The organism is Kitasatospora sp. NPDC087314 (genome assembly GCF_044744365.1).
In the GTDB taxonomy this organism is placed as follows: domain Bacteria; phylum Actinomycetota; class Actinomycetes; order Streptomycetales; family Streptomycetaceae; genus Kitasatospora.
On the sequence record NZ_JBIUYE010000002.1, the window covers coordinates 348,483 to 404,560 of the forward strand.

Sequence of the window (56,078 nt, forward strand, 5' to 3'; positions counted from 1 at the left end):
GCCGGGATACGACTCGGCGGCACACTCGTGGGTTATCCACGGAGAGTTGCACGCCGCCCCGTAGCCCGGGCGACCACGGCCGGTGCGAGTCAGTGGCCAAGGCGGGACATTGCCTGCTCCGGACGGCGGCCACCGGCCACCGCACCGTCAGGCACCGCGTTCCACAGCATCTCGCGTTGCCAAGCTCCCGGCAGGTATCCAGCCTTGTCTCCTTCCACCACATCCCTGGTGAAGAGCCAGCTCGGCCATCGCGCCGACCGTCTCCTCGATGGGAGTCGCGGGATCGCGGCGGTGCACACAAGTAGAGGTCAATGTGGTCGACGCCCAGGCGGCGCAGCGACGCGTGGCAGGCCGTCAGTACGTACCCCGCCGACGTGTCCAAGACATCCACGCGGCCCGACTCCGGCTTGTGGCGCAGCCCAAACTTCGCGGCCAGTACGACACGGCTCCGCTCGGAGACCCGGCGCCGCAGCCAGGCGCCTGAGCCCGCCTGCCGGGCGCGCGCCTCGCCAGCGTGATTGTCTCAAAAAAGGTGGTTCAACTTGGCGGCGAACGAATGCTCACCGACGCTCTCTACGTCAGCCACATCGAACCTCCACCTCCGCTTCAATGTGGCGGTACACCCGCGTGCACGTCGATGCGCCATGTCAGTCACACGAGTTGACGGACGTGAACGACCGACTTAGCATCCTGCGGGTCAATCAATTGCTTGAAAACGGGAGTTGACTAACCATCAGTCTATGGAGCAAAGAGTGTGCGACGCCCGGCGCGAACCCCGGCCGAGCATGTGCCTGACTTTCTCTAGTTTGGGGGGGAATTTCATGAGCATCACGCAAAGCGGAGCAGGCCAACAGAGCCACGCGGTATATGGGGCGAAACTTTCATTGCTGACTGCGGGCCGACTGCCGGGCAGCACCGGACTAGACACTATCGGCGTACTGATTCTCGCCCAGGGGACCCTCACACGTAGCGGCATCGCTGCCATGGTCTCCTCCCGGGCGGGCATCCGGGTGCTTGGGGACGCGGAGGACGTCACCTCTGTGCCGGGTGACAGACTACTGAACCCCGATGTGGTGGTCCTCTGTCTCGCCGATGGCAGCAGAGCCGCGTTCGAGAGGCTCCGCAGAGCGCGCGAGGCCTTCCGAGCGAGCGCAATCCTTCTGGTCATAGGAGCGCTCTCAACGGGCGGCACACAGCGCGCACTGAAGGCCGACGTGTCAGGAGTGATCTCCGACGACGTCACTGCCGACGAACTCATCGAGGCGATCAGGCACCTGAGCTGCGGGCGGCGCATCGTCGGCACCGACATCGCCGTTATGGGCAGCGCACAGACGCCGAACCCACTGACCCCGCGGGAGTCCGAGATCCTCGGTCTGGCAGCCGAGGGCGAGAGTCCCGCGGACACAGCGGACCACCTCCACCTGTCCGTCGGGACCGTACGCAACCATCTACTGTCCGCCGTGCAGAAGACGGGCGCCAGGAACCGCATGGATGCGGTCCGGATCGCCCGCGCCAGATCCTGGCTCTGACTCGTCTGGTCCTGCTCTCTTCGGGACGGGCGAACACCCCGCTGTCCTACGTCTCCGTAGAACGGAGGGACCCCACAGCGCGAAGTTCCACCCTGCACTTGGACACTTTCTGTCTACGCCGCGAGGGCGTGACCTTGCTGGTGCTGCTGGCGGATTTCGAGTGGCGTGAAGCAGCCCCACTCAGGGTGCCTGCGTAGACGCCTGCGGTTGTGGAAGGTCTCGATGAACGCCGGCCTGCCCTCGCCACGGCCCGTATGGTCCTGCTTGGCCCAGCCCCGCAGCCCTTCCGGACTCACACCCAGCTCCCGCACGATCCCGGTGACGTGCCGATGCGGCGAGGATCGGCCACTACCAGATCCTCGCCGCCGGCCGCCGGGCCGTCGCCGACGGCGAGGGTCCGCCACGGCGTCCTCAACGCCCGCCCCTCCCACGAGGACGGCGCACAGCTCACCCTCGCCGGACCGAAGGCCGCACTGACCCGCGCGCTGCTCCAGCCGGCACGGGCATCCGCCACCGCCGCCGACGGGCCTGCGGATCGACGGCGATCCCTCCGTCCTGGACGCCCGCGCCGACCTCCTCGACACCTTCAACACCCGCTTCGCCATCGCCACACCCTGACGATGCGACGGACGACCGAACCAGGAGAGGCCCTTCCAGCCGGAGTCCGCGCCCGCCGGTAGGCAAGTGGCAGACAGCCGGGCTGATTCCGTCAGGAGGTCGGGTCGGTTCAGCGACTGTAATCTGTCGGGCGGAAGTGGAACAGCTGGTTGGCGTCACCGTTCCACGTGCCGTAGACCTGGGCACTGACATGCCTACCGAGGAGAGCCTGTCGCGCACCCGGACCACCCACGCCACCCACACCGTCACCTTCCACAACACCGGCGACGGCAAGATCTGGCTGGAGACCCCCGGCGGCACTCGAATCCGCCTGTGGACCCAGGCCGACCTGCGCGCTGCGACGCCCACCGTCACCAGCTCCACCAACGCCATCGACCGGCCCGTCGGCGCCGAGGGCATCGCCAGGGTGTGCGCCGACGTCGACGAGTACGACCGCTGGAAGGCCAGCGACTACCTTGCCCGCGGTAGCAAGGACTTCACCGGCAACAGTTTCTACACCCTCACCTCAGCGGACGGCAGCGTCACCATCGGCCTGACCATCGGCCGACCACGCCGCGCTCTCCGCTCGGCACACCGGACGCCCGTCGCCGCAGGTCCGGGGCAGGCACCAGCGATCGGCCGTGTGCCCCTGAGCGGGTGCTGCCGCGCCGAATGGCGGCGGGCTGCGGCGTCGGGGTCAGAGTGGGCGCGGTCACGGGCGCCGTAGACGCGGGGTGGGGCAGTAGTGCTCGCCGCCTTCAAGTGCAACAGTTGGCCCGGGGGCGATCTCGGTGAAGCCCGCGTCCCGGACCAGCGGCAGTCCACTGGCCACCAAACGCTCCCACGCCTCCGGTGCGGCCGTCCGCACCGCGAGCGCGAATCCGGACTCGGCCCACTCCTTGCGCTGCGTCTCCTCCAGCCGCCACCACGCGAGCTGGGCGGCGTGGCCGGTCTGGGCCATCGTCTTGCCCGCACTCATCTCCAGCTCCGGGTTGAGCCACAGCACCGGCAGACCCGGCTCAGGAGCGCTGATCTCGGCGGTCTCCTCCAGGTCCGTCCCCGAGACCTGGAGCTTGGCGAGCTCCTTCGGCCAACCGTCCAGCGGCACCGGCGGAAACACCCGCACCTCGGCCTCCCGCCCGCGCACAGTGATCCCCGGCAGCTCGCCCGCCCGGCGCCACTCCCCGCCCCGGGCCCGCCGGACCACCTTGCGGATCCGGGCGTCCTCCCAGGCCACGACCCGCTCCGCCCACTCGCCGTCCGCCTCGGTCACCCTCGGGTCGGCCAGCAGGGTCAGCACCGCCCGGGCCGAGGTCTCCAGCGCGTCGGTCCGCCCGGGCGGCGTGGCCCGCTCCACCCGGACGACGAGCGGCAGCACGTACTGCGGCCGCGCGTCACGGTCCTCCGGGGCCGGAGCGGCGTCGGGAGCGGAAGCGGGAGTCGGGATGTCGAACGGAGAAGTCACCCGTCCAGCATGCCAGCCCCGCCACCCCGGTGATCACGCGGTGCCCGGAACCCCCGAGCGACCCTCCCGGTCCGCCCCGGTCCGCCCCGGCTCAGCCCGCCCCGCTCAGCGCAGCCGCTGCCGCAGCTCGTCGACGGCTGTCCGGATGCTCGCACCGTAGGCGTCCTCGGGCAGCGCGTCCAGGCTGCGCACGGCGCGCTCGAGCTGCTCGCGCGCGAGGTCGGGCTCGCCGAGTTTGAGGTGGTCGGAGGCCAGGTTGAGGTGCAGCGAGGGGTAGAACGCACGCACCTGGAGGGCGGACTCGTACGTCTGGGCCCGCTCGGCGGTGAGCGAGTCGGCGGCGGCCAGCGCCCGCCGGTCCCACTCCAGTTCGGCCTGCGGATCGTCCTGCAGGTCGGCCAGGTAGTGGGCGAGGACGCAGCGGTGGAAGACATCGCCCCGCTCGCCCAGTGCCGCCCAGAGCGCCTCGAAACTGGCCCGCGCCTCAGCCGTCCGCCCGCGCTGCGCGGCCTGCACACCGTCCAGTCCGAACCCGATCCGGGTGAGTACCGGGTCGTCCCCGCCTGCCGCAGAACCGGCCGCGGAACCGGCCGCCCCGGGCGCCTCGTCCGCACCGTCCGACCACCCGGACGAGGCGCGCACATCAGACGTATCGGACATGCCCGCAGCCTAACCGCCCACCCGCCGCAGCGCCCGGCCGCCGGAACACCCCGCCCGCCGACCGCCCGGAAGGCGACGTGAAGGCCGACGTGAAGGCCGACGCGAAGGCCGACCGGTGCAGGACGAGCGACCGGTCAGCGCCGGTAGCCGCGCTGCAGGTCCCGCGCCTCCGCGTCCTCGTACGTCAGGAACCAGCCCTCCGGGTGCGTGGCCGCCAGCAGCACCTCGGTGCGCTGCTCGGCGCCCAGCTCCGGGTCGCCGTCGTCCGGCCCGTAGACACCGAACAGCTCGTCGTGGCAGCCGTCCCAGTCGTAGTCGTACAGGTCGGCCGGCAGGTCGCCCATCATGTCGGCCACCGACTCGGGCTGCGCACCGAGCAGGGCCCGGGCGTCCACCAGGGCCATCCGCAGCGCGATCTCCTCAGCCAGGCAGCGCGGCAGCGGCCACTCGCCGAGGGCGAGGTCGTCAGCAAGGTCGTCGAAGGCCCGGGCCATGGCGCGGCGCCAGCTGCGGTGCAGCCGCCAGGTGCGCTGGGGCAGCCGGGCATAGACCGTCCAGTCGGCGTCATCGGCCTCGGAGACCGGGTCGTCGCCGTGCTCGTCGAGGTCGTCGTAGGCGGCGTCGGCCAGGCCGAGGAGTTGGGCGTGCAGGAGACAGGCGGTGCGCGGGGTGAGGGTCCAGTCCGCACCCGCGCCGCCCTCCTCGTCCTCGTCGCCCTCCAGCGGGAACAGCTCGGCGAAGTCCGGCGCGAAGTCCTCGGTCACGCTGATCTCCAACGTGCCGCCGATCGCCTCGACCCCGGGGATCGCGGCCACCAGCCGGTCCGGGTGCAGCAGCGCGCCGAGCGCCGCGTTGGCGTCCTCGGCGACCTCGCGCAGCAGCTCACGGCGCTGGCCGGCCGGATCGATGCCCTCGAACACCAGCTCCTCGACAGCCCTGATCGCGGCGGCGCGCAGCGCCGGCCAGTCGGTGATCCGCAGGCCCAGCACCACCGTCGCCTCGATCTCCTGCGCACCGGAGTCCTCCGCCGCGCCCGGCCCCTGTGGATGATCGCTTCGCTCGCCCATGGGGCTACGGTACGGCCTTTCGGCCGCCCGATCACCGGTCTGAACCAGCTTCTGGACCCCTTCTCGGCCATCCCCCGGCCCCGCCTCTGTCACTCGGACGCACGACACCGGCAGGATGAGCCCATGGCTGACATCAACGAGTACGGCGGCGGGCAGGGCCCGAACGCCGACGTCCTGGTCGTGACCACCAACGACATCCCCGGCTTCCGGGTCGATCACGTGATCGGCGAGGTCTTCGGACTGACCGTGCGCAGCCGCCACATCGGCAGCCAGATCGGCGCCGGGCTGAAGTCCCTGATCGGCGGCGAGCTGCGGGGCCTGACGAAGACCCTGGTCGAGAGCCGCAACGAGGCGATGGAGCGCCTGATCGAGCAAACCAAGGCGCGCGGCGGCAACGCGGTGCTGATGATGCGCTTCGACGTCACGGAGGCGGCGGACGTCGGCACCGAGGTCTGCGCCTACGGCACGGCCGCGGTGATCTCCCCGGCCGCCTGACGCTCCCGCGGACCGGCTTCACCGGCAGGCCCCGCGGACCGGTCTCCCGGGCCGGCCCCCGCAGGCAGGCGTCCCGGGAACACCCGCCGCACCCCCGATGTTTCACCGGCGTGACTGTTTACGGTGCAACCAACGACGGGCAGCGACGCGTGGACGTCCTGGTGGTGGGCGCCGGGCAGGCGGGACTGTCCGCCGCCTACCACCTGCGCCGCCGCGGCTTCGCCCCCTACCGGGCGGACGCCGACGGCGGCTTCGTCGTGCTCGACGCCAACCCCGCGCCGGGCGGCGCCTGGGCCCACCGCTCGCCCTCCCTGCGGATGGCCACCGTGCACGGCTTCCACGACCTGCCGGACGCCGAGCTCCCCGCGCCCGATCCCGAGGCCCCGGCGCGCGAGGTGGTGCCGGGGTACTTCTCCGCGTACGAGGCCCGGCATGCGCTCCTGGTCGTACGCCCCGTCGCCGTTCACGCGGTGCGCGCCGAGTCCGACCGCCCGGACTCCCGGCTGCTGGTCGAGGCCGACCACGGCACCTGGTCCACCCGCGCGCTGATCAACGCCACCGGCACCTGGACCCGCCCCTTCCTCCCGCACTACCCGGGCCGCTTCGCCGGGCGCCAGCTGCACTACGCCGACTACCGGGGCCCCGAGGAGTTCGCCGGCCGGCGCGTCCTGGTGGTGGGCGGGGGCGCCTCCGCGATCCAGGTGCTGTCGGAGGTGGCGGCGGTCGGCGAGACGGTCTGGGTCACCCGGACCCCGCCGGTCTACCACGACGGGCCGTTCACCCCCGAGTACGGGCGCGCGGTGGTCGCCAAGGTCGAGGAGCGGGTCCGGCAGGGTCTGCCGGTGCGCAGCGTGGTGAGCGTGACCGGGCTCGGCCCGTCGGTCGCCTACCGGCGCGCGGAGGAGCTGGGCGCGCTGCACCGCCGTCCGATGTTCGACCGGCTGACCGAGCACGGCGTCGCCTGGGGGGACGAGGAACTGGCGGTGGACGCGATCGTGTGGGCCACCGGCTTCCGCCCCGAGGTCGGCCACCTGGCCCCGCTCGGGCTGCGCTCCCCCGGCGGCGGCATCGCGCTCACCGGCACCCGAGCCACCGCCGATCCGCGCGTCCACCTGGTCGGCTACGGGCCCTCCGCCAGTACCGTCGGGGCCAACCGGGCCGGGCGCGCCGCCGTCAACGACCTCGTCCGCCTGCTCGGCGAACCGGTGGAGCTCCCCGTCCCGGCCACGGTCTGAAACGCTCGACGGCCGGGCAGGTCGGGGTGGGACTCGGCCGAGCCGCCGGGTCCCCGAGCCTGCGCGAACCCCCGAGCCCACGAGCCCGCGCGCGCCCGAGAGCCGCGACGCCGGCCGCTCAGCGGTCGTAGTCGACCGTCACCCGGTCGGTGAGCGGGCGGGCCTGGCAGGTGAGGACGTAGCCGGCGGCCAGCTCCTTCTCCTCCAGCGCGAAGTTGCGGCGCATCTCGACCTCGCCCTCGGTGACCAGGGCCCGGCAGGTGCCGCAGACCCCGCCCTTGCAGGCGAACGGCAGGTCGGGGCGGGAGCGCTGGGCGCCGTCCAGGATCGACCGGTCGCACGGAAGCGAGAGCGTGCTGCCGCGCCCGTCGAGGACGACGGTGACCTCGCTGTGCGCGCCCTCGGCCGTCCCGTCCGTGCCGTCCCGGTCCGCCGGGCGCTCGGCGACCGGCTCGTCCTCGGCGTGGAACAGCTCCTGGTGCACGCGCCCGCCCGGCACGCCCAGCCCGGCGAGCAGCTCCTTCGCACCGGCGACCATGCCGAACGGGCCGCAGAGCCACCAGTGCCCGACGCTCCCGACGTCCACCAGCGCCGCCAGCAGGGCCCGCACCCGCTCGGGGTCCAGCCGACCGCTGAGCAGTTCGGCGTCGCGGGTCTCCCGGGACAGGACGTGGACCAGCTGGAAGCGGCCGAGGTAGCGGTCCTTCAGGTCGGCCAGCTCGTCCGCGAACATCACGGTGTCGCTGCGCCGGTTGCCGTACAGCAGGGTGACGGTGGAGCGGCGGTCGGCGGCCAGGACGGACGCGGCGATCGACAGCATCGGGGTGATGCCGGAACCGGCCGCGAGCAGCACGTGGTCGGCGGGGACGCCGAGGTCCGGGGTGAACAGGCCCGACGGCGTCAGCACCTCCACCTCCTCGCCCGGCCCCGCGTCCCGCACCAGCCAGCGGGAGAACAGCCCGCCGGGCACCTCCCGGACGGCGATCCGCAGCGGACCGCCGGCGGGGGCACAGATCGAGTACGAGCGGCGCTCGTCGGTGCCGTCCACCACCTTGCGCAGCGTCAGGGTCTGCCCCGGCCGGAAGGCGAACTGCGCCGCGAGGCCGTCCGGCACCGCGAAGGTGACCGCCACGGCGTCCTCGCAGAGCCGCTCGACCCGCTCGATCCGCAGCCGGTGGAAGGCCGGACGGCGGGCGGGGCGCACAGCGGTGGCCGGGGCCGGGGCCTCGCCGGTGGCGCCGACGGGCGAGGCGGTGGTGGCGTCGGCGGTGGTGGCGTCGGCAGGCGCGTCGGCGGTGGTGTCCGCCGGCGAGGCGGCGTGCGAGGCGGCGGGCATTCAGATCTCCTTGACGCGTTCGAACGGCTCCCGGCAGGCGCGGCAACGCCAGAGCGCCTTGCAGGCGGTGGAACCGAAGCGGGACAGCTCCTCCGTGTCCGCGCCGCCGCAGCGCGGGCAGGGCACGGGAGCGGCGGTGCGGGTCGGGCCGAGCGCGAGCGGGACCGGACCGGCCGCGGCGACGGCGGAGGTCGGGCGCGGCGGGGCGATACCCGCCTCGGCGAGCTTGCGGCGGCCCTCGGCGGTGATCAGATCGGTGGACCACGGCGGATCCAGCCGCAGCCGGACCCGGACGTCCCGGTAGCCGGCCGCGCGCAACCGGCGGTCCACGTCGGCGGCCATCTCGGCGACGGCGGGGCAGCCCGAGTACGTCGGGGTCAGCCAGGCGGTCACCGCGCCGCCGTCCACCTCGACCTCGGCCAGCACGCCCAGGTCGGCCAGGGTCAGCATGGGCAGTTCCGGGTCCGGGACGGCCGCCGCGACCTCCCAGGCCGCCCCGCGCTCCGCCACCGTCGCGCTCACCACGTCGCCCCCGGGTGTGCGCGGGCCAGTACCTGAAGCTCGGCGAGCAGCGGGCCGAGCGCCTCGGTGTGCACGCCGTCCCGGCCGGCCCGGCCGAGCACGGAGGCCAGCGGCGGCACGTCCGGCACGGTCAACCCGGCTTCGGCGAGGACGGCGGAGAGCGAGCGCAGCACCGGTTCGCGCAGCGCCGCCGGGTCGGCGCCCGCCCGCAGCTCCGCCGGGTGGGCCATGAACAGTTCGTCCAGCAGCGGCCAGACCGCGTCCAGCCCGGCCTGCATCCGCGCCGACGAGTACGGCGTGCCGTCACCGAGCCGCAGCGTCCAGGCGGTGGCGTACTCGCGGTGGTACGCCAGTTCCTTGACGCCCCGGGCGGCGACCGCCGCCAGCACCGGGTCCGGGTGCGCGCTCAGCGCCTCGTACAGCGCGCAGCGCGCGGTGGCGAACAGCAGCAGCCGGGCGATCGAGTGGGCGAAGTCGCCGTTCGGCACCTCGACCAGGCGGACGTTGCGGAACTCGTGCTCCTCCCGCCAGTACGCCAGGTCGTCCTCGGTGCGGCCGGAGCCGTCCGCCTGTCCGGCCCGGGTGAGCAGCAGGCGGGCCTGGCCGAGCAGGTCGAGGCCCAGGTTGGCGAGCGCGACCTCCTCCTCCAGTTCGGGCGCCCGGGTGCACCACTCGATCAGCCGCTGAGCGAGGACCAGGGCGTCGTCGCCGAGCATCAGGCAACAGGCGGCGAGGTCCGCGCCGTCCACGCCGGGGGGCAGGGCGGTGTCCACGCCGAGCAGCGGGTCGGCGAAGCCCGTCCCGTACGCCCAGCGGCCCTCGCCCTCGGGGCCGGGGGCGGCCTCGGCGAGGCCGAGGTACACGTGGTCGTCGACGTCGGCTTGGGTGCTGTGGTCCTGCATGGCGGTTCCCCCGTCAGATGTGCGGGACATCCTCGGGGATGTCGTAGAAGGTCGGGTGGCGGTAGACCTTGTCGCCGCTGGGCTCGAAGAACGGGTCGCGCTCGTCCGGGGTGGAGGCGGTGATCGCGTCCGAGCGGACCACCCAGAGGCTGACGCCCTCGTTGCGACGGGTGTAGAGGTCGCGGGCGGCGAGCAGGGCCATCCGGTCGTCGGACGCGTGCAGCGAACCGACGTGGACGTGGTTCAGCCCGCGCCGCGGGCGCACGAACACCTCGTACAGCGGCCAGCCGGCCTTGGACTCCGTCACTTTCCGTTCTCCTGTTCCGTGTGCTCGCCGTGTTCCGTGTGCTCGCCGGTGGGCTCGTGCTGTCCGGCCGTCGCAGGCCGCTCGGTCCCTTCGGCGTGTCCGGATTCGGCGGACTGTTCGGCGCGGCGCTTGGCCGCGTACGCGACGGCCGCCTCGCGGACCCAGGCGCCGTCCTCGTGCGCGGCCCGCCGGCGATCGACCCGCTGGGCGTTGCACGGGCCCTGGCCGTGGATGACCCTGGTCAGCTCGGACCAGTCCGGCTCACCGAAGTCCCAGCCACCGCGTTCCTCGTTCCAGCGCAGCTCGGGGTCCGGGAGCGTGACGCCCAGGTGCTCGGCCTGTGGGACGGTCATGTCGACGAAGCGCCGGCGCAGCTCGTCGTTGGTGTGCCGCTTGATCCGCCAGGCCATCGAGCGGGCGGTGTTCGGCGAGTCGGCGTCCGGGGGGCCGAACATCATCAGCGACGGCCACCACCAGCGGTCCACCGCGTCCTGGACCATCCGGCGCTGGGCGTCGGTGCCGCGCATCAAGGTCATCAGCAGCTCGTAGCCCTGGCGCTGGTGGAAGGACTCCTCCTTGCAGATCCGCACCATCGCGCGGGCGTACGGGCCGTAGCTGCAGCGGCAGAGCGGGACCTGGTTGCAGATCGCGGCGCCGTCGACCAACCAGCCGATCACGCCGACGTCGGCGAAGGTGAGGGTCGGGTAGTTGAAGATCGAGGAGTACTTCTGGCGGCCGGAGATCAGCTTCTCGGTGAGTTCGGCGCGGTCGACGCCCAGGGTCTCGGCGGCGGCGTAGAGGTAGAGGCCGTGGCCGGCCTCGTCCTGGGCCTTGGCGAGCAGGATCGCCTTGCGGCGCAGCGAGGGGGCGCGGGTGAGCCAGTTGCCCTCGGGCTGCATGCCGATGATCTCGGAGTGGGCGTGCTGGGCGATCTGGCGGATCAGCGTGGCCCGGTAGGCGTCGGGCATCCAGTCCCTGGGCTCGATCCGCTGCTCGGCGGCGACCACCGCCTCGAACCGGTCCTCCTGAGCCTGCGCGGGGACCACCTCGGCCACCTCTGCTGTCACCACGATCACCTCTCGTGTCCCGCGCCGGCGCCCGGAGCGCCAACCGACTGACCGTTCGGTCGGTACCATTCTGCGCGGCGAGGCGGAGGGATGGCAAGGGACGCGAGCGGGGGAGGGGTGGCGATGGGCAGCGGCGAACAGATAACAGCTAACAGATTTCAAAATCTGTTAGCTGTTATCTGTCATCTGTTACTTGTCGGCCGTCTGCTGTTCTCTGTTCGCCGCCGAGCGCCAGCCGGTAGCCGGTAGCCGCCAGGCATTAGCCGCCGACCGCCGATCAACCCTCCGTACGGTCGCGCAGCCTCGGCAGCGGAACGGCGAGGAGCGTGGCCAGCAGGGCGATCCGGGGTGCCAACTGGTCGAGGCGGATGTGCTCGTGTCGGGCATGGGCGCCCGCACCGACCGCACCGAAGCCGTCCAGCGTGGGCAGCCCGCGCGAGCCCGGCAGGTTGGTGTCCCCCGCGCCGCCCGCCGGACCGCCGTCCAGCTGCTGCCCGAGCACCGCGGCGAGCGAACGGACGTGCCGCAGCAGCGGGTTGCCGGTGCGCTCGGGCCACGCCGGGCGGCTGGACAGCACTTCGGTCCGGACCCTGGCCCCCGGCCGCAGCGCCGTGAGCCGGGCGAGGTTGTCGAGCGTACGGCGCTGCGCCTCCGCGGTGGAGAACCGCAGACCGAGCTCGGCCTCGGCCCGTCCCGCTACCACGTTGGCCCGCGAACCCCCGCTGATCCGACCGGCGTTGAGCTCGGTACCCGGCTGGCCTGCGAGGCCGCGAACGACGACGAGCTGGTCGACGAGTTCGTCCACCGCCGACACCCCGTCGTGGGCGTCGTTGCCCGCGTGGGCCTCACGCCCGGTGACGGTGAGCCGCACCCGGGTACTGCCGCGCCGGGCGGTCTTCAACCGGCCGTCGGGGTGGGGCGGTTCGAGCCCGAGCACCGCCGCCGCACCGCGCAGTTGGCGCTCGACCAGGCGCCGCCCGTCCGGGCTGCCGACCTCCTCGTCGGAGACGACGACCAGCCGGACGGTGCGGTGGGGGCGCTGACCGAGGTCGGCGAGCAGGGCGAACGCGCCCTCCAGGATGGCGAGTCCACCCTTCATGTCGACGACGCCGGGGCCGCTGAGTCGACCGTCCTGCTCGGTGACCGGCCAGTCGGCGAGGGTACCGACCGGCCAGACGGTGTCGTGGTGGCCGACGACCAGCAGGTGCGGCAGGGTCTCGTCCTGCCCTTCCCACTCCAGGACGAGGTGGTCGCCGGCCGGCCCGGGTTCGCGGAGGGCGGTGGCGCCGGTGGCGCTGAAACCAGCGGTCAACTCCTCGGCGAGGGCATCGAGTCGGGGAGCATCGCCGCTGGGCGACTCGATCCGGGCCAGGTCCACGCAGCGGCGTCGAACGGCGCCGGCCAGCGTACGGGCGCGCGTGCTGAGGGCCAGCGGCAGGCCGGGTAGCGCCGCGGTGACGGCAGCGGTGGCAGCTGCGGAGACGGTGACAGCAGCGGTGGCGGCAGCGGAAACGGCGACGGCGGCGGTGAGTGCCTCACCGTCGGCGGCGGCCGGGACGGCGGCGGGGGCGCGCTCGGAAACAGCCGCGGGCGCAGGGGCGGACACGGGTACGGGGGCTGGCGCGGGGGCACCGTCGAGGTCGGCGGCAGCACTCGGCGCGGCGGGCGACCCGACGATCTGGGGACTCAACGTTCGCCTCCGCGGCCGCTGCCGGTATTCAGCGGCCGTACCGGCCGACCGCCCCAACCCGGCTGCCAGGCCCGGCCGGACCACACCGCTCGACCGGTATGGTGTGCGGCCCTTCGGAACGGCTCGTCTGGCCCAAGTGCGGTGGAACGGTTGGGCGGCGTGCTTGGCATTGCGTCCTCCTCGCTCGATCCGGTGACCCCGGTCCGGCCGGGGCCCCGTGGACGGCGGCTTCCTGACGGCGGGCGCAGTGGCCGCACCGCCGCAGGGAAGCCGAGATGTGAGCCTAGAAGAACCGTTCGGTTTCCTGCGAGGTGGCCCTGCTCCCAGCGTGCCGGGACCGGGCCCTCGGCCTCGGGCACCCGTCGGAGAGCAGCGGCGGGCGCGCGGCGCGCGGGCCTGGATCGGCGCGCGGGCGCGGTCGCCGGATCGCGCCCATCTCCACCATGGACCCGCCGCCCGGGTTCGGCAGCGCAAAGCGCCAAGGCGCGGGATTTCCACGCCGGATGGGTGACATCGGCTCAGCGCGCGGTACGAACCGGGAGCACGCGACCGGCTCAGGGGGAGCCCGGCCTGACATCCCGGGAACACCCACGTGAACACCGGCCGACCTGACGCCCCACCCGTCACCCGGCGCACCACCGGGCGACCACAGGAGCAGCGGGCCGCTGCCCCACCACCGGCCCCACCGTCCCGATCCGGCACCGCCCCGGGCGCCGTCCCAGCCACCGTCTCCGGCACCGCCCCAGGCGCGGGCGCGGGCGCGGACCCCGCCTCAGGCGCCGTCCTCGACCAGCCCGGCGTCGCGCGCGAGCAGCGCGGCCTGGACCCGGTTGCCGACGCCGAGCGCGGTCAGGATCCGGCTGACGTGCGCCTTGACGGTGCTCTCGCGCATCCCGAGGACGCCCGCGATCTCCGCGTTGGAGAGCCCGTCGGCGAGTTCGCGCAGCACGTCGGTCTCGCGCGGGGTCAGCCCGGCGACCCGGTTGCGGGCGGCGACCGACCGGGGCGCGCCGGTGCGGTGGTAGCGGTCGATGAGACGCCGCGCGGCGGCCGGGTGCAGCATCCCCTGGCCCCCGGCGACGACGTGGACGGCCCGGGCGATCTCGGCCGGCGGGGTGTCCTTGAGCAGGAAGCCGTCGGCGCCGGCGGCGAGCGCCTGGTAGACGTACTCGTCGAGGTCGAAGGTGGTGAGCGCGATCACCCGCGGGGCGTCGGGCAGTTCGCGCAGGCGCCTGGTGGCGGCGATGCCGTCGAGCCGCGGCATCCGGATGTCCATGAGTGCCACGTCGATCCGCTGGCAGCGGGCGAGTTCGACGGCCTGCAGTCCGTCGGCGGCCTCGGCGACGACGGTGAGAGCCGGGTCCTGGGTGAGGAGGTCGACGAGGCCGAGCCGAACGAGCGCGTCGTCGTCGACCACCATCGTGCGGATCATGCGACGTCCTTCGGCTGCGAGATCGGGGTGGGAGCGGAGGGCGGGATGGCGGACGGGCCGAGGACAGCGGGCGGGGCGGGACCGGGAGAAGGTGCCTCCCGCGAGACCGGGGGCGGGGGCGGGCCCGGGGCAGGCCCCCCGGGCACGGCCTGCGGTGGGCGCTCCGGCGCGGGCAGGCGGGCCGCGAGCCGGAAGCCGCCACCGCCGTCGGGCCCCGCGTCGAGGTGGCCGCCGAGCGCGCCAACCCGTTCGGTGAGCCCGACCAGACCGTACCCGCCACCGGTGGCCGACCCGTTCGGCGACGCCTCCCCCGGCCCGTTGCGGACCTCGACGGTGGTGGCTGGGGCGCCGTAGCGGACCCGGACGGTGACGGGCGCGGCGTGCGCGTACTTGCGAGCGTTGGTCAGCGCCTCCTGGACCAGGCGGTGCACGGCCAGCCGGTGTGTGGTGGGCACGGCCTCCGAGTCGCCGGAGAGGGCCAGTTCGACCTGCTGGCCGGCCGCGGTGGCCTCGCCGACGAGTTCGGTGAGGTCGCGCAGCGCGGGCGCCGGGACGCGTGCCGTCCCGGCCGGTGCGGTCGACTCGTCCTCGGCGACCGGTCGCGCCGGCGGGTCGGCACGCAGGGCGCCGAGGACGTCGCGCAGGTCGTCGAGCGAGCGTGCCGCGGTGGTGCGCAGCAGTTCGAGGCGGTGGGTGAGCCGCTCCGGGTCCGCGGTGACGGTGCCGGCCAGGGCCTGGTCGCGCAACACCCCGGCGTGCAGCACCAGCAGGCTGAGGCGATGGGCGAGCACGTCGTGCATCTCCCGCGCGATCCGGGCGCGTTCGGCGGCCCGGGCCTGTTCGGCGCGCAGCTCACGCTCGCGGCGCAGCGCGTCCACCTGCTCGTGCAGGGTACGGATCAGCATCCGGCGGCCGTGCAGCCACAGGCCGACGGACAGAATTGCGGCCTGGACGAGGAGTTGGGATCCGGTGGTGCCCGCCCAGCCGACCAGTGAGTCGGCCCGAGTGGCGCTCACCACCGCGATGACGGCGCCGCCGGCCGCCGCCGGGCCGGTCCGGCCGAGGGAGGCGAGGTAGTAGACGCTGAACAGTCCGGGAAAGGCGCGGTTGAACAGGCCGCCGGTGAGCACCGGCAGGACGGCGGAGGCCATCGGGTAGCGGCGGGCGAACAACAGTGAGAGCGAGGTGAGGACGGCCACGACCGTCCGGACCAGGCGCAGCGACTCGTCGGCGTGGACCCACTGGAAGAAGGCTTCCTCGACGGTGAGGGCGAGGATGCCGAGCAGCAGCAGCGTGTCCGTCCACGGCCGGCGGTCCGGGCCGTACCAGCCCAGTGGGGCTGCGCGCATCGGACCGCTCCCGTCCTCCCGCATCGGGCTCCCTCCGGGCTCCCTCCGTCCGTCCGGCTCGATGCTACGGGCGATCGGCCGGCGGGTGCCCCCTTCTCCCGGGTAGCCGGACCCTCGACTTTCGTCGGGGGGCGGCGCCGCTCGTCGGCCGATTCGGCGGGCGGCGGGCCTGCCTAGCGTCGACGGCATGACGACCGAACAGCTCCGCCCCCGCTCCGACTCCTCTTCCCCGCCACCCAGTTCACCGTCCGGCGGGGACCGTCTGCTGTTCCTCACCGAGGCGCTGCGCACCTTCCACGACACCGGCGCGCTGGCACCGAGCAGCGCGGAACTGGTGAACGCCCTGGTGGTGCCGGTCACCAGCCGGCCGAACCGGCCGATCTCCGTGTTGGAGGTCGGCGCCGGGACGGGCGTGGTGACCCGTCGGCTGACCCAAGTGTTGCGCCCGGGTGACCGGTTGCACGTCGTCGAGGCCAACCAGCGCTTCGCCGACCGACTCCGGGAGGATCCGGTGCTGGCCGCGCGCCACCCGGGCATCGCACTGCGGCTGTCGGCCTGCCGGGTGGAGGAGCTGCCGCAGTGCCGCCCGGCCACGCCGACCGCGCCGGACGGGATCGGCCGGGCCGCCGGGACGGGACCAGGGGGCGGGGCGGACGCGACGAACGCGACGGACGAGCGGTACGACGTGATCGTGTCGGGCCTGCCGTTCACCAACTTCGAGCCGGCCCAGGTACGCCACCTCCTCGACCTCTACCTGCGGCTGCTGCTGCCCGGCGGCGAGCTCACGTACTTCGGCTACCTCGGCACGACGACGGCGCGCACCCTGACCTCGGGGCCCCGCCAGGGCGCCCGCCACCGGGCGGTGGTGCGGCTGCTGCGGCGGTTCGAGGCGACGTACGGGCTGGGCGAGCGTACGGCGTGGCACAACCTGCCACCGGCCCGCGCCTACCTGCTGCGGGCACCGGGCGGACGGGAGGACTGGAGGCCGGGCTCCGACTGCCCGGCGGCGAAACCGGCGGGTAACAGATGACAGGTTTCAGATGACAGATAACAGACGACAGCGAACAGATTTTGAAATCTGTTAGCTGTCGTGCCATAGTGGTCTCCGGGTCACCCCGCCCATCGCCACCCACGGCGCCGCACCCACCCCTGGAGTCCCCGTGTCCACGACGCCCCGTCCCACACAGCGCACCCTCGGCGCCTCCGGCCCCGTCACCTCCGCTCTCGGCCTCGGCTGCATGGGCATGTCCGACCTGTACGGCCCGGCCGACGAGGCCGAGAGCATCGCCACCATCCACGCCGCGGTCGACGCCGGGGTCACCCTGCTCGACACCGGCGACTTCTACGGCATGGGCCACAACGAGCTGCTGATCCACGAGGCCCTGCGCGGCCGCGCCCGCGAGAGCGTGCAGATCAGCGTGAAGTTCGGCGCCCAGCGCGGCCCGGACGGCCAGTGGCTCGGCTACGACGCGAGCCCCGCCGCCACCAAGACCGCGCTCGCCTACACCCTGCGCCGCCTGCGCACCGACCACATCGACGTCTACCGCCCCGCCCGCCTCGACCCGAACGTCCCGATCGAGGAGACCGTCGGCGCCATCGCCGACCTGGTCAAGGCCGGCTACGTCCGCCACATCGGCCTGTCCGAGGTCGGCGCCGACACCCTGCGCCGCGCCGCCGCCGTCCACCCGATCAGCGACCTGCAGATCGAGTACTCGCTGATCTCCCGCTCGATCGAGGACGCCATCCTCCCCACCGCCCGCGAGCTCGGCATCGGCATCACCGCCTACGGCGTGCTCTCGCGCGGCCTGCTCAGCGGCCACTGGAGCCCCGACCGCCCCCTGGCCGGCACCGACTTCCGCGGCCACAGCCCGCGCTTCCAGGGCGACAACCTGACCCACAACCTCGCCCTCGTCGAGGCGCTGCGCGAAGTGGCCGCCGCGAAGGGGGCGAGCGTCGCCCAGGTCGCCATCGCCTGGGTCGCCTCGCGCGGTGACGACGTCGTCCCGCTGGTCGGCGCCCGCCGTCGCGACCGCCTCACCGAAGCCCTGGGCGCGCTGGACGTCACGCTCACCGACGCCGACCTCGCCTCCATCGAGGCGGCCGTCCCCGTCGGCGCCGCTGCGGGCGACCGCTACGCTGCCGCCCAGATGGCGCACCTGGACAGCGAGCACTGACCAGCCGGAACCGGCCCGACGGCCACAACCGGCAGCACCACCCTTGACCGCACGACCCTAAGGACGGACCTCCCCGTGACCACGGACACCACACTCACCGCCGAGCAGATCCTGATCGCGGCGGAGGACGTCCTCCGGCGGTTCGGCCCGGCCAAGGCCACCGTCGTGGACGTCGCCCGCATCCTCGGCGTCAGCCACAGCAGCGTCTACCGCCACTTCCCGAGCAAGGCCGCGCTGCGCGAGGCGGTCACCCAGCGCTGGCTCGACCAGGCGCACCACCAGCTCGCCTTCATCTCGACCGAGGCCGGCCCGGCCGTCGAGCGGCTGCACAACTGGCTGGTGACGCTGTTCGCGGCCAAGCGGAAGAAGGCGCTGGACGACCCGGAGCTGTTCGCCACCTACATGGTGCTGGTCGAGGAGAACAGCGGCACCGTCGACGCGCACATCGAGACCCTGGTCGGCCAGATCGCCCAGATCGTCCAGGACGGCATGGAGACCAAGGAGTTCAAGCTCGCCCACATCCTCACCACGGCCCGCGCCGTGTTCGACGCCACCAGCCCCTTCCACGACCCGGCATACGCGTCCTCGTGGTCCGAGCCGACCGTGGACGACCGCTTCGAGGCCCTGTGGAAGCTCATCCTCGGCGGCCTGCTCGCCAGGTGACTCACCCCTGACGGCCCGGGCCGGCCGGCGCCCGGAGCAAAACCCGCTCGCCGGCCGCTCGCGAGGCCGTGCCGGACCGGGTCGCGGAGCTGTCGGCGACGGTGCGTCGAGCCGAGCCCGCCGGCCCGCTGGGGCCTCGCGGGCTCGGCTCGTCGGCGTCTCCTCGGCGCCTCGACCGCGCGCGACCGGCTGCCGGCGCCCGTTCTAGCGTCGGGAGCTGCCGAACAGCAGCCGGTAGACGATCAGCAGCACCAGGGCGCCGCCGATCGCCGACACCCAGGTCGCCATGTCGAAGAAGTGCGCCGTCACCGACCTGTGCAGGAAGTGTGAGGCGATCCAGCCGCCGACGAAGGATCCGGCGATACCGATCAGGGTTGTCACGATCAGGCCGCCCGGGTCCTTCCCCGGCAGCAGCAGCTTGGCCAGGGCCCCCGCGATCAGGCCAAGCACGATCCACGCGACGATGCTCATCTGTCCCTCCCGTCCGCGGTGCGACGGCCCCGTCCCACCGCTCTGCCTCGAAGGACGCCGCCCGCCGCCGCCCGGTTCCGGCGGCGCGGGACCACCGGACCGAATCGGCCACCCCGGACCCGGCCGCTCCGGGGTGGCACCCTCCCGCCGGGGCGCCCGCGCCGGGATACTGCGGCCATGCGCATCCTGATCGCCACCGCAGGATCCCGGGGCGACGTGGCCCCGTTCACCGGACTCGGGGTCCGCCTCCAAGCGGCCGGGCATCAGGTGGCCGTTGCCACCCACGCCACCTTCGCCGCGTCGGTGCGGGCCGCCGGGCTCGAGTTCCGCGCGCTTCCGGTCGACCCGCGCGCCGAACTCGCCTCCGACGAGGGGCGACGCCTCCTCCAGGCCGGCAGCGGGCCGCGTGCCGTCCTGGAACTGATCCGCCTGGGGCGGAAGTTCATGCCGGCACTCGGCGAGGGCATCGCCGACGCCACGCAACTCGGCACCGACCTGCTGCTCACCACCAGTACCACCGGCGCGCTCGGCCAGGTCGCGGCCGAGGCCGCCGGCATCCCCAGCATCGGACTGTATCTCCAACCCCTATCCCCCACCCGCGAGTTCGCGCCCGCCGTCACCGGCACCCGCTCACTCGGCCGCCTCGGCAACCTGATCGCGGGGCACTCCGTCCAGGCCGCGACCGACCGGCTGTTCGCCCCCGCCGTTCACGGACTGCGCCACCGCCTCGGCCTGCCGCCGCTGCGCGCCGCCCACGCCCGACGCAAGTACCCCGTCCTGCACGGGTTTTCGCCGACCGTCGTGCCGCGACCCACCGACTGGCACCCGGGACTGGACGTGGCCGGTTACTGGTGGCCGGTGCGAGATCCGGAGTGGCAGCCCCCGGCCCGACTGCTCGACTTCCTCGCCGCCGGGCCGCCACCGGTCTTCGTCGGCTTCGGCAGCCTGGTCGTCCCCGATCCCGAGCGACTCGCGGCGACCGTGGTCGCCGCCGTCCGTGCCGCCCGGGTACGGGCCGTCCTACAGGCGGGCTGGAGCAACCTCACCGCAGGCGAATCGGAGGACGTCCTGACCATCGGTGACGTTCCGCACGACTGGCTGTTCCCCCGCATGGCCGCCGTGATCCACCACGCCGGCGCCGGCACGACGGCAGCCACCCTGCGGTGCGGGAGGCCCGCCATCCCGGTACCCGCCCAGCTCGACGCCCCTTTCTGGTCCGACCGGCTCACCCGCCTCGACATCTCCCCCGGACCGGTGCCGCTGCGCGCCCTCACCGCCGTACGCCTCGCCGCCGCCATCCGCCAGACCCTCGACAACCCCCCGCTATCTGGACCGCGCCCGGACGGTGGCCGCCACACTCGCCGCCGAGGACGGTGCGGCGAAGGTCCTGGCGGCCGTCGACCGGGCGGCATGGGGCGGGTGAGCGATGACGACGAACAGCGAACAGATAACAGATTTCGAAATATGTCATCTGTTCGCTGTCATCTGTTCGCCGTTCGCTGCCCGCTGCCCGCCGTCAGCCCCTACCCGCCGGCCCGCACACCCGCCGCCCGGCGGCCACCCGACACCGCGCCCAGGACCAGGTACAGCACCGACGCCGCCCCGAAGCCGACCGCCCAGCCGTAGTCGGCCAGCGGCTTGAACACGGGCAGCAGCCCGTCGGCCGGGAACGGCCCGCCGTACGAGCCGCCGACCGCCAGGACGCCCCCGACCAGCAGCGCCGTCACCGCACGCCAGTTCCACCCGCCCGCGTACCAGTACGCCCCGCCCGGCCGGTACAGCTCGGCGAGTTGCAGCCGGGTACCGCGCAGCACCCAGTAGTCGGCGATCAGGACCCCGGCCACCGTACCGAGCAACCCTCCGACCACGCCCAGCCAGGTGAAGATGTAGACGTGTGGGTCGGAGATCAGCTTCCACGGGAAGATCGCGATCCCGACCACGCCCGTGATCAGCGCCCCGGTACGGAAGTTGACGAACCGGGGCAGCAGGTTGGCCAGGTCGTAGGCCGGCGAGACGACGTTGGCGGCGATGTTCACCGACAGCGTCGCGACCAGGACGGTCAGCAGCGCGAACAGGATGGCGACCGGGCTCTCCATCTTCGCGGCGAGTTGGATCGGATCCCACACCGGTGCGCCGTAGACGGCCTGCGAGCCGGAGGTGACGAGGACGGACAGCAGCGCGAACAGCGTCATCGTGGTCGGCAGGCCGAGCGCCTGGCCGCGGATCTGGGCCCGCTGGCTGCCCCCGAAACGGGTGAAGTCGGGGATGTTGAGCGAGAGGGTCGACCAGAACCCGATCATGCCCATCAGCGCCGGGAAGAAGATCTTCCAGAACCCGCCGCCCCAGCCCAGTTCGGACGGCTGGTCGAGCAGCGGCCCGAACCCGCCCGCCTTGACGGTGATCCACACCAGCAGCGCCAGCGCGCCGACGATCACGAACGGCGCGGCCCAGTTCTCGAACCGCCGAAGGGTCTCCATTCCGCGCGCGATGACGGCCATCTCGATCAGCCAGAACAGCAGGAACGACAGCCACTGCGTCCACGGGTAGCCGCCGAACTCCCCCGCCGTGCGCCAGGATTCGCCGACCAGCTTGCCGGCCAGCAGGAAGATGCCCTCACCGCCGATCCACGTCTGGATGCCGAACCAGGCGCAGGCCACCGCCGCCCGAATGAGCGCGGGCAGGTTGGCGCCGCGCAGCCCGAAGGCGGCCCGGGCGAACACCGGGAACGGGATGCCGTACTTCGTCCCGGCGTGTCCGGTGAGCAGCATCGGCACGAGCACCACGAGATTGGCGATCGCGATGGTCAGGACGGCCTGCGTCCAGTCCATGCCGAGCGCGACCAGCCCCGAGGCGAGCGTCCAGGACGGGATGTTGTGGGCCATGCCGACCCAGAGCGCCAGGAAGTTGTAGGTGGTCCAGGTGCGTCGCGCCACCGGGACCGGCCGCAGGTCGTCGTTGGTGAAGCCGTTGGAGGGCAACTCCCCCGAGGCCGGGTCGAGTTCGACCCGGCCGTCGGGGTGCTGCCACTGTCTGCCGCCGGTGGCCGTGTCGGCCATGGGCAACTCCCGTCTGCTGCACGTGCGTTACAGGTGGGGGATGACGTCGGTTCCGTAGGCGTCGATGGTGGCCTCGACGGCGTCGTGCATGGCGTAGACGGCGAACTGGTCGACGCCGAGGGAGCGGAGGTGTTCCAGCCGGTCGAGCTGGGCCCGCGGCGGCCCGATGAGGCAGAAGCGGTCGACGATCTCGTCCGGGACGAAGGCGGTGTCGGGGTTCCCGGCCCGGCCGTGATGGCTGTAGTCGTAACCCTGACGGCCCTTGATGTAGTCGGTGAGGGCCTCCGGGACGAGGTCGGAGTGCGCGCCGTAGTGGCTCACCAGGTCGGCCACGTGGTTGCCGACCATCCCGCCGAACCAGCGGCACTGTTCGCGGGCGTGGGCGAGCGCGGCGGGCGAGTCGCCGTCGGTGACGTAGGCGGGGGCGGCGACGCAGATGGTGACGGCGTCCGGGTCCCGGCCGGCCTCGGCCGCGGCGGACCGGACCGCCTTGACCATGTACTCGGTGAGGTAAGGGTCGGCCAACTGCAAGATAAAACCGTCAGCCTGACGTCCGGTCAGAGCGAGCGCCTTCGGCCCGTACGCGCCCATCCAGATCGGGAGTGCGGCACCGGGGCCGACCCACGGCAGGTGCATCTCGGTGCCGTCCACCTCGACGGTCCGCCCCTCGGCCAACTCCTTGATGGCGTGCATGGCTTCGGAGAGGCGGGCGAGGGTGGCGGGGTGGCGTCCGGCGACCCGCATCGCGGAGTCGCCGCGGCCGATGCCGCAGACGGTGCGGTTGCCGTACATGTCGTTGAGCGTGGCGAACAGGGAGGCGGTGACCTCCCAGGTGCGGGTGGAGGGGTTGGTGACCATCGGGCCGACGGTCAACCCCCTTGTCTCGGCGAGGATCCGGCTGTAGATGACGAAGGGCTCCTGCCACAGGACGCAGGAGTCGAAGGTCCAGCCGTGGCTGAAGCCCGCCTGTTCGGCGCGGATCATCCGGTCGATGAGCAGGCGGGCGGGCGGGTCGGTCTGCAGGACGAGGCCGATGTCCATGGGTGGCTCCGGGGAGGGTAGTTCCGCCGCCCGGGGAATCACGAGCACGGGCCCGGGCGGCGGCGCGGGAGGGTGGGTCAGGTCAGGTACTGGCAGGTGTCGCGGCGCAGGAAGGCACCGTGGCCGGCCCGGCCGAGCCAGGCGCCGTTGTCCAGTACGACGGTGCCGCGCGAGAGCACCGTGCGCGCACGGCCGGTGAGTTGGCGGCCCTCGTACGCCGAGTAGTCCACGTTCATGTGGTGGGTGGCGGCGGAGACGGTCTGCACCGCGGTGGGGTCGTAGACGACGAGGTCGGCGTCGGCCCCCGGCGCGATGGTGCCCTTGCGCGGGTGCAGCCCGAACATCCGGGCGGGCGTGGTGCAGGAGATCTCGATCCAGCGCCGGCGGGTGATGTGCCCGTCGACGACGGCCTGGTGGAGCAGGTCCATCCGGTTCTCCACGCCGGGCAGACCGTTGGGGATCTTCGAGAAGTCGCCGCGGCCGAGTTCCTTCTGGCCGGCGAAGCAGAACGGGCAGTGGTCGGTGGAGACCACCTGGAGGTCGTCGGCACGCAGTCCGCGCCAGAGCGCCTCCTGGTGCTCGCGCGGCCGAAGCGGCGTGCTGCACACGTACTTGGCGCCCTCGAAGCCGTCGGCGCCGGTCTCGGCGAGGTTGTCGGTGGAGAGGAACAGGTACTGCGGGCAGGTCTCGCCGAAGACGTTGAGCCCGGCGTCACGGGCCTGGACGAGTTCGGCGAGGGCGGCGGCCGCGGAGACGTGCACGACGTAGAGCGGGCTGCCGGCGACCTGGGCGAGCTTGATGGCCCGGTGGGTGGCCTCGGCCTCCAGGAGTTCGCGGCGGACCTCGCCGTGGTAGCGCGGGGCCGTGTGCCCGGCGGCGAGGGCCTGTTCGACCAGCACGTCGATGGCGATGCCGTTCTCGGCGTGCATCATGATCAGCCCGCCGTTGACGGCGCCGCGCTGCATGGCGCGCAGGATGCGGCCGTCGTCACTGTAGAAGACGCCCGGGTAGGCCATGAAGAGCTTGAAGGAGGTGGACTCGCCGGAGTCGACGAGGGTGTCCATCTCCTTGAGGACGCCCTCGTTGACGTCGGAGACGATGGTGTGGAAGGCGTAGTCGATGGCGCAGTTGCCGTCGGCCTTGGCGTGCCAGGTGTCGAGGCCCTCGCGCAGCGAGCCGCCGACGGGCTGCACGGCGAAGTCGACGATGGTGGTGGTCCCGCCCCAGGCGGCGGCGCGGGTGCCGGTCTCGAAGGTGTCGGAGGCCGCGGTGCCGCCGAAGGGCAGTTCCATGTGGGTGTGGGCGTCGACGCCGCCCGGGATGACGTAGTGGCCGGTCGCGTCGATGACGGTGTCGGCGCTCCAGGCCTCGGCGGCGGAACTGCCGGTGGTGGCGAGCGCGGCGACGCGTTCGCCCTCGATCAGGACGTCGGCGTGGAGTTCGTCGGCGGCGGTGATGACGAGGCCGCCGCGGACGATGGTGCGCTCGTGCGGGTCGCGGGTGGTCATCGCGGTGCTCCTCAGGCCTCGGAGAGCGGTCCGTAGGCGTCGGGCCGGCGGTCGCGGTAGAACGCCCACTGCTGGCGGACCTGTTCGATCAGGTCGAGGTCGAGGTCGCGGACGACGAGCTCCTCCTCCTTGTCGGAGGCGACGTCGCCGACGAACTGGCCGCGCGGGTCGACGAAGTAGGAGGTGCCGTAGAAGTCGTTGTCGCCGTACTCCTCGGTGCCGACGCGGTTGATGGCGGCGACGAAGTACTCGTTGGCGACGGCGGCGGCGGGCTGTTCCAACTGCCAGAGGTAGGCGGAGAGGCCGCGGCTGGTGGCGGAGGGGTTGTAGACGATCTGCGCGCCGGCCAGGCCCAGGGCGCGCCAGCCCTCGGGGAAGTGGCGGTCGTAGCAGATGTAGACGCCGACCTTGCCGACGGCGGTGTCGAAGACGGGCCAGCCGAGGTTGCCGGGCTTGAAGTAGTACTTCTCCCAGAAGCCCTTGACCTGGGGGATGTGGTGCTTGCGGTACTTGCCGAGGTAGCGGCCGTCGGCGTCGATGACGGCGGCGGTGTTGTAGTAGACGCCGGTCTGCTCCTCCTCGTAGACCGGGACGACGACGACCAGGCCGAGTTCGCGTGCGAGGTCCTGCATTCGGCGGACGGTGGGGCCGTCGGGGACGGCTTCGGCCCAGCGGTAGTGCTCGGGTTCCTGGACCTGACAGAAGTACGGGGCGTTGAAGACCTCCTGGAAACCGATGATCTTCGCGCCCTGGGCGGCGGCCTCGCGGGCGTACCGCTCATGCAGGGCGATCATGCTCTCCTGGTCGCCGGTCCAGCGGGTCTGGACGAGTGCGGCACGGACGATCTGCGACATGGATACCTCCGCAACTCCGCTGCCCGGCCGGGGGGTCGGGCCTGCGGTCTGAGGGTTGACGGGGCGGGTCTCGTCTGCGGGTCTCCGGGGGATCCGCAGGGGTCTACGTGCGTAGAAAGCGATCTGTAGACCGTAGGCCGGGCCTCGGTGGCCTGACAATACGTTGGCGGTAACGCGTCTGGGGCGATCTTGTTACGCGGACACGCGGATGGCCCTGGGCAGGATGAAACGATCATTTACCCCGAGATCGGGCCCCTTACTCATTCGGGTGAAAGCGGGCGCCCTGGGTGCGGAATCGGCAACAGCAGGGTAAAACGCGCCTGGACGTCGCTGTGGACCGTCACCCGGCGGCGGCGCAACGCGACTTCGGGGGATCGGACATGGGCTGAGCGCAGGAGTCGGGGACAGGAACGGCGAGCGGCGAGCGAAGAACGAAGAGCGGACGGGGATCGCACACGGGGAGGTGGAGATGACGGCGGTGACGGACCGCACGGCGGCGGCAGAGGCGGCGCCCGAGCACGCCCTCGGCCGGCTGCTCGGGTGGGCCCGGCGCGAGGGTCGAGCGGGGCGGGCGCCCACGCTGCCCGCCTGGGCAGGGCTGCTGCTCGCGCTCGGGGCACTGCTGCCGCTCGCCGTGGGCGGGTTGCTGTGCCGCCATTGGGCGCCCCCCGTAGGGGAGGTCGCGCTCCAGCTGGCCGGCTCCCGTACGGCTGCCGAGGTCGTGGTCGGTGGCCGGGCCGGGGACCATCTGGCCGCACTGCGCGCCGCCGCCTGGCTGATCGGCGGCTACGGCCTGACGCTGGCGGCCGCCGCCCTGCTCGGCGGGTACGTGTTCGGGCGGCGGCGCTGGCGGCTCACCGCGCTCGCGGCCGGCGCCGCCGGGCTGCTCGCGGCCTGCTGCGACGTCGGCGCGGACGTGCTGCTCTCCATCGGTCTGGTCAGCGGCGGGGCGGGCTCCGACACCCCCTTCGCCGCCGCTACCGCGCTCGCCACCGTCAAGTGGCTGCTGCTCCTGCCGGCCGGCGTGATCGCGGCAACCGTCCTCGCGGTGATCGCCACCCGGGCGGCGCGCGGGCTCCGGCCGCGGCGGGCGACGGCCACCTGGATGTCCACGGGTGCGGGCGACGACGCGGTCGCCGGGCCTCGTACTGCCACCGGCGCCGGCACCGCCACCGACGCGGGCACGGGTACGGATACGGACGACGACGCGGGCGACGGCACCGCCGACCGACCCGCGCTGATCCCGCCCTGGCCGGTGGCGGGCAGGGCCGCCGGCCTGCACGGTGTCCCACGGCCGTCGAAGCCTGTCTCGCCCGCCGCCACCGACGCTCCCGCCACACTCAACGCACCCGACGCTCTCGCTGCACCGATCCGGCACGCCCACTGGCGCGACGGCGCCCGGGTGCCGCCCGGCCGCGAGCCCGCCGAACTCGGCTTCTGCGCCTCGGGCGGCGGTATCCGCTCGGCCTGCGTCACGCTCGGCGCCCTCCAGTCGCTGCGGCCGTGGCTGAAACGGGCCCGCTATCTGGTCTCGGTCTCCGGCGGCGGCTACACCGTCGGCGCGCTGCAACTCGCGCTCAGCGACTCCGCGCCCGGCGGCCCGGTGCGCGCCGTCTCGGGTCTCACGGCCGACACCGTGTTCGAGCCCGGCTCCCCGGAGGAGGATCACCTGCGCCGCCACGGCAGGTTCATCGCCGACGGCGCCGGCGAGTGGCTGGTCGCGCTCGGGACGCTGCTGCGCGGGGTGCTCTCGGCCTTCTCCCTGCTGCTCGCCGCCGTCCTGGTGCTAGGCCTCGGACTCAGCCGGTTCTACCACCTCGTCCCGATCACCGACCTGGACAACCTGGCGGCGGCCGGCCTGCGCACCGCGGGCGCCGTTCCGGGCCCGCTGGCGTTCCGGGCGCCGGCGCTCGCCGCACTGGCCGGGCTGCTGGCCACGGCGGCCGGGTGCTGGCTGCTCTGGCTGCTGGCCTTCCCACCGCTCGGCTGGCACGCGCTGCTGCCGCGCGCACTGCGCCGGCTCTTCCTCAGCGCGCTGGCGCTGGCCGGCCTGCTGGCCGTCGGGGTGCTGGCGCTGCCGGGGCTGGCCTGGGGGGCGGTACGGCTCCAGCAGGCGCTGGCCGCCGGCCCGCAACTGACCGGCGCCGGGCTCAGCCTGACGGTGGTGCTCAGCTACCTGGCGCTGCTGCTCGGCATACTCTGGCGCGACCGCAGGACGATCCGCCGGGGCGCGGCCGCGCTCGGCGGGGCGCTGCGCGGCGCCGGGCGGCTCGGCGGCGGCCTCACCGCCAACCTCCCCCAGTACATCGTGGTGTGGGCGGCCCTGGCCGCGCTGTCGACGGGGGCGCTGCTGGCCCTGGGCTGGGCGGTCGCCACCGGGTACGCCTGGCCGGCGGCCGTCCAGGTGCTGCTGCCGCTGGTCCTGGGCGCGGTCGGGCTCAACCTCGACCAGACCTGGATGAGCCTGCACCCGTTCTACCGGCTCCGGTTGGCCTCGGCGTTCGCGGTTCGTCGGGTGAGCGAGGGCGGCCGGGCGCTGACCCGCCCGTACGACTTCTTCCGGGAGCAGACCTGGCTCAGCCACTACGCCGCCCGGCACCCCGGATTCCCCCAGGTGATCTTCTCCGCGGCGGCCAACCTGTCCGGCAACTCCCGTACTCCGCCGGGCCGTCGGGCGGTCTCCTTCTCGCTCTCGTACGACTACGTGGGCGGTCCGGACGTCGGGTACGCGCGGACCGGCCTGCTGGAACGGCGCACCCGGCGGCACATCGCCCGGGATCTCACCGTGCAGTCGGCGATGGCGGTCTCCGGCGCGGCCTTCTCCTCCGCGATGGGCCGTCAGTCGCGTGTCTACCAGGGGCTGTTCGCGGCCACCAACGCGCGGCTCGGCACCTGGCTGCCGAACCCGGCGGTGCTCGGCCCGGAGTGGTCCGGCATCCCGGACTGGCGCCGCCCGGCGCAGCCCGCCGTCCGCCGCCTGCCCTACCAACTGCGTGAGCTGACCGGGCGGTTCCCGGCCGACGATCGCTTCCTGTTCACCACCGACGGCGGCCACTACGAGAACCTCGGGCTGGTCGAGCTGCTGCGGCACCGGGTGCGGACGGCGGTCTGCATCGACGCCAGCGGCGACTCCGGCCACGCCGCCAACCTCGCCGCCGCGATCACCCTGGCCCGCGAGGAACTCGGCATCGTCATCACCCTGCACGAGCCGGAATCGCTGATCCCCGGCAGCGCCGCCGACGGGCCGTGCACCAGCGAGCCGTCCACCAGCCGGCCGTCCACCGGCGAGCGGTCCACCGACCGGCCGCCCACCGGCGACGGCGGCCGCCGGCCGCAGTTGCGCGGGCTGGCGGCGCAGCTGTCCGCGCGGCTGTCGGCCCGGGCCGTGATCACCGGGGACATCCACTATCCGGAACCGTTCGACTGCCCCGAGCCGCTCGACGCCCGGTCACCCGCGGGTGGAGCGCCGGCCAAGCCCGGCGAGCGAGCCGCGGACGGCCGGCGCGGCACGCTGATCGTCCTCCAGGCGGTCCTCACCACCGGCATGCCGTACGAGCTGCACTCCTACGCGGTGGCCAATCCGGCCTTCCCGAACGACGGCACCAGCGACCAGTGGTTCGACCACCAGCAGTTCGACGCGTACCAGACGCTGGGCCGCTACCTGGGCGACCAGGCGGCGCCGGTGATCGAGGCGGCGCTGGCGGCCTCCGGCGAGGACTCTGCCAGGAGCGCACCGGGGTACCGGCCCGGCGGCGACATCGGGCCGGCGTCCGCGCGGCCTCCGGGAACCGCGCCGACAACGCCATCGGCCGCGACTCCCCCGGCACCGCGCCGCCCGGCCGAGGGGTAGTCGGCGACGGTCGGCGACAGCGCGAACGAGGGGTCGAACGGCGGTGGGGCGGGGCGTTCCCGGCCCGGCCCCGGCTTGACTTCGTCCGGTTCGCTCGGGGAGGATCCGGCGCATGGACACCGGCGCCACTCTGGTCTGCCGCCTGCACGTCGATCTGCGACGCCAGGCGAGTTCCATCTGTGCCTGTTGACCCTGCCTTTCCCCGCTGGTCCCGCCCTGTGACGTCTGCCAGGGCCCGCGCCGCGCACCCGCAGTTCTGATTCCCGCTCCGCCCGACGCACCCGTGCGTGGCCGTGCCGCTCCCTCGGCCCGGGCCCGCGCCCGCCGCCGGACCAGGGCACCCCCCGCCGACGTTCCCGCCGCACCCGAGGACGCCCCCCATGAGCCTGAACCTCGCCCCCGACGACCCAGCCGTCGCCGCAGCCGCCCCGACCACAACAGCCGCGGCCGCGGCCACTGCCACCGAGGAGGCCCGCGCGCCGCTCACCCCGAGCACCCTGCGCGCCGTCGTCCGCGACCTGGCCGAACGGCCCGACCAGTGGATCCACCTCGTCCGCCTCTCCACCGAGGAGCGCTGGTACCAGCGCCTGGTGGCCGACGACGACCACGAGGTGTGGCTGATCAGCTGGCTGCCCGGCCAGTCCACCGGCTTCCACGACCACGGTGGTTCGCGCGGCGCGTTCACCGTCGCCCTCGGCGAGTTGGAGGAGCTGTCCCTCGGCGGGCCGGACCAGGGTCTGCTGATCCGCCGGGTCCCGGCCGGCACCGCCCGCGCCTTCGGCCCCGAGTACGTGCACGACGTGCGCAACACCGCGTCCGGCCCGGCCGTGACCCTGCACGCCTACTCGCCCCCGCTGGGTTCGATGGCGCACTACGACCTGCGGGCCGGCGGGCTCGTCCGCACCTCGGAGGAAGGACCGGAGCAATGGTGACCACGATCGACGACCTGGTGGAACGGGCCCGCGAAGGCGTGCACCGCCCGCGCGCCCGGGAGGCGTACCAGTCCCAGCTGGACGGCGCGCTGCTGGTGGACATCCGCCCGGCGGCGCAGCGGGCGGCGGAGGGGGAGATCCCCGGCTCGCTGATCATCGAGCGCAACGTGCTGGAATGGCGGCTGGACCCGACGGGCAGTCACCGGATCCCCGAGGCGTCGGGTTACGACGTCGAGGTGATCGTGGTCTGCTCGGAGGGGTACGCCTCCAGCCTGGCGGCGGCCTCACTGCGCGACCTGGGGCTGCACCGGGCGACCGACCTGGACGGCGGCTTCGTCGGCTGGGCGGCCGCCGGGCTGCCGACGCGACAGGGCGGCTGAGGGCCAAGACCCGCGGCGGCATGGTGTCGCAGCGGCATGGCAACGCTGCGGCGCAGCCGATGAGAGGCTGAGGGGCTTCGGGCCTGAAGGGCCGGCAGGCTGAGCGGCTGCGGGGGCGAGCCCCCGACCCACCGTCAAAGCGGCCGCACCCAGCCCCTCTGACCTGCCGAAACACTGGACGGTCGGGCGGCTCGGGCCGTCCGGCAACGGGGTCCGAACCGCCTGCCGGGTGGTAAATGAGAGACAGGAGATGATGCAGGTCATAGTCTGATCAGAGTTTCCGCCGGTCCGAAGCTGGGCAGCCACGCGGGCGGAAGAACGCCCGGGCGGTCGATCCGACAGACGCCGTCACGGCAGCGGCGGGCACGGCCCACGCCGTCGCCGCTTGTCGACAAACCGCCATCAACCGAACGACCGAAACAGGCGCCGCCTCCCCGGGGCGCCCTGACGAGGAAACTCCCCGTGATCAGATTCGAGGGCGCCGGCAAGCGCCACCCCGACGGCACCATCGCCGTCGAGGGCCTGGACCTGGACGTCCCGACCGGTCGGATAACCGTCCTGGTCGGACCGTCCGGGTGCGGCAAGACCACCCTGCTGCGCATGGTCAACCGGATGGTCGAGCCGACCTCGGGCCGGGTGCTGCTGGACGACACGGACGTCGCCGAGCTGGAACCCGCCAAGCTGCGCCGCGGCATCGGCTACGTGATCCAGCAGGCCGGCCTCTTTCCGCACCGCAAGGTGATCGACAACATCGCCACCGTCCCCTACCTACTCGGTTGGGACCGCAAGAAGGCCCGCGCCCGGGCCGCCGAACTGCTCGAACTGGTCGGACTCGCGCCCGAGACCGGCAAGCGGTACCCGTTCCAGCTGTCCGGCGGCCAGCAACAGCGGGTGGGCGTGGCCCGCGCCCTGGCGGCCGACCCACCGGTGCTGCTGATGGACGAGCCGTTCAGCGCCGTCGACCCGGTGGTGCGCGCCGGGCTCCAGGACGAGCTGCTGCGGCTCCAGTCCGAGCTGCACAAGACGGTGCTGTTCGTCACCCACGACATCGAGGAGGCGGTCCGGCTCGGCGACCAGGTGGTGGTCCTGCGCGAACAGGGTCGGATCGCCCAGCTCGCCGACCCGCACACCCTGCTCACCACCCCCGCCGACGACGGCGTGGCCGCCTTCCTCGGCCGCGACCGGGGCCTGCGCGGCCTCGGCCTGCGCCCCGCGAGCACCGTCGCCGTCCGCCCGGTGGGCGACGGGCTGCGCTACGGCGGCTGGGAGCTCGCACTGGACGACGAACGCCGCCCGATCGGCTGGATCGACCGCGACGCCGTCACCGCCGAGCTGCACCCGGCCGCCGGCTACCGGCCGGACACCGACACCCTGCGCACCGCGCTGGACTCTGCCGTCCTGTCCCCTGCCGGGGTCGCCGTCGCCCTGGACGCCGCCGGCCGGGCCACCGGCACCGCGAGCCGCGAGGCCGTCCTCGCCGCGCTGTCCACGCCGGGCACCGGCGCTGCGGACGAGAGTGTGCCCGGCGGGTCCGGCGGGCCCGGCCCCGCCGCGGCGGCGGCCGGTGACCCCACGGACGGAGCGACCGGTGGACGATGAACCGCTCGTCCGCTGGTACTGGATCGGCGACCACCTCGGCTACCTCGGCAACCTGCTCGCCGACCACGCGGTGATCGCCCTGCTGCCGGTGCTCATCGGCCTGCTGCTGGCCGTCCCGCTGGGCCTGACCTGCGCCCGCTTCCCCCGGCTGTACCAGCCGCTGTCCGCCGTCTTCAACATCGTCTACGCGCTGCCCTCGCTGGCCGTGTTCGTGGTGCTCATCCCCTACACCGGCCTCGCCACCCAGGCGACCGTGATGATCCCGCTCACCTTCTACGCCCTCGCCGTGCTGCTGCCGACCACCGTGGACGGGCTGCGCGCCGTCCCGGACCCCGTCCGGCAGGCCGCCACCGCGATGGGGTACGGGCCGTGGCACCGGCTGACCTCCGTCGAACTGCCCGCCGCCGTGCCGTATCTGATCGCCGGACTGCGGGTCGCGGCGGTGTCCAGCATCTCGCTGGCCAGCGTCGGCGCGCTGGTCGGGCGCGGCGGGCTCGGCTACCTGTTCGTCGACGGCTTCCAGCGCACCTTCCCGACCCCGATCGTGGCGGGCATCGCGCTGATCGCCGTCCTCGCGCTGGCCGTCGACCTGCTGCTGGTGGGCACCCGGCGGCTGCTCGCGCCCTGGGCCGTCCGGGAGAAGGGAGCGGGCTCGTGAACTGGCTGAGCTGGCTGAGCGACTTCTTCTCCGCCCCCGACCACCGCAGCGGTCCGGACTCGATCGTGCACCGGGTCTCCGAGCATCTGCTGCTCTCCGGCGAGGCCCTGCTGTACGCGGCGGTGCTCGCCGTACCGCTCGGGCTGCTGATCGGCTACACCGGGCGCGGTGTCACGGTCGTCACCGCCTTCGCCGGCGCCACCCGCGCCCTGCCGACGCTCGGGCTGGTGACGCTGGCGGTGCTGCTCGCCGGGGTCGGCGACACGGCCGTGCTGGTCCCGCTGGTCGCGCTCGCGGCGCCGCCGCTGCTGGTGGCCACCGTCGAGGGGGTGCGCGGCACCGACCCGGACGTCCGGGACGCGGCGCGCGGCATCGGGCTGACCCACCCGCAGGTGTTGTGGCAGGTCTGCCTGCCATCGGCGGCGCCGACCCTGCTGGCGGGCTTTCGCACCGCGACCGTCCAGGTGATCGCGACCGCCACGGTGGCCGCCTACGTCGGACTGGGCGGCCTCGGCCGCTACGTCATCGACGGGCTGGCCACCCGGAAGTACGCGGTGACCGTCGGCGGCGCGCTGCTGGTGGTGCTGCTCGCGGTCGGCGCCCAGCTGTTCTTCGCCCTGCTCGCCCGGTACGCGCTCCCGCCCGGGATGCGCGCCCAGCGCCGGGCCCGCTGAACCTCCTCTCCCCATCCTCTCCGGAAGGACATCTGTCACCATGTCGACAATCCACAGAAGCCGACGCGCCGTCGTCCTCGGCACGCTCGCCGCGCTCGCCCTCGGCGCCACCGCCTGCGGCTCCTCCGGCAGCGGCGACCCGCTCGGCGGCGCCAGCTCCGCGGCGGGCTCCCCCGCCGCCTCGGGCGCGGGCTCCGGGTCGACCGTGGTCGTCGGCTCGGCGAACTTCCCGGAGAACGTGCTGCTCGGCTCGATCTACTCGCAGGCGCTCAAGGCCAAGGGCGTCAAGGTCGAGGAGAAGTTCAACATCGGCAGCCGGGAGGTGCTCTACGGGCAGCTCCAGAACGGCAGCCTGACCGTCCTGCCCGAGTACAACGGCTCGCTGCTCGCCTACCTGGACGCCAAGTCCACCGCCGTCACCACGGAGGACGTGAACGCGGCGCTGACCAAGACGCTGCCCGCCGCGCTGGGGATCCTCGACTCCTCCCCCGCCGAGGACAAGGACTCGCTCAGCGTCACCCAGGAGACCGCCGACAAGTACGGACTCAAGAGCATCACCGACCTGGCCGCGAAGGCGGGCGAGTTCGCCATAGGCGGTCCGCCGGAGTTCAAGTCCCGCCGCGAGCAGCAGCTCAAGGACGTCTACGGGCTGACCTTCAAGGAGTGGAAGCCCACCGGGGACACCACCGCGAACGCGCTCAAGGACGGCGCCATCCAGGTCGGCAACGTGTTCACCACCGACCCGAAGATCGTCCAGCTGAAGCTCGTCCCGCTGACCGACCCGAAGAACATCTTCGGCGCGCAGAACGTCACCCCGCTGATCAACAAGGCGGGCGTGAACCCCACCGCGACGGCGGCCCTCAACGCGGTGTCGGCCAAGCTCGACACGGCGGGGCTGACGGCGCTGATGAAGCGCGTCGCGGTCGACAAGGAGGACCCGTCGACGGTGGCCAAGGACTGGCTGAAGGCCAACGGACTCGGCTGACCGCGCCGCACGGACACGGCAGACGGGCGGCCCGGGAGGTTCTCCTCCCGGGCCGCCCGCCGTCGCGAGCGGGATCTTCCCTTCGACGCCGCGGACATGACAGTGTGACGCCATGCGCACTCGTCTCCTCGCCGCCACCCTCACGGCATTCGCCGCGGTGAGCCTCGCTGCCTGCTCCGGCTCGGGTTCGGCCTCCGCCCCGGCCACCGCCGCCGCCGGCTCCCCCACCGACCCGGCCGCCCCGGCCGCCCCGGCCGCCACCCCCGGCACCGCTTCCGCACCGCCGGCGCCCGCGACTCCCTCGACCTCCTCGACCCCCGAGGCCGACGCGTCCGGCACGGCCGCCCCCACGGCCGAATCCCCCGCGGCGCCCGCCCCCGGCAGCCCCTCGGCCCCCGCCCCGGACGCCGGCTCGTCCGGCGCGCCCGCCCCGGCCAAGCCCGCACCGCCGACCGACGCCGGACTGCCCGGCAAGCCGGGCGCCGACCTGATCGGCAAGCTGGTCGCCGCACTGAACGCGATCGACCCGGCGATCGTCGGCGGCAAGCCCGACCAGGCCGTGGATCGAGCCCGCAACCAGTGCCAGGCGATGTACCAGTTCCCCAAGGACAAGTCGAAGCTGGTCGAACTGGCCGACCAGCGCTTCACCTCGCCCGACCACCCGCAGGGCTTCGGACCGGACACCGCCGCGAAGATCAACGACGCGCTGCGGACCACCCTCTGCCCGCCGCCGGCGTAACCCGGAGCGACGAACCGAACCGCACAACATCCCGAACCGCCCGGCGACCAGCGCCCGGCGACCCGAACCTCACGACATCCTGGACCGCTCGACATCCTGAACCGCCCGACGTCCTGAGCGCCGGGCCGCCGTGGCCGCGACCCGCCGTCGGGTTCGCGGCCACGGTACCTTCACGCGCCCTGGGGTAGCGACCGGCACTCCGCATTCCGCTTCCTCCCGCTGCGCCAGGCCAACCCGGCCATCGGTCAACCCCTTCGGGCGCGGGGGCGGTGTGTTGACGAACTGTCAGGTCTCTTGACAGACCAGTGGTCTAGTCCAACCATAAGCATGTCGATCCGACCGGGATGCACTGTGGGGGTGTGACCACCGGCGGCTGAGGCACCGCCCTACCCTGTCCCGCTCCACCCCCGCTCCGTACGGCGTGCGCGCACTCGCACCGCCGCCCGCCCGCATGTCCGGACATCCGCAAGCCCACACGCCCGGGCCTGCGCGGCCGACCCCACACGGCCGCCGCGCCCGGTCGTCCACGTATCCCCAACGTCCTGCCCCACCACGTATGTTGGAGAATCCATGCGTCTACGCAGAACCATCCAGGCGGCCCTGACGGCCTGCGCCACGCTGGCCGCCTCGGCCGGCCTGGTCGCCGCCGGGACGGGCTCCGCCCAGGCCGCGACCCCGCTCCCCAGCCGGGTCTTCGCCCCCTACTTCGAGTCCTGGACTGGACAGAGCCCCGCCACCCTGGCCGCCCAGTCCGGCGCCAAGCACCTGACGATGGCCTTCCTGCAGGCGGCCACCAAGGGCTCCTGCACCCCGTACTGGAACGGCGACACCTCCAAGCCGGTCTCCTCCTCGACCTTCGGTGCCGACATCGCCACCATCCGGGCCAACGGCGGGGACGTGATCCCCTCCTTCGGCGGCTACACCGCCGACAACACCGGTACCGAACTGGCCGACAGCTGCACCGATGTCAACCAGATCGCGGCGGCCTTCGAGAACCTCATCACCACCTACGACGTCAGCCGGATCGACCTCGACATCGAGGACAACTCGCTGACCAACGCGGCCGGAATCGACCGCCGCAACAAGGCGATCAAGATCGTGCAGGACTGGGCCGCCACCAACGGGCGGAACATCCAGTTCTCCTACACGCTGCCGACCACCACCACCGGGCTGGCCTCCAGCGGCCTCGCCGTGCTGAAGAACGCGGTCAGCAACAACGCCCGGATCGACGTCGTCAACATGATGACCTTCGACTACTACGACGGCGCCACCCACGACATGGCGGCCGACACCCAGACCTCCGCGCAGGGCCTCTACAACCAGCTCGCCAAGCTCTACCCGGCCAAGACCCCCGCCCAGCTGTGGGGTTCGATCGGCATCACCGAGATGGTCGGCATCGACGACTACGGCGCGGCCGAGACCTTCACCGTGGCCAATGCCACCACCGTGTACAACTGGGCGGTGTCGAAGGGCATCAACACGCTGTCCTTCTGGGCACTGCAGCGCGACAACGGCGGCTGCCCGGGCAAGGCCGGAGACGACTCCTGCTCAGGGATCAGCCAGAACACCTGGGACTTCACCCACATCTTCGCACCGTTCACCAGCGGCTCGACGGTGACCAACGACTTCTCCGTGGCCGTCAACCCCAACTCGGCGACGGTCACCGCAGGTTCGTCCACCTCGGCGGCGACCGCCACGGCGGTGACGGCGGGCTCGGCGCAGAGCGTCAACCTGTCGGTCAGCGGCGCCCCGGCGGGCGTCACCGCCACCGTCACCCCCGGCAGCGTCACCGCCGGCACCGGCGCCACCCTCAACATCGCCACCACCTCGGCCGCTGCGGCGGGCACCTACCCGCTCACCGTGACCGCCACCGCGCCGTCCGGCACGCACACCGCCACGTACTCGCTGACCGTCACCGGGACGACCCCGCCGCCGACCGGCCTGGTCAACGGCGGCCTGGAGAGCGGCAGCCTCGCCCCGTGGACCTGCCAGAGCGGCGGCGCCGTGGTCTCCACCCCGGTGCACTCCGGCTCCTACGCGCTGCAGGCGGCGGCGACCGCCGGCCAGACCGGCGACTGCTCGCAGACCGTCACGCTGAAGCCCAACACCAGCTACACGCTGAGCGGTTGGGTGCAGGGCAACTACGCGTACCTCGGCGTGAGCGGCGACGCCACCGCCAGCACCTGGGCCAACGCCTCCGGCTGGACCAAGCTGAGCGTCCCCTTCACCACCGGCGCCTCCGGCACCGTCACCGTCTACCTGCACGGCTGGTACGGCCAGGGCAACGTCTACGGCGACGACTTCTCGATCGCCTGAGAGCGCGCCAAAACCGACGGGTCACCGGCATCGTGTAACAGATAACAGATGACAGCTGACAGATTTCAACATCTGTCAGCTGTCATCTGTTTGTTGTTCGCCGTTCACTGTTCGCCGTCAGGCGTCAGGCGCCAGCCGCCAGGCCCCCTCCGTCAGCTCCCTGCCACCACCCCGGACGCCTCGGCCTCCGCCGCCTTCATCCGTGCGGGCCGACACAGCGTCACGTACGCCACCATCGCCAGCACCCCGCACGCCAGGACGACCACCGCCAGCAGCACCGCGGACGGCCGCCCACCAAGGCTGCTCAGTGGCGCGACCACCGCCCCGCACAGGAAGTTGCCGGTGCCGAGCAGCGCCGACGCCGTCCCGGCCGCCCTCGGCTCGACCAGGCTGAGCGCCTGCGCGGCCGTGTTCGGCAGGACCACTCCCATGCTGCCCATCATCACGAACAGCGGCGGACAGAAGCCGAGCAGCCCGAAGTCCCAGACCGAGGTCATCAGCACCAGTGCCACCCCGGCGACCACCGCCGTCCCGAGCCCGGCCAGCATCAGCCCTCGCGGGGTGAAGCGGCGCGCTAGGACCCGCCCGTTGAGCTGCGTCATGACGACGATGGCCAGCGAGTTCGCCGCGAACAGCAGGCTGTAGGTCTGCGGCGACACCTGATACACGTGCTGCAGCACCGTGGACGACCCGCTGATGTAGCCGAACAGCGCTCCGAAGGCGAAGGCGCTGGTCAGCGCCAACCCGAGGAACGGCAGGTCGCGCAGCAGCCGCCCCATCGTGCGCAGCGCCGCGCCCACCCCGCCGGTGCCCCGGGCCCGCGCCGGCAGCGTCTCGCGCAGCACCCCGAAGGCGACCAGGGTGAGCATCAGCCCGAGTGCGGTCAGCGCACCGAAGGTGCCGCGCCACGACGTGAACCGCATCAGTTGCGCACCGAGGATCGGGGCGAGGATCGGCGCCAGCCCGGATATCAGCGCGATCGAGGCCAGGAACCGCAGCATGGCGACGCCCTGGAAGCGGTCCCGGGCGACGGCCCGGCCGATGACCAGCCCGGCGGATCCGGCCGCGCCCTGGATGAAGCGGGCGACGATCAGCACCGTCAGGCTCGGCGCGATCACGCACACCACGCTGGCCAGGGTGTAGACGACGAGCCCCGCGAGCAGCGGCGGGCGGCGCCCGTAGCGGTCGCTGAGCGGTCCGAAGAGCAGCTGCCCGGCCGCGACCCCGAGCATCGAGAAGGTGAGGGTGAGCTGGACGGCGGCCGGTTCGGCGGCCAGGTCGTCGGCGATCGCGGGCAGCCCGGGCAGGTAGAGGTCGGTGGTGAGCGGGCCGAGCGCGACGAGGCCGCCGAGGACGGCGACGGTGGCCTTGCCCGGGCCGGCCTGGCCGGTGGTCGGGGCGGTGGAGGGGGCGGTCGACGTGTCGCCGGCGGGGCCGACGAGCGGGCCGGGCATGGGGCTCCTCACGGAACGGGGGACGGGATGGGGCGGGGACGGGGACGGGTTTGTCCACGGTCCGTCCTATCGCAGCCCCGGCCACCTCCGATAGCGGGGGGCCGTCCCGACGGTTCACCCTCGGCCAAACCGTCGGCCAAACCATCGGCCGGATCGCGCAGCCGGCCCGCCGGCCGAACCCACGGCACCCGGGCAACACGACGGCCCACCCGCACCATCAGGTGCGAGCGGGCCGGTCGGAGCCTGGCAGCCGGATCAACGCATGGCGCCCTCAGCGCCCGGCAGCCGGCTCAGTGCTTGGTGGGCCGCTCCGCGCGCAGCGCCGCCTGCACCGCCGCGCCGTCCTGCCACGCGTAGAGCTGGTTGCCGGTGAGCGTCACGTTGTAGTGCCCGCAGCTGCCGCTGGCCTTGGCCGCGACGCCCTCGGGGAACCAGCCGGCCTTGAGCGACATCGGCACCGAGTGCGCGGACCTGCCGGGCAGGCCGGTGGTGCAGCCCGCGGGCAGCCGGCCGTCCGGGAGGGTGGCGCGCAGCAGGCGGTCGTCGCCGGTGGTGGACATCAGGTACTTCACCGAGGAGGCGTTGTCGGGCAGCCAGGTCGGCATCGAACGGCGCTCGGCCTTGGCCTGGCTGCCGGTGTCGTAGGTGGCCTGTTCCTGGTGGCGCCCGTCGTACCACTCGGACACCCGCGGGCCGATTGCCACGGCGGCCACGGCGACGGCCATGCCGGTGCCGGCAACTCCCAGCGCCACCTTGCTCACGATGCCCTTCATGCCCGCCTGTCCTCTCCGTCTCCGCCTCTGGGCCGGCCGACGAGGTCCGCCGTCCGGGTGTATCCATCGTGGCCCTCGTCACCCTGCCGGAGCGTCACCACGAGGTCGCGATCTTGTCTCCATCCCACGGGGTAGCGTCTCCACCTTCAGAGGTATGTCCAGCGACCCCGTCTCGGGGTTACACGGTGCGGAGCCCAGGGTGGCGCATCGTCCTCACGTGCCGTCCGGGCCCCGATCGAGCGTCGCCCAAGCCGGGCTCCGGCGCAGCCCGGCCTGCTGCACCCGGGCGCATCGGTCTCGCTTCTGAGGCTCCGTCGGGCCCGGGACGGCGCCGCTCCGACCGTCCGTCAGACTGCTGCGGGCACCACGGTAGTGGCCGGTCGGGCGATCGGGAAGGGGCGGCCGTCGAGGGTCCAGTGCGGGTCGATGGGGCGCAGCAGGGAGGCGTACACCTGGGCGGCGACGTCCGGGTGGCGGATCTCCCCGGTGGGCGGGCCGGCCGGGATGTCGTGCCCGGCGCAGGCGACCCAGGCGGTGCGCTCCTCGACGGTGCGGCCGCCGTGGCCGCCGGCGTCGACGTGTCCGTGGTCGGTGACGACGATGACGGTCCACTGCTCGTCGGCGTAGCCGGCGCGGCCGCGGACGGCGTCGAGCAGTCGGCCGAGGCGTTCGTCGGCGGTGCGCATGGCCGCCCGGTACTCGTCGCCGCAGCCGAGGAAGTGGGCGGTCTCGTCGACGGCGCCGAGGTAGACGAAGGAGGCCTCCGGGTCCGCGGTGCCCAGGACGTGGACGGCCTCGCGGGTGACCTCCTCGTCGACGGCCTCCCAAGCCTCGGGGGTGTCCTCGGCCGGGGCTATGTAGGAGAGCCGGCCGGGGGCGCGGAACAGCGGGCCGCCGGACTCGTTGATCATCAGCGGGTCCCAGCCGGCCGCGACGAAGGTGCGGCGGCGGTCGCCGCGGGCGAGCCGGGTGGCGAAGTCGGGGAACACGTCGAGCCGGTTGCCGCCGAGGTGGTTGCCCCAGACACCGTGCTTGGCGGGCTCGACGCCGGTGACGACGGTCGCCCAGCACGGCCCGGACATGGTGGGCGTGGTGTCCGCCACCGTCACCGGCACCAGGAACCCGGCCTCGGCGAGCTCCTGGAGGCGCGGCATCGGCACGTGCTCCAGGTAGTCGTGGCGGACACCGTCGATCCCGACGACGAGCACCCGGGGGCGGGGCCACTGGGCAGTGGACATGGCGGGGTTCCTTTCGGTCGTACACACCCGGCCGCGCCCGTCGAGGGCACGGCCGACCGCGCCATGCTTCACCTCCCGCCGTACCACCCGGCGTCCGCCCACCGAACGCGGGGTGTCCGCCAGGTGTCAGGCGGCCGTACGGACGAACCGGCGGTCGACCTGTGCGAGTTGGGCGGCCGGTCCGGCGGCGCGCAGCACGACGTCCAGGACGCGATCCGGGTCGGCGGCGTAGCAGTGCGCGAACCACGGCATGTTCGCCTCGACCACGGCCCAGTGCTCGGCCGGGTCGTAGGGGTCGGCGATCGGTCCGACGTCCAGGGCGACGGCGCTGGGCAGGGTGTCGCCGACCGCGGCGAGCAGGCGCCGGGTGAAGGCGGTGGCCTCGGCGGTCAGCGGCGCCGGGTCGAGCCGGCCGAAGCGGGCGTAGCGGCTGCCGGTGACCACCTCGCCGTCGCGGACGAACAGCCGGTACTCGGCGGCGAAGGTCACCGGGTCGCTGACCAGGACGGGCGTGTCGGGTCCGATCCGCTCTCCGGTGCGCGGCAGGCGGCTGCCGTCCGGATAGACCGCGGGCGGGAGCGACTTGTCGGCGGGCGGCTTGACGAACGCCGGGTGGCGCAGCGTCCACGCCTCGGCGAGGGTGGTGAGCTCGATCCGTCGCCGGGTGAACTCCTCGGGGAGGCGGGTGAGCCAGTCGTCGTCGGGTTCGAGCAGGGCGAGGCGGAGCGGTCCGGCGATCCGGGCCGCGGCGAGCGGGCCACCGTACCAGTGGACGCGCCGTCCGGCGAGGTGCTCGACCGTGGTGGGGCCGTCGAGGACGGCGGTGTCGAGGCCGCGCCGGGCGGCGGCCTCGGCGAGCAGGGCGGTGGTGCTGGTCGGCTGGGCGGAGGTGAGCAGCACGCGGTCCGCGCGCTCCTCGTGCACCGGCGCCGCCGGGGGCTGCGCGGTGGAGGGCGTCACGGCCGGGTGTGCCACGGCCGGCCGTGTCACCGCCGGGCGTGGCACGGCTGTACGTGTCACCGCTGTACGTGTCACGGCTGTGGGCGGAACTCGTGGACGACCGTGATGCGGCCGACGATGTGCCGGTTGAACTCCGACACCTCGTCTGCCGGGACCCAGAGTTCGAGGATCGTCCGGCCGCCGGCCCGCTGCACGGGGTAGCGGGCGAGGAAGGCGGTGTCGACCTCGAAGCTGGTCACGTAGCCGACTCCGGAGGCGGGGACGTTCCAGTCGCGGGCGATGCGGATCGCGTAGTCCTCGTTGAGGACGGGGTAGAAGATCGGCTGCTCAGGCAGCCTGGGCGGCCAGGCGCGCCAGCCGGACGCCTCGACCAGGGCCAGCTCCTCGGGGCCGGTGGGGCGCCAGAGGGTGGTGGTCGGGGCGGTGCTGGGCGTGGTGGGCCGACTGTTCATGGTCGGGACGGTAGCCGGGCCACCGCGGGCCCGGCCACCGGATTTCCCGAGGTGGACGGGCCGTCAGCGGTACGCGGACTCGCCGGTGATGGCCTCGCCCAGGACCAGGGTGTGGATCTCGCTGGTGCCCTCGTAGGTGAGCACCGACTCCAGGTTGTTGGCGTGCCGCAGCACCGGGTACTCGGTGGTGATGCCGTTGGCGCCGAGGACGGTCCGGGCACTGCGGGCGATCTCCAGCGCGGTGCGGACGTTGTTGAGCTTGCCGAAGCTGATGTGCGGCGGGCGGGCCGCGCCCTGCTCCTTGAGCCGGCCGATCCGCAGGGCGACCAGGTAGGCCTTCTCGACCTCCAGCATCATCTCGACGAGCTTGTGCTGGGTGAGCTGGAAACCGGCGATCGGGCGGTCGAACTGGATCCGGCTCTTCGCGTAGTCGAGGGCGGCGGTGTAGCAGTCGCGGGCGGCGCCGACGGTGCCCCAGAGGATGCCGTAGCGGGCCTCGTTGAGGGAGGAGAGCGGTCCGCGCAGGCCGGTGACGCCCGGCAGGACGGCGTCGGCGGGCAGCACCACCTCGTCGAAGGCGAGTTCGCTGGTGACGGAGGCGCGCAGGGAGAGCTTGCCGTGCACGTCGGTGGCGGTCAGGCCGCGGGTGCCGCGCTCGACCAGGAAGCCGCGGACGCCCTCCTCGGTCTGCGCCCAGACGACGGCGACGTCGGCGATGCTGCCGTTGGTGATCCACATCTTGCTGCCGGAGAGCACCCAGTCGCCGCCCTTGCGCACCGCCCGGGTCCGCATGTTGGCCGGGTCGGAGCCGAAGTCCGGCTCGGTGAGGCCGAAGCAGCCGATCAGCTCGCCGGCGGCCATGCCGGGCAGCCAGCGCAGCTTCTGCTCCTCGGAGCCGAAGGCGTGGATCGAACGCATCGCGAGCGAGCCCTGCACGGAGACGAAGCTGCGCAGCCCGGAGTCGGCCGCCTCCAGCTCCATGCAGGCGACCCCGTACGCCACCGCGTCGGCGCCGGCACAGCCGTAGCCGTCGAGGTGCATGCCGAGCACGCCGAGGGCGCCCAGCTCGGGGGCGAGCTCGCGGACCGGGAAGACCCCGCGCTCGAACCAGTCGCCGATGTCCGGGCGGATCCGCTGCTCGGTGAACCTCCGGACGGTGTCGCGGATCAGCCGTTCCTCGTCGGAGAGGAGGTCGCCGACGGCGAGCAGGTCGGACGGGTCGATCCGGGTCGGCTTCGTCATTGAAGCTCCTTGTAGTCTCGGCGGGATACCGGTCTCGGCGGAGTACCGGCGAGTATTGCGCACCCGGCTGAGCGGCGGGCGTGGGCGAGCGAGTGAGGAAGACGACATGGGCGGCGACGGGTACGCGGTCGGGCTGGTGACGGCGGAGGAGTTGCACGGCGCGGCGGAGGAACTGGCCGGGCTGCTGGTGGACACCGTCGACGGCGGCGCCTCGCTCGGCTTCCTCGCGCCGCTGGGGCAGGACGAGGCCACCGCGTGGTGGCGGGCGCTCGCGCCGGAGGTCGCGGCCGAGCGGCTGCTGCTGTGGACGGTCCGGGCGCAGGCCGACGGGCGGCTCGCCGGGACGGTCCAGCTGCGCCCGGCGACGACTGCGAACGGCCGGCACCGGGGGGAGGTCGCCAAACTGATGGTGCACCCGGCGGATCGCGGGCACCGGCTGGCGGGGCGCCTGCTGACGGCGCTGGAGGAGCAGGCGGCCGGGTTGGGGCTGCGGTTGCTGGTGCTGGACACCGAGACGGACAGCCCGGCCGAGCGCCTGTACGAGGCCGCCGGGTGGACCCGGGTCGGCTCGGTGCCGGACTACGCGACCGACCCGGCGGGGGCCCCGCACCCGACGACGATCTTCTTCAAGGCGCTGGGCGGCTGACGGCCCGGCGGATTCCGGGCGATGGACGGCGGCGAACAGATAACAGATTTCGAAATCTGTTATCTGTTATCTGTTCGCTGAAAGTTGTCATCTGTTATCTGTTCGCCGCCGCCCTCACCCCACCCCGCACAGCCGCAGCAGCGCCGTCGCCGCCGCACCCGCGACGACCACCAGCGGAAACGGCGCGCGCCGCAGCGCGAGCACGCCGGCGACCAGGACACCCGCCGGGCGGGCCCAACCGGCGAAGCCGTGGCCCTGAGTGAGGGCGCCGGTGGCGATCAGGGCGACCAACAGGACCGCCGCGGCGACCGCGAGCAGGCGCCGCAGGCGCTCCGAGAGGGCGAACCGGCGACCGAGCAGCGGCCCGGCCAGGCGGAAGGCGTACGTCCCACCGGCCAGCAGCAGCACGGCGTACAGCGGCATCATCGGACTTCCTCCTTCTCGACCACCACGACGCCCGGCCGTCCGGCCGACTCCGCCCCCGACGCCCCTCCCGACATCCCCGCCCCTGGTCGCCCGGCGAACAGCAGCCCGACGAGGGCGAGCAGGACGGGCAGCCCCGCCGGGACGAACGGCGTGGCCGCGACCGCGACGACGGCGCCGACCACGGCCGCGGTACGGGTCCGCCGGTCCGCGAGCGAGGGCAGCACGAGCGCGAGCAGCACGGCCGGGAAGGCCGCGTCCAGGCCCAGCGCATCCGTGTCGCCGATCAGCCCGCCGGCCAGGGCCCCGAGCAGCACCGAGACGTTCCACACCACGAACAGTGCGAGCCCACAGAGCCAGAACGCGGCCCGGCGCCGCCGCCCGGTGTCCTGTCGCAAGACGAACGCGGCGGTCTCGTCGGTGATCAGCTGAGCGCCGAACAGCCGCCGCCACCACGGGCCGTCGAGCGCGTCGGCCACGGTGAAGCCGAAGGGCAGCAGCCGGGCGTTGAGCACCAGCCCGGTGGCGACGGCGGCGAGCACACCGCCGCCGGACAGCACCACACCGACGGCCGCGAACTGCGAGCCGCCCGCGAAGACGAGGACGGAGAGGGCGACCGGCACCCACAGGGGTAGCCCCCCGGCAACGCTGATCGCGCCGAAGGAGGCGCCGACGAGCGCGTCGGCCAGGCAGACGAGAGCGATGTCACGGAGGGTGGCACGCTCCAGTGTTCGGAGTAGCGAACGCATGTCCATTAGAGTGAACCCGCCACCCACGGTTCGTCAAGGCGAACGAACGGACCGACACGGCGAACGCACGAGGATGCGGGCAGCCGACGGCGCCGGTGGCAGCATGAACGGCACCAGCCGTACCGGGAGCCGGAGTAGGAGCCAGAAGAATGCGTGAGTGGCGAGCATGAGTGATCGAACCCCCCCGACCACGGGTTCCGACGTGGAGCTGATCCACCTGATCGCGGCCTCCATCCGGCGTGAGCGCGAACGCAGCGGGCTGTCCATGGCCGAACTGGCCCGGCGCGCGGGCATCGCCAAGTCGACGCTCTCCCAACTGGAGTCGGGCGCGGGAAACCCCAGCGTCGAGACGCTCTGGGCGCTCGGCGTCGCACTGAACGTGCCGTTCAGCCGCCTGGTCGACCCGCCGCACCCGACGGTCAAGGTGATCCGGGCCGGCGAGGGCCCGGTGACCCACTCCGCGCGCGCCGACTACGCGGCGACCGTCCTGTCCTCCTGCCCGCCGAACGCCCGGCGCGACATCTACCGGATCGAGGCGCAGCCGGGCGAGACCCGGGCGTCCGACCCCCATATGCCCGGCACCGTCGAGCACGTGATGATCGGCGCGGGCCGGGCACTGGTCGGGCCGACGGAGGACCCGGTCGAGCTGGGCCCGGGCGACTACGTGAGTTACCCGGGCGACGCCCCGCACATCTTCCGCGCGCTGGCGGCGGACACCCTCGCGGTGATCGTGATGGAGCACATCTGACAGAGCCCATCCGGCAGCATGCATCCGACAGAACACATCCGACAGGACGCATCCGACCGATCGTCAAAACCCGGTCACATACGCTTCACTGCTTCAACAGCCCGTCCAGGAAGGGGTTTCCGAACACCCGGTGCGGGTCGTGCCGGTCCAGGACGGCGATCGCCTCGTCCCAGCCCGGGCCGCTGCCGCCGCCGTCACGCAGGCTCGCGGGGATGACCCGGCCGAGCACGTCCGGGTCGGACCAGGCCGCGTCGGCGGTGTACGCCCAACCCTTGGACCACTCGACCCGCAGGCCCGCCCGGGTACCGTCGAAGGTGCGCAGCAGCCACTGCTCCAGGTCGCGGGCGAAGCGCTCCAGCCCCGGGGTGCCGGGGAAGGACAGGACGTCGAGCCAGACCGCGGTGTCCCACTCCGGACGGTCCGCCCGCGGGCGCAGCGCGGACAGCAGCGGCGGTCGCGCACCCGGGACTCCGGAGGAGGTCGGGTCGTCCACACCGGTGACCCGGATCTCCACCGCGCCGTTCACCGGGAACTCCCCCCGGGCCTGGTAGTCGGCGAGCAACTTCCGGTAGTAGGCGGCGAATTCGCTGACCACCCACTGCAGGTCGGCGCGCTTGGCGAGAATGGCGTAGCCGTTGGCGGTGACCCTCAGGGTGGTGGGTCGGACGTACTGCAGCAGGGTGCGTGACGGGCCCCAGAGGTCGGAGCGCAGTCCGCCGGCGAGCAGGTGGGTGAGCAGGTCGCCGCTGAGCAGGTCGCGGAGCAGTCCGCCGGAGAGGAGGACGTCCGTGAGGTCGCCGGTGAGTGCCACCTTGGCGATCAGGTACTGGAGTTGGCCGAACAGCGGGGCCGATCCCCAGGAGCCGGCGACGATTTGGCCGGCGAGCCGGGCGACCGGTTCCGGGATGATGTCCGAGAACGGGTAGTTGTAGGGCTGGTCGACGGCCCGGGAGGCGAGCGGTTTGGCCGGGGTGACGCTCCAGGTCTTCAGCCAGGGGTACTCGGTGTAGGCGAACCAGATCACCTCGGCGCGGCCGTCGCGCTCGACGAACTCGGCGAGGGTGCGCGGACCGCCACCGCCGAGCAGGCCACCGAGCAGCCCGCCCCCGGAGCCTGCGCCGGAGCCGGCGCTGCCGGGGCGGGCGAACAGTTCGCTCGCCGGGATGTCGAGGCGGCTGACGCAGCGCAGCGGCCGGTCGGTGCCGGCCCGCAGGACGACCTCGGTGAGGAGCGCCCGGCCCAGGTGCACCAGGAAGGCGGCGCTGTCGGCCTCGGCGCGGTCGAAGGTGCGCAGCGTGTAGCGGCCGGTGGCCGGGTCGAGGACGACGGCGGTGAGCCGGACGACCTGGTTGCTGACCGAGCCGTAGCCGTGCCCGTCCGGCCGGAGTTCGCCGGCGGCGGGGACGGCGGTGCCGTGGCCGCCGATGGCGAGCACCCCTCCGACGGTGAGTTCGCCGGGCGCCGGGCAGGCGGTCAGGCCGAGGCCCCGGCCGGCCAGGTGGGCGAGCAGGTCCTCCATGGTGGCGCCGGTCTGGACCCGGACGGTGGTCGGCGAGTCGGCGGTGATCGCGGTGAGGTGGCGGCCGGTGTCCACGAGCAGGACGCGGGCGCTGTCCGGGGTCCCGTTGGCGACGGTGAGCGGCGCCCAGGTGTGCCGGTAGCCGGTGGCGCGCAGGCGCCAGCCGTTGGCGTGCGCCCAGTCGGCGAGGACCGGGACCTCCTCGGGGGTGCGGGGCGCGCAGGTCCACAGCTGGTCGGTGCGGATCTCGCCGGACCAGTTCTGGAAGACCCGCTGGTACAGCTCGGTGCCGGCGGGCAGACCGGGCGGCACCGGGGTGGCGGCCTCGGCGCTGTCCGGGCCGACGGTGCCGCGCAACAGCCAGGCCGCGCCGCCCAGGGCGGCCGACGCGCCGAGCATCTGCCGCCGGGTGAGCCCGCCGCCCCGGCCACCACCCTGCCCACTCCCCCGGCCACCACCCTGCCCACTCCCCAGGCCACCGCCCCGGCCACTGCCCCGGTCCTTCTCCCCGCCGTCGTCCCCGCCCCTGGTCGTGCCCTGCCCTGTCGTCGTCATCCGTCCGCCCCCCTGTCGCTGGTCACCCGGGCCGAACGGCGGCGAAACCGACCGGCGGCAACGCCGAGCAGCAGCACTCCGGGTGGGCCGGTGCGTGCCCGGCCCGGGCAGGAGCGTATGAAGCGGCGCACGGCAGTTTGAAGCGATCCACGCAGCTATTCATCCGTTCGAGTGACCATGCCACCGTCCCGGCCCCTCCCGCCCGCCACCGCCGCAGGCCTTGTCCAGCACGCGAACCACCACATAAGTTGATCTTTTCCACCTCAGGCCCGGAGGCATCGCCATGCCCGAATCCCCGACCGTCCCCGGCACCGCCACCGCCACCGCCACCGGCACCACCCCCGGCGCCATCACCGTGGCCGTCGCCCAGCCCTCCTGCGCCGAGGCCGGTCGCCCGGACACCGTGGCCGTCAACGTCGAGCGGCACGCGCGCTCCGTCCGGGAGGCTGCGGCGCGTCTGGTGGTGTTCCCCGAGCTGTCCTTGACCGGCTACGACCTGGCCGCGCCCGCGCTCGACCCGGCCGACCCCCGTCTCGGCCCGCTGGTCGCCGCCTGCGCCGCGAGTGGCGCGACGGCGCTGGTCGGCGCGCCGGTCGCGGAGCCCGGCGGGGGCGAGTCCATCGCCACCCTGGCGGTCACCGGCGAGGGCGCCGTCGTCGCCTGCCGGAAGTCGCGCCTGCACGGCGCCGAGAAGGACCGCTTCACCCCGGGCGAGCAGCCCGTCGTGCTGGAGCTGGACGGCCTGCGGCTCGGCCTCGCGATCTGCGCGGACGCCGCCGACCCCGCCCACGCCGAGGAGACCGCTGCGCTCGGCATGGACGCCTATGTCGCCTCCACCCTGTACGGCGCGGGCCCGGACCAGGCCGACCGCCGCGACGGCCACTTCCGGGCCCGGGCCGCCGCCCACGGGGTGTGGTGCGTGCTCGCCACCTCCGCCGGGGCGAGCGGTGAGTTCCCGGAGACCTCGGGCGGCTCGGGCTTCTGGGCGCCCGGCGGGGCGCTGGTCGCCCAGGCCGGCACCGCGCCGGGGGAACTGGTCCGCGCCGAGCTGTCCGTGCCGTAACCCTCACCGCCGTAGCCCTCACCGCCATAGCCTCACCGCCGTGGCCCCCGCCGAAAGGGTTGGTCGGAAATACCCGGGGCCCGCGCGCGGCTGTGGTGATCGAAGACCACTCGGGGCCGTACCGGCCCGTTCAGGAGGTGCAGCGCGTCATGGGCGACGAGCAGGAGAAGCCACAGGCGAACCCTCAGGCGGACCCGCAGCAGTACCGCATCGAGCACGACTCGATGGGCGAGGTCCGGGTGCCGGCCGCCGCGAAGTGGCAGGCGCAGACGCAGCGGGCGGTGGAGAACTTCCCGGTGTCCGGCCAGCGCCTGGAGCGCGCGCACATCGCCGCGCTGGCCCGGATCAAGGCGGCGGCGGCCCGGGTGAACGCCCACCTCGGCGTCCTGGACGAGGAGACGGCGGCGGCGATCGCGGCGGCGGCCGAGGAGGTCGCCGAGGGGCGCTGGGACGGGGAGTTCCCGGTGGACGTGTTCCAGACCGGTTCCGGCACCTCGTCCAACATGAACACCAACGAGGTGATCGCGACACTGGCCACTGAGCGGCTGGGCCGTCCGGTCCACCCGAACGACCACGTGAACGCCAGCCAGTCGTCCAACGACGTCTTTCCGTCCTCGATCCACATCGCCGCCACCGCCGCCGTGACGCAGGACCTGATCCCGGCGCTGGAGCACCTGTCGGAGGCGCTGGAGCGCAAGGCCGCCGAGTTCGCGCAGGTGGTCAAGTCGGGCCGGACGCACCTGATGGACGCCACACCGGTCACCCTGGGCCAGGAGTTCGGCGGCTACGCGGCGCAGGTGCGGCACGGGCGCGAGCGGCTGCTGGCGACGCTCCCCCGGGTCGCCGAACTGCCGCTCGGCGGTACGGCGGTGGGCACCGGGATCAACACCCCGCCCGGCTTCCCGGCGGCGGTCATCGAGGAGGTGGCCCGCACCACCGGTCTGCCGCTGACCGAGGCGCGGGACCACTTCGAGGCGCAGGGTGCCCGCGACGCCCTGGTCGAGCTGAGCGGCCAACTGCGGACGGTGGCGGTCGGGTTCACGAAGATCGCGAACGATCTGCGGTGGATGGGCTCGGGCCCGCGCACCGGCCTCGGCGAGATCAACCTGCCGGATCTGCAGCCCGGTTCGTCGATCATGCCGGGCAAGGTGAACCCGGTGCTGCCCGAGGTGGTGCTGATGGTCGCGGCCCAGGTGGTCGGCAACGACGCGACGGTGACGCTGGCCGGTGCGAGCGGCAACTTCGAGCTGAACGTGATGCTCCCGGTGCTCGCCCGCAACGTGCTGGAGTCGGTGCGACTGCTCGCCAACAGCGCCCGGCTGCTGGCGGACCGGACGGTGGACGGCATCACCGCCAACGTCGAACGCGCCCGGGAGTACGCGGAGTCCTCACCCTCGGTGGTCACGCCGTTGAACCGGTACATCGGCTACGAGGAGGCCGCGAAGGTCGCCAAGCAGGCGCTGGCCGAACGGAAGACGATCCGCCAGGTCGTGCTGGAGCGCGGTTACGTGGAGCAGGGCAGGCTCACCCGGGAGCAGCTCGACGAGGCCCTGGACGTCCTGCGGATGACCCGCCCGTGACGGCCGCGCCGAAGCCGCCCGTGACGGCCGCGGCGAGGCCCGCGGCACCCTGAGGAACGTACGCCGGGGCGCGGAGGGCGGCCGTTGGGCCCTCCGCGCCCCGGACGCGGGCTGTCGGCAGTATCAGCCCTTGGCCCGGCCGGCCCGGCCGCGCCGCATCGATGCTCCGTTCGCCGTGATCGTGGCCATGGAGATCGCCGCGAGACCGAGCAGGAACATCACGGCACCGAGGATGACGCAGGTGACGATGTTCTTGCCGTGCGCGACCGATCCGGAGACGGCCCAAGGAGAGATGATCGTCCAGAGGCCGAGCACGGTGGCCGCCCAGGCCCGCGCGTGCGTGCGCTCGTAGGCCGACCCGTAACCCGCCATCAGCAGGCAGTAGGCCAGGCCCACGATCAGGCAGGTCACGGTCAGGGTGCTGAAGGTGCTGAAGCCGACGATCCAGGGAGATGCCGCCAGGAAGAGGCCGGCCAGCACGGCCAGGGCCTCCACGCCCTGGGCGCGCGGGGTCGAGGTGATCCGCTCGTAGTGCTCCCGGAGTTCGACGATGTCCGGGTGATGCTCCATGCCCATCGGAATCTGGGTAGACACCGATACCACCTCCTATGGTCCGGAACATGGAGGGCGCGTGGCCCTCTACCCATTCTGGCCCTTCTATAACAATGTGCGACTTTTTGTCCTAAATGATCGATAACCATCCGATCACGCCGGTGACCTGCGTCTCATCGGTCCGATGTCCCATTGCCTATGCAATTCGTTGCATAGGAGGATGCCGGTCATGGCACTGGAGCACGCGATCCTCGTCTCACTGCTGGAGCAGCCGGGCTCCGGCTACGAGCTGGCCCGGCGCTTCGACCGCTCCATCGGCCGGTTCTGGACCGCCACCCACCAGCAGATCTACCGGGTGCTGCGGCGGATGGAGGCCGACGGCTGGGTCGCCGCCGAGGAGGTCGCCCAGGACGGCCGACCGGACAAGAAGGTCTACTCGGCGGCCGGGGCCGGACGGGCCGCGCTCGCCGGCTGGCTGCGCGAACCGGTCGAGCCGGAGTCCGTCCGGCACGAGCTCGCGGTCAAGATCCGCGCCGCCGCCTTCGACGACCCGGCCGCGCTGATCTCCGAGGTCGAACGGCACCGCGAGAGCCACGCGGCCCTGCTCGCCCGCTACCTGCACGGGGAGCAGCGCGACTTCCCCGACCCCACCGCGCTCGACGCCCGCCAGGAGCTCCAGCACGTGGTGCTGCGCGGCGGCATCGAGTACGAGCGGATGACCCTCGCCTGGCTCGACGACGTGCTCGCCACCCTGCACCGCCTCTCCACACCCTCGACCCCCGGGAGCCCGTGATGCTCTTCAACCCGCGTACGTACGACCCCGCGCAGTTCGACGAGCCGACCCGCCGGCTGCTGCGCGCGACCGTGGACTGGTTCGAGTCGCGCGGCAAGAAGGCGCTGATCGACACCTACGTCGACCGCACCTGGTACGCCGACTTCCTGGAGTTCGCCGCCAAGGAGGGCCTGTTCGCGGAGTTCCTGACCCCGTCGGCGGCCGACCCCGACAAGCGCTGGGACACCTCCCGGATCGCCGAGCTGAACGAGATCCTGGGCTTCTACGGCCTCGGCTACTGGTACACCTGGCAGGTCACCATCCTCGGCCTCGGGCCGGTCTGGCAGAGCCGCAACGAGGCCCTCCGGGCCCGCGCCGCACGGCTTCTGAAGGAGGGCCACGTGATGGCGTTCGGGCTCTCCGAGCGCACCCACGGCGCCGACATCTACTCCACCGACATGATCCTCACTCCGGACGGCGAGGGCGGCTTCACCGCGACCGGCTCCAAGTACTACATCGGCAACGGCAACGTGGCCGGCCTGGTCTCGGTGTTCGGCCGCCGCTCCGACGTCGAGGGCCCGGAGGGCTACGTCTTCTTCGCCGCCGACAGCCGGCACGAGGCGTACCACCTGGTCAAGAACGTGGTGAACGCCCAGATGTACGTCAGCGAGTTCCGGCTGGAGGGCTACCCGGTGCGCGCCGAGGACGTGCTGCACACCGGGCAGGCCGCCTTCGACGCCGCGCTGAACACCGTCAACGTCGGCAAGTTCAACCTCTGCACGGCCTCGGTCGGCATCTGCGAGCACGCGATGTACGAGGCCGTCACGCACGCCCACAACCGGGTGCTGTACGGCCGGAAGGTCACCGACTTCCCGCACGTGCGGCGGGAGTTGACGGACGCGTACGCCCGCCTGGTGGCGATGAAGCTGTTCAGCGCGCGGGCCGTGGACTACTTCCGCACCGCCTCCCCCGAGGACCGCCGTTACCTGCTGTTCAACCCGATGACCAAGATGAAGGTCACCACCGAGGGCGAGAAGGTCATCGACCTGATGTGGGACGTCATCGCGGCCAAGGGCTTCGAGGCGGACACCTACTTCGACAAGGCGGCGAAGGACATCCGCGGCCTGCCGAAGCTGGAGGGCACCGTCCACGTCAACCTGGCGCTGATCCTCAAGTTCATGGGCAACTACCTGTTCGCCCCGGCCGACTACGCTCCGGTGCCGACCCGGCTGGACGCGGCCGACGACGCCTTCCTGTTCCGTCAGGGCCCGGCCCGCGGCCTCGGCGCGATCCGCTTCCACGACTGGCGTGCCGCCTACGACCGGCACGCGCAGCTGCCGAACGTCGCCCGATTCCGCGAACAGGCCGACGGCTTCTGCGAGTTGCTGCTCAGCCACGCGCCGAGCAAGGAGCAGCAGGCGGACCTGGACTTCCTGCTGGAGATCGGCCAGCTGTTCGCGCTGATCGTCTACGGCCAGCTGGTGCTGGAGCAGGCGGAGCTGACCGGCGTGGACGAGGACGTCCTGGACCAGATCTTCGACGCGCTGGTCCGCGACTTCTCCGCGCACGCCACCGAGCTGCACGGCAAGGCCTCGACCACCGAGCAGCAGGCCGCCTGGGCGCTGGCGAACGTGCGCCGGCCGGTCGCGAACGCCGAGCGGGCGGCCGCGGTGTGGGCCCGGGTCGAGGAGCTGTCGGGCGCGTACGAGATGCAGCCGTAGCGGCCCGTCGCACGCGGAAGGACCCCGGGGGTGCCGGTCGGCGGACCGGCACCCCCGGTCTGCGTCCGGCCGGGGCCGGCCGTGCCCGGCCGTGTCCGGTGCGTACTCGGCCGCTCCCGCGTGCCTGCCCCTTCTCGCACCGCACCGAACCGGGCCGGTCCCGCGCCCGCCTGTGCCCGCGCCCGGCGCCGCCCCGACGTACGGTGGAACACGGAGGCCGCGTCATGCACGTCACCGGGACCCACTTCACCGACCGCACCGACGCGGGCCGGCGACTGGCCGCCCGCCTGGCCCACCTGGGTGGCCCCGACACCGTGGTGGTGGCCCTGCCCAGGGGCGGGGTGCCGGTGGCCGCCGAGGTCGCGACGGCGCTCGGCGCACCGCTGGACATCTGCGTGATCCGCAAGCTCGGCGTGCCCTACCAGCCCGAGCTGGGCATGGGGGCGATCGGCGAGGACGGCGTCCGGGTGCTGAACGAGCAGGTCATCCGGCTCGCCGGGATCGGCGACGACCAGCTGGCCGAGGTCGAGCGGCGCGAGCGCGCCGAGTTGGAGCGCCGGGCCCGCCGCTACCGGGGCGGTCGCCCGCCCACCGACCTTCGCGGCCGCACGGTGATCGTGGTGGACGACGGCGTCGCGACCGGCTCCACCGCCCACGCCGCCTGCCGGATCGTACGGGCCCGGGGCGCGGCCCGGGTGGTGCTCGCCGTCCCGGTGGCCCCCGTGGACTGGACGGACCGCCTGGCCGGGGTCGCCGACGAGTTCGTCTGCGTCGGCACGCCGTCCCCGTTCTTCGCGATCGGCGAGTTCTACGGCGACTTCGCGCAGACCGGTGACGAGGAGGTCCTGCGGCTGCTCGCCGAGGCCCTGGACGGGCGGGCGCCCGGGCCCGTCGGCGTGGACCGCGAGCTGGTCCTGCCCGCCGTCGGCGTGCGCCTGGCCGGCCGGCTGACCGTCCCGGCCGCCGCGCGCGGCATCGTCGTCTTCGCGCACGGCAGCGGCAGCGGCCGACGCAGCCCGCGCAACCGCCACGTCGCCCGGCACCTGAACCACTCCGGGCTGGCCACGCTGCTGTTCGACCTGCTCACCGAGGCCGAGGAGCCGGACCGCCGCAAGGTGTTCGACGTGGGCCTGCTCGGCGACCGGCTGACCGCCGTCGCCGAGCGGCTGAGCACGCTGGACGAGACCCGGGGCCTGCCGCTCGGCCTGTTCGGTGCCAGCACCGGCGCCGCCGCCGCGCTGCACACGGCCGCAGCGCTCGGGCCCGCCGTCGGCGCGGTGGTCTCGCGCGGCGGGCGCCCCGACCTCGCCGGGCCGGACGTCCTGGGCCGGGTGCTGGCCCCGACACTGCTCGTGGTCGGCGCCCTCGACGGCACCGTGATCGATCTCAACCGGCGGGCCCTGGCCCGGCTGCACTGCGAGAGCGAGCTGGTGGTGGTGCCGCACGCGGGCCATCTGTTCGAGGAGCCGGGCACGTTGGACCAGGTCGCCGAGCTCGCCGGGGACTGGTTCCGGCGCCATCTCGCCCCGCCCGAGGCCGGCGCGGACCGGGCACCGCCGACCTCGTGAATCACCCCGATCGGCAGCACATTTTGCGCAGCCGAACAGGGCATTTCCTGATCAGCTTGTACACATTGAACAGTGAAACCCCGACCTGTTGCCCAGCCCCCCGGACAGGAGCAAGCTCTCCGCCAACCGCACCGCCCACCCATCCGCGGCGCGGCCGCCTCAAGCGGATGCCTCGGAGTCGAGGCCCAAAGTGGAGGAACGACCGATGACCCCGCAGTCCCACGCCCTTGAGCTGACCCCCGAGGAGCGCGAGGCCGGCCTCGACGCCGAGCAGCTGCGCCGCCTCGTCGGCCTCGTCGAGCACGACCCGGCCACCGACCCGTTCCCCGTCACCGCGCAGGACGCGGTCGTCTTCGTGGTCGGCAACGCCACCCAGACGGCCCAGTTCTACCAGGCGGTGTTCGGCATGGAGCTGGTCGCCTACTCCGGCCCGGAGACCGGGCGTCGTGACCGCAAGGCCTTCGTGCTCCGCTCCGGCTCCTGCCGCTTCGTGATCAAGGGCGGCGTGCT

52 protein-coding genes and 1 pseudogene (1 of these 53 only partly in view) are annotated in these 56,078 nt (G+C 73.1%); 26 read left to right on the top strand and 27 right to left on the bottom strand.

What is annotated here, in order from left to right; genetic code table 11:
- Positions 1-237: 237 nt before the first annotated feature.
- Positions 238-481 (bottom strand): annotated as a pseudogene (locus ACIO5E_RS05365) (aldo/keto reductase); the annotation flags it as partial.
- A gap of 340 nt (positions 482-821) precedes the next feature.
- Between ACIO5E_RS05365 and ACIO5E_RS05370 the strand changes: the two are divergent.
- Both ACIO5E_RS05370 and ACIO5E_RS05375 read left to right on the top strand, forming a co-directional pair.
- Positions 822-1,529 (top strand): DNA-binding response regulator, encoded by a 708-nt coding sequence (locus tag ACIO5E_RS05370; protein ID WP_400664028.1) that lies wholly within the window; start codon positions 822-824, stop codon positions 1,527-1,529.
- Between the two features lie 808 nt (positions 1,530-2,337).
- The gene (locus ACIO5E_RS05375; protein WP_400664030.1) at positions 2,338-2,853 is read left to right on the top strand and encodes a hypothetical protein; all 516 of its coding nucleotides are present in this window, start codon (positions 2,338-2,340) and stop codon (positions 2,851-2,853) included.
- On the opposite strand, the gene ACIO5E_RS05380 is transcribed toward ACIO5E_RS05375, so the two are convergent.
- From ACIO5E_RS05380 to ACIO5E_RS05390, 3 genes are all read right to left on the bottom strand, one after another.
- Entirely contained in the window at positions 2,839-3,591 is a 753-nt protein-coding gene (locus ACIO5E_RS05380) for a peptidyl-tRNA hydrolase (RefSeq protein WP_400664031.1), read from the bottom strand. The genes ACIO5E_RS05375 and ACIO5E_RS05380 overlap by 15 nt on opposite strands.
- Positions 3,592-3,696: 105 nt before the next feature.
- Positions 3,697-4,251, bottom strand: a complete 555-nt coding sequence (locus ACIO5E_RS05385) for a hypothetical protein (protein ID WP_400664033.1) — start codon at positions 4,249-4,251, stop codon at positions 3,697-3,699.
- Positions 4,252-4,385: 134 nt separating this feature from the next.
- The gene (locus ACIO5E_RS05390) at positions 4,386-5,318 is read right to left on the bottom strand and encodes a hypothetical protein (protein WP_400664035.1); all 933 of its coding nucleotides are present in this window, start codon (positions 5,316-5,318) and stop codon (positions 4,386-4,388) included.
- 123 nt (positions 5,319-5,441) lie between these two features.
- Between ACIO5E_RS05390 and ACIO5E_RS05395 the strand changes: the two genes are divergently transcribed.
- On the top strand, positions 5,442-5,813 hold the full coding sequence (locus ACIO5E_RS05395; protein WP_280681080.1) for a YbjQ family protein: 372 nt from the start codon (positions 5,442-5,444) through the stop codon (positions 5,811-5,813).
- 110 nt (positions 5,814-5,923) lie between these two features.
- Complete coding sequence (locus ACIO5E_RS05400) at positions 5,924-7,048, top strand: NAD(P)-binding domain-containing protein (protein ID WP_400664037.1); 1,125 nt, start codon at positions 5,924-5,926, stop codon at positions 7,046-7,048.
- 118 nt (positions 7,049-7,166) lie between these two features.
- On the opposite strand, the gene paaE is transcribed toward ACIO5E_RS05400, so the two are convergent.
- The 8 genes from paaE to ACIO5E_RS05440 all read right to left on the bottom strand — a co-directional run bounded on the left by paaE (position 7,167) and on the right by ACIO5E_RS05440 (position 15,653).
- Positions 7,167-8,384, bottom strand: a complete 1,218-nt coding sequence (gene paaE, locus ACIO5E_RS05405) for a 1,2-phenylacetyl-CoA epoxidase subunit PaaE (protein ID WP_400664039.1) — start codon at positions 8,382-8,384, stop codon at positions 7,167-7,169.
- Positions 8,385-8,909, bottom strand: a complete 525-nt coding sequence (gene paaD, locus ACIO5E_RS05410; RefSeq protein WP_400664041.1) for a 1,2-phenylacetyl-CoA epoxidase subunit PaaD — start codon at positions 8,907-8,909, stop codon at positions 8,385-8,387.
- Positions 8,903-9,808: a 1,2-phenylacetyl-CoA epoxidase subunit PaaC gene (paaC, locus tag ACIO5E_RS05415; RefSeq protein WP_400664043.1), complete on the bottom strand. Its 906-nt coding sequence runs from the start codon at positions 9,806-9,808 to the stop codon at positions 8,903-8,905. The genes paaD and paaC overlap by 7 nt, the downstream gene beginning before the upstream one ends.
- A gap of 13 nt (positions 9,809-9,821) precedes the next feature.
- The gene (gene paaB / locus ACIO5E_RS05420; protein WP_030234269.1) at positions 9,822-10,115 is read right to left on the bottom strand and encodes a 1,2-phenylacetyl-CoA epoxidase subunit PaaB; all 294 of its coding nucleotides are present in this window, start codon (positions 10,113-10,115) and stop codon (positions 9,822-9,824) included.
- Complete coding sequence (paaA, locus tag ACIO5E_RS05425; protein ID WP_400664046.1) at positions 10,112-11,182, bottom strand: 1,2-phenylacetyl-CoA epoxidase subunit PaaA; 1,071 nt, start codon at positions 11,180-11,182, stop codon at positions 10,112-10,114. The genes paaB and paaA overlap by 4 nt, the downstream gene beginning before the upstream one ends.
- 277 nt (positions 11,183-11,459) lie before the next feature.
- Positions 11,460-12,872: a M20 family metallopeptidase gene (locus ACIO5E_RS05430; RefSeq protein WP_400664048.1), complete on the bottom strand. Its 1,413-nt coding sequence runs from the start codon at positions 12,870-12,872 to the stop codon at positions 11,460-11,462.
- A 772-nt stretch (positions 12,873-13,644) separates the two neighbouring features.
- A complete protein-coding gene (locus ACIO5E_RS05435; RefSeq protein ID WP_400664050.1) occupies positions 13,645-14,304 on the bottom strand; it encodes a response regulator in 660 nt (219 codons plus the stop codon).
- Entirely contained in the window at positions 14,301-15,653 is a 1,353-nt protein-coding gene (locus tag ACIO5E_RS05440) for a sensor histidine kinase (RefSeq protein WP_400664052.1), read from the bottom strand. The genes ACIO5E_RS05435 and ACIO5E_RS05440 overlap by 4 nt, the downstream gene beginning before the upstream one ends.
- A gap of 187 nt (positions 15,654-15,840) precedes the next feature.
- On the opposite strand from ACIO5E_RS05440, the gene ACIO5E_RS05445 reads away from it, so the two are divergent.
- From ACIO5E_RS05445 to ACIO5E_RS05455, 3 genes are all read left to right on the top strand, one after another.
- Positions 15,841-16,683, top strand: a complete 843-nt coding sequence (locus tag ACIO5E_RS05445) for a hypothetical protein (protein WP_400664054.1) — start codon at positions 15,841-15,843, stop codon at positions 16,681-16,683.
- A gap of 130 nt (positions 16,684-16,813) precedes the next feature.
- Positions 16,814-17,827 carry an aldo/keto reductase gene (locus tag ACIO5E_RS05450; RefSeq protein WP_400664056.1) on the top strand — a complete coding sequence of 338 codons (1,014 nt, stop codon included), beginning with the start codon at positions 16,814-16,816 and terminating at the stop codon, positions 17,825-17,827.
- 75 nt (positions 17,828-17,902) lie between these two features.
- Entirely contained in the window at positions 17,903-18,490 is a 588-nt protein-coding gene (locus tag ACIO5E_RS05455; RefSeq protein ID WP_400664058.1) for a TetR family transcriptional regulator, read from the top strand.
- A gap of 204 nt (positions 18,491-18,694) precedes the next feature.
- On the opposite strand, the gene ACIO5E_RS05460 is transcribed toward ACIO5E_RS05455, so the two are convergent.
- Positions 18,695-18,961 (bottom strand): GlsB/YeaQ/YmgE family stress response membrane protein, encoded by a 267-nt coding sequence (locus ACIO5E_RS05460; RefSeq protein ID WP_280681060.1) that lies wholly within the window; start codon positions 18,959-18,961, stop codon positions 18,695-18,697.
- A gap of 177 nt (positions 18,962-19,138) precedes the next feature.
- Between ACIO5E_RS05460 and ACIO5E_RS05465 the strand changes: the two genes are divergently transcribed.
- The gene (locus ACIO5E_RS05465) at positions 19,139-20,587 is read left to right on the top strand and encodes a glycosyltransferase (protein WP_400664061.1); all 1,449 of its coding nucleotides are present in this window, start codon (positions 19,139-19,141) and stop codon (positions 20,585-20,587) included.
- Here the strand turns inward: ACIO5E_RS05465 and ACIO5E_RS05470 are convergent.
- The 4 genes from ACIO5E_RS05470 to ACIO5E_RS05485 all read right to left on the bottom strand — a co-directional run bounded on the left by ACIO5E_RS05470 (position 20,485) and on the right by ACIO5E_RS05485 (position 25,420).
- Complete coding sequence (locus ACIO5E_RS05470; RefSeq protein WP_400664062.1) at positions 20,485-22,017, bottom strand: NCS1 family nucleobase:cation symporter-1; 1,533 nt, start codon at positions 22,015-22,017, stop codon at positions 20,485-20,487. The two genes, ACIO5E_RS05465 and ACIO5E_RS05470, sit on opposite strands and share 103 nt — an antisense overlap.
- 27 nt (positions 22,018-22,044) lie before the next feature.
- Complete coding sequence (locus ACIO5E_RS05475; RefSeq protein ID WP_280681055.1) at positions 22,045-23,058, bottom strand: TIGR03842 family LLM class F420-dependent oxidoreductase; 1,014 nt, start codon at positions 23,056-23,058, stop codon at positions 22,045-22,047.
- A 77-nt stretch (positions 23,059-23,135) separates the two neighbouring features.
- Positions 23,136-24,566 (bottom strand): dihydropyrimidinase, encoded by a 1,431-nt coding sequence (gene hydA / locus ACIO5E_RS05480; protein ID WP_400664064.1) that lies wholly within the window; start codon positions 24,564-24,566, stop codon positions 23,136-23,138.
- 11 nt (positions 24,567-24,577) lie between these two features.
- A complete protein-coding gene (locus tag ACIO5E_RS05485) occupies positions 24,578-25,420 on the bottom strand; it encodes a nitrilase-related carbon-nitrogen hydrolase (protein ID WP_280681051.1) in 843 nt (280 codons plus the stop codon).
- 469 nt (positions 25,421-25,889) lie between these two features.
- On the opposite strand from ACIO5E_RS05485, the gene ACIO5E_RS05490 reads away from it, so the two are divergent.
- From ACIO5E_RS05490 to ACIO5E_RS05535, 10 genes are all read left to right on the top strand, one after another.
- Positions 25,890-29,270, top strand: a complete 3,381-nt coding sequence (locus ACIO5E_RS05490) for a hypothetical protein (RefSeq protein ID WP_400664067.1) — start codon at positions 25,890-25,892, stop codon at positions 29,268-29,270.
- Between the two features lie 112 nt (positions 29,271-29,382).
- Positions 29,383-29,460, top strand: a complete 78-nt coding sequence (locus tag ACIO5E_RS05495) for a putative leader peptide (protein ID WP_400664439.1) — start codon at positions 29,383-29,385, stop codon at positions 29,458-29,460.
- A 190-nt stretch (positions 29,461-29,650) separates the two neighbouring features.
- Positions 29,651-30,202: a cysteine dioxygenase gene (locus ACIO5E_RS05500; RefSeq protein ID WP_400664069.1), complete on the top strand. Its 552-nt coding sequence runs from the start codon at positions 29,651-29,653 to the stop codon at positions 30,200-30,202.
- Positions 30,196-30,582 (top strand): rhodanese-like domain-containing protein, encoded by a 387-nt coding sequence (locus tag ACIO5E_RS05505; protein WP_400664071.1) that lies wholly within the window; start codon positions 30,196-30,198, stop codon positions 30,580-30,582. Before ACIO5E_RS05500 ends, ACIO5E_RS05505 begins: the two co-directional genes overlap by 7 nt.
- A 462-nt stretch (positions 30,583-31,044) precedes the next feature.
- Positions 31,045-32,181 carry an ABC transporter ATP-binding protein gene (locus ACIO5E_RS05510; RefSeq protein ID WP_400664072.1) on the top strand — a complete coding sequence of 379 codons (1,137 nt, stop codon included), beginning with the start codon at positions 31,045-31,047 and terminating at the stop codon, positions 32,179-32,181.
- Positions 32,171-32,839 carry an ABC transporter permease gene (locus ACIO5E_RS05515; RefSeq protein ID WP_400664074.1) on the top strand — a complete coding sequence of 223 codons (669 nt, stop codon included), beginning with the start codon at positions 32,171-32,173 and terminating at the stop codon, positions 32,837-32,839. The genes ACIO5E_RS05510 and ACIO5E_RS05515 overlap by 11 nt, the downstream gene beginning before the upstream one ends.
- Positions 32,836-33,513, top strand: a complete 678-nt coding sequence (locus ACIO5E_RS05520) for an ABC transporter permease (protein ID WP_400664076.1) — start codon at positions 32,836-32,838, stop codon at positions 33,511-33,513. Before ACIO5E_RS05515 ends, ACIO5E_RS05520 begins: the two co-directional genes overlap by 4 nt.
- 40 nt (positions 33,514-33,553) lie before the next feature.
- Positions 33,554-34,498, top strand: a complete 945-nt coding sequence (locus ACIO5E_RS05525) for an ABC transporter substrate-binding protein (RefSeq protein ID WP_400664078.1) — start codon at positions 33,554-33,556, stop codon at positions 34,496-34,498.
- 112 nt (positions 34,499-34,610) lie between these two features.
- Positions 34,611-35,237 carry a hypothetical protein gene (locus tag ACIO5E_RS05530; protein ID WP_400664080.1) on the top strand — a complete coding sequence of 209 codons (627 nt, stop codon included), beginning with the start codon at positions 34,611-34,613 and terminating at the stop codon, positions 35,235-35,237.
- A gap of 570 nt (positions 35,238-35,807) precedes the next feature.
- A complete protein-coding gene (locus tag ACIO5E_RS05535; protein ID WP_400664081.1) occupies positions 35,808-37,553 on the top strand; it encodes a glycosyl hydrolase family 18 protein in 1,746 nt (581 codons plus the stop codon).
- Positions 37,554-37,705: 152 nt separating this feature from the next.
- On the opposite strand, the gene ACIO5E_RS05540 is transcribed toward ACIO5E_RS05535, so the two are convergent.
- The 6 genes from ACIO5E_RS05540 to ACIO5E_RS05565 form a co-directional block, all read right to left on the bottom strand.
- On the bottom strand, positions 37,706-39,007 hold the full coding sequence (locus ACIO5E_RS05540; RefSeq protein WP_400664083.1) for a multidrug effflux MFS transporter: 1,302 nt from the start codon (positions 39,005-39,007) through the stop codon (positions 37,706-37,708).
- 290 nt (positions 39,008-39,297) lie between these two features.
- Entirely contained in the window at positions 39,298-39,780 is a 483-nt protein-coding gene (locus ACIO5E_RS05545; protein ID WP_400664085.1) for a hypothetical protein, read from the bottom strand.
- 347 nt (positions 39,781-40,127) lie between these two features.
- The gene (locus ACIO5E_RS05550) at positions 40,128-41,018 is read right to left on the bottom strand and encodes an alkaline phosphatase family protein (protein ID WP_400664087.1); all 891 of its coding nucleotides are present in this window, start codon (positions 41,016-41,018) and stop codon (positions 40,128-40,130) included.
- Between the two features lie 126 nt (positions 41,019-41,144).
- Positions 41,145-41,918 (bottom strand): ATP-grasp domain-containing protein, encoded by a 774-nt coding sequence (locus tag ACIO5E_RS05555; RefSeq protein WP_400664441.1) that lies wholly within the window; start codon positions 41,916-41,918, stop codon positions 41,145-41,147.
- Between the two features lie 131 nt (positions 41,919-42,049).
- A complete protein-coding gene (locus tag ACIO5E_RS05560; RefSeq protein WP_400664089.1) occupies positions 42,050-42,430 on the bottom strand; it encodes an ADP-ribosylation/crystallin J1 in 381 nt (126 codons plus the stop codon).
- Positions 42,431-42,493: 63 nt separating this feature from the next.
- A complete protein-coding gene (locus tag ACIO5E_RS05565; protein WP_400664091.1) occupies positions 42,494-43,672 on the bottom strand; it encodes an acyl-CoA dehydrogenase family protein in 1,179 nt (392 codons plus the stop codon).
- 106 nt (positions 43,673-43,778) lie between these two features.
- Here ACIO5E_RS05565 and ACIO5E_RS05570 point away from each other — a divergent pair, with 106 nt between their 5' ends.
- Positions 43,779-44,318 carry a GNAT family N-acetyltransferase gene (locus ACIO5E_RS05570; protein ID WP_400664093.1) on the top strand — a complete coding sequence of 180 codons (540 nt, stop codon included), beginning with the start codon at positions 43,779-43,781 and terminating at the stop codon, positions 44,316-44,318.
- Between the two features lie 114 nt (positions 44,319-44,432).
- Here the strand turns inward: ACIO5E_RS05570 and ACIO5E_RS05575 are convergent, their stop codons facing one another.
- On the bottom strand, positions 44,433-44,741 hold the full coding sequence (locus ACIO5E_RS05575) for an AzlD domain-containing protein (RefSeq protein ID WP_400664443.1): 309 nt from the start codon (positions 44,739-44,741) through the stop codon (positions 44,433-44,435).
- Positions 44,741-45,490, bottom strand: a complete 750-nt coding sequence (locus ACIO5E_RS05580) for an AzlC family ABC transporter permease (RefSeq protein WP_400664095.1) — start codon at positions 45,488-45,490, stop codon at positions 44,741-44,743. The genes ACIO5E_RS05575 and ACIO5E_RS05580 overlap by 1 nt, the downstream gene beginning before the upstream one ends.
- A 166-nt stretch (positions 45,491-45,656) precedes the next feature.
- Between ACIO5E_RS05580 and ACIO5E_RS05585 the strand changes: the two genes are divergently transcribed.
- Positions 45,657-46,238 (top strand): helix-turn-helix domain-containing protein, encoded by a 582-nt coding sequence (locus ACIO5E_RS05585; protein WP_400664097.1) that lies wholly within the window; start codon positions 45,657-45,659, stop codon positions 46,236-46,238.
- An 85-nt stretch (positions 46,239-46,323) separates the two neighbouring features.
- Here ACIO5E_RS05585 and ACIO5E_RS05590 read toward each other — a convergent pair whose 3' ends face one another.
- Positions 46,324-48,156, bottom strand: a complete 1,833-nt coding sequence (locus tag ACIO5E_RS05590) for a cholesterol oxidase substrate-binding domain-containing protein (RefSeq protein WP_400664445.1) — start codon at positions 48,154-48,156, stop codon at positions 46,324-46,326.
- Positions 48,157-48,595: 439 nt separating this feature from the next.
- On the opposite strand from ACIO5E_RS05590, the gene ACIO5E_RS05595 reads away from it, so the two are divergent.
- Both ACIO5E_RS05595 and ACIO5E_RS05600 read left to right on the top strand, forming a co-directional pair.
- A complete protein-coding gene (locus ACIO5E_RS05595; RefSeq protein ID WP_400664099.1) occupies positions 48,596-49,375 on the top strand; it encodes a carbon-nitrogen hydrolase family protein in 780 nt (259 codons plus the stop codon).
- A gap of 149 nt (positions 49,376-49,524) precedes the next feature.
- Complete coding sequence (locus ACIO5E_RS05600) at positions 49,525-50,955, top strand: class II fumarate hydratase (RefSeq protein WP_400664101.1); 1,431 nt, start codon at positions 49,525-49,527, stop codon at positions 50,953-50,955.
- A gap of 123 nt (positions 50,956-51,078) precedes the next feature.
- Here ACIO5E_RS05600 and ACIO5E_RS05605 read toward each other — a convergent pair whose 3' ends face one another.
- A complete protein-coding gene (locus tag ACIO5E_RS05605) occupies positions 51,079-51,549 on the bottom strand; it encodes an SPW repeat protein (RefSeq protein ID WP_280681015.1) in 471 nt (156 codons plus the stop codon).
- A 187-nt stretch (positions 51,550-51,736) separates the two neighbouring features.
- Between ACIO5E_RS05605 and ACIO5E_RS05610 the strand changes: the two genes are divergently transcribed.
- From ACIO5E_RS05610 to hppD, 4 genes are all read left to right on the top strand, one after another.
- A complete protein-coding gene (locus ACIO5E_RS05610) occupies positions 51,737-52,300 on the top strand; it encodes a PadR family transcriptional regulator (protein ID WP_400664103.1) in 564 nt (187 codons plus the stop codon).
- Positions 52,300-54,000: an acyl-CoA dehydrogenase family protein gene (locus tag ACIO5E_RS05615; protein ID WP_400664104.1), complete on the top strand. Its 1,701-nt coding sequence runs from the start codon at positions 52,300-52,302 to the stop codon at positions 53,998-54,000. Before ACIO5E_RS05610 ends, ACIO5E_RS05615 begins: the two co-directional genes overlap by 1 nt.
- A gap of 224 nt (positions 54,001-54,224) precedes the next feature.
- Positions 54,225-55,568 (top strand): phosphoribosyltransferase family protein, encoded by a 1,344-nt coding sequence (locus tag ACIO5E_RS05620; protein ID WP_400664106.1) that lies wholly within the window; start codon positions 54,225-54,227, stop codon positions 55,566-55,568.
- A gap of 205 nt (positions 55,569-55,773) precedes the next feature.
- Positions 55,774-56,078: the 5' end (the start) of a 4-hydroxyphenylpyruvate dioxygenase gene (gene hppD, locus ACIO5E_RS05625; protein ID WP_400664108.1), read on the top strand. 910 nt of this gene lie beyond the right edge of the window; the window shows 305 of its 1,215 coding nt (coding positions 1-305); it begins with the start codon at positions 55,774-55,776; its stop codon lies beyond the right edge, outside the window.

Excerpts from the sequence above, each read along its gene's own strand:
- ACIO5E_RS05615 (WP_400664104.1), top strand. The coding sequence starts at position 52,300 with ATGCTCTTCAACCCGCGTACGTACGACCCCGCGCAGTTCGACGAGCCG.
- ACIO5E_RS05395 (WP_280681080.1), top strand. The coding sequence starts at position 5,442 with ATGGCTGACATCAACGAGTACGGCGGCGGGCAGGGCCCGAACGCCGAC.
- ACIO5E_RS05560 (WP_400664089.1), bottom strand. The coding sequence starts at position 42,430 with ATGAACAGTCGGCCCACCACGCCCAGCACCGCCCCGACCACCACCCTC.
- ACIO5E_RS05535 (WP_400664081.1), top strand. The coding sequence starts at position 35,808 with ATGCGTCTACGCAGAACCATCCAGGCGGCCCTGACGGCCTGCGCCACG.
- ACIO5E_RS05505 (WP_400664071.1), top strand. The coding sequence starts at position 30,196 with ATGGTGACCACGATCGACGACCTGGTGGAACGGGCCCGCGAAGGCGTG.
- ACIO5E_RS05490 (WP_400664067.1), top strand. The coding sequence starts at position 25,890 with ATGACGGCGGTGACGGACCGCACGGCGGCGGCAGAGGCGGCGCCCGAG.
- ACIO5E_RS05525 (WP_400664078.1), top strand. The coding sequence starts at position 33,554 with ATGTCGACAATCCACAGAAGCCGACGCGCCGTCGTCCTCGGCACGCTC.
- ACIO5E_RS05495 (WP_400664439.1), top strand. The coding sequence starts at position 29,383 with ATGGACACCGGCGCCACTCTGGTCTGCCGCCTGCACGTCGATCTGCGA.
- ACIO5E_RS05570 (WP_400664093.1), top strand. The coding sequence starts at position 43,779 with ATGGGCGGCGACGGGTACGCGGTCGGGCTGGTGACGGCGGAGGAGTTG.
- ACIO5E_RS05620 (WP_400664106.1), top strand. The coding sequence starts at position 54,225 with ATGCACGTCACCGGGACCCACTTCACCGACCGCACCGACGCGGGCCGG.
- ACIO5E_RS05600 (WP_400664101.1), top strand. The coding sequence starts at position 49,525 with ATGGGCGACGAGCAGGAGAAGCCACAGGCGAACCCTCAGGCGGACCCG.
- ACIO5E_RS05575 (WP_400664443.1), bottom strand. The coding sequence starts at position 44,741 with ATGCCGCTGTACGCCGTGCTGCTGCTGGCCGGTGGGACGTACGCCTTC.
- ACIO5E_RS05375 (WP_400664030.1), top strand. The coding sequence starts at position 2,338 with ATGCCTACCGAGGAGAGCCTGTCGCGCACCCGGACCACCCACGCCACC.
- ACIO5E_RS05545 (WP_400664085.1), bottom strand. The coding sequence starts at position 39,780 with ATGAAGGGCATCGTGAGCAAGGTGGCGCTGGGAGTTGCCGGCACCGGC.
- ACIO5E_RS05475 (WP_280681055.1), bottom strand. The coding sequence starts at position 23,058 with ATGGACATCGGCCTCGTCCTGCAGACCGACCCGCCCGCCCGCCTGCTC.
- ACIO5E_RS05470 (WP_400664062.1), bottom strand. The coding sequence starts at position 22,017 with ATGGCCGACACGGCCACCGGCGGCAGACAGTGGCAGCACCCCGACGGC.
- ACIO5E_RS05445 (WP_400664054.1), top strand. The coding sequence starts at position 15,841 with ATGACGACCGAACAGCTCCGCCCCCGCTCCGACTCCTCTTCCCCGCCA.
- hydA (WP_400664064.1), bottom strand. The coding sequence starts at position 24,566 with ATGACCACCCGCGACCCGCACGAGCGCACCATCGTCCGCGGCGGCCTC.
- ACIO5E_RS05530 (WP_400664080.1), top strand. The coding sequence starts at position 34,611 with ATGCGCACTCGTCTCCTCGCCGCCACCCTCACGGCATTCGCCGCGGTG.
- ACIO5E_RS05465 (WP_400664061.1), top strand. The coding sequence starts at position 19,139 with ATGCGCATCCTGATCGCCACCGCAGGATCCCGGGGCGACGTGGCCCCG.
- ACIO5E_RS05610 (WP_400664103.1), top strand. The coding sequence starts at position 51,737 with ATGGCACTGGAGCACGCGATCCTCGTCTCACTGCTGGAGCAGCCGGGC.
- ACIO5E_RS05385 (WP_400664033.1), bottom strand. The coding sequence starts at position 4,251 with ATGTCCGATACGTCTGATGTGCGCGCCTCGTCCGGGTGGTCGGACGGT.
- ACIO5E_RS05485 (WP_280681051.1), bottom strand. The coding sequence starts at position 25,420 with ATGTCGCAGATCGTCCGTGCCGCACTCGTCCAGACCCGCTGGACCGGC.
- ACIO5E_RS05580 (WP_400664095.1), bottom strand. The coding sequence starts at position 45,490 with ATGCGTTCGCTACTCCGAACACTGGAGCGTGCCACCCTCCGTGACATC.
- ACIO5E_RS05595 (WP_400664099.1), top strand. The coding sequence starts at position 48,596 with ATGCCCGAATCCCCGACCGTCCCCGGCACCGCCACCGCCACCGCCACC.
- ACIO5E_RS05550 (WP_400664087.1), bottom strand. The coding sequence starts at position 41,018 with ATGTCCACTGCCCAGTGGCCCCGCCCCCGGGTGCTCGTCGTCGGGATC.
- paaC (WP_400664043.1), bottom strand. The coding sequence starts at position 9,808 with ATGCAGGACCACAGCACCCAAGCCGACGTCGACGACCACGTGTACCTC.
- ACIO5E_RS05540 (WP_400664083.1), bottom strand. The coding sequence starts at position 39,007 with ATGCCCGGCCCGCTCGTCGGCCCCGCCGGCGACACGTCGACCGCCCCC.
- ACIO5E_RS05370 (WP_400664028.1), top strand. The coding sequence starts at position 822 with ATGAGCATCACGCAAAGCGGAGCAGGCCAACAGAGCCACGCGGTATAT.
- ACIO5E_RS05440 (WP_400664052.1), bottom strand. The coding sequence starts at position 15,653 with ATGCGCGCAGCCCCACTGGGCTGGTACGGCCCGGACCGCCGGCCGTGG.
- ACIO5E_RS05390 (WP_400664035.1), bottom strand. The coding sequence starts at position 5,318 with ATGGGCGAGCGAAGCGATCATCCACAGGGGCCGGGCGCGGCGGAGGAC.
- ACIO5E_RS05565 (WP_400664091.1), bottom strand. The coding sequence starts at position 43,672 with ATGACGAAGCCGACCCGGATCGACCCGTCCGACCTGCTCGCCGTCGGC.
- paaE (WP_400664039.1), bottom strand. The coding sequence starts at position 8,384 with ATGCCCGCCGCCTCGCACGCCGCCTCGCCGGCGGACACCACCGCCGAC.
- ACIO5E_RS05585 (WP_400664097.1), top strand. The coding sequence starts at position 45,657 with ATGAGTGATCGAACCCCCCCGACCACGGGTTCCGACGTGGAGCTGATC.
- ACIO5E_RS05435 (WP_400664050.1), bottom strand. The coding sequence starts at position 14,304 with ATGATCCGCACGATGGTGGTCGACGACGACGCGCTCGTTCGGCTCGGC.
- ACIO5E_RS05500 (WP_400664069.1), top strand. The coding sequence starts at position 29,651 with ATGAGCCTGAACCTCGCCCCCGACGACCCAGCCGTCGCCGCAGCCGCC.
- ACIO5E_RS05460 (WP_280681060.1), bottom strand. The coding sequence starts at position 18,961 with ATGAGCATCGTCGCGTGGATCGTGCTTGGCCTGATCGCGGGGGCCCTG.
- ACIO5E_RS05590 (WP_400664445.1), bottom strand. The coding sequence starts at position 48,156 with ATGCTCGGCGCGTCGGCCGCCCTGGGCGGCGCGGCCTGGCTGTTGCGC.